Below are 57671 nucleotides of genomic sequence, written 5' to 3'. Positions count from 1 at the left end.
CTCGAAGTCATTGTTCGTTTCGCGGCTTTCCACCATTTTGGTCTGTGGGGCTTTGGTTTCACCACCATCCAGAACATCGGGAAAACCCTGCTGGGCCGCGAGGCGTTTGTAATCCTCGAGCTTGCCATGAAACAGGGCGGAACGTCCGTCAGGCAGCATCACAAAGATATGCGTGGCGAGCGCTTCGATAAAGGTCCGGTCGTGACTGACGAACAGAAGCGTGCCGGTGTAGGCCTCAAGACCTTCGATCAGCACTTCCACCGAGGACATGTCCAGGTGGTTGGTGGGTTCGTCGAGCACCAGCAGGTTCGACTGCAGAAGGAGCGAACGGCAGAGTGCGACTCGCGCTTTTTCTCCACCTGAGAGCACCTTGACCGGTTTGAACACATCATCACCGGAGAAAAGGAAGGAACCCAGAATCTGCCGGGCTTCCTTGTCACCGAGGTCGGCGCGCGTGCTGAGCACGTTCTCCAGAACGGTCTTGTTCAGATCCAGGATTTCCCCGTGATTTTGCGCGAAATAGGCCATGCGAACCTGATGGCCGGTTTGCACCTCACCGCCGAGGGTGGGAATTTGCCCGGCGATCGTTTTCAGGAAGGTGGATTTGCCGATGCCGTTGCTGCCGATGATGGCCACGCGGGCGCCGCGTTCCATCAGCAGGTTGATGTTCGTGGCGAGCGGTTTGGTATAACCGATGTTCAGGTTTTTCACCGTTAAAACATCACGGCCACAGCTCGGTGCGGGCGGCAGCTGCAGATGAAAGGTCTGTTCCGCAGCCGTGGGATCGAGTTCATTTTCCAAAGACCGCAGCTTCGCGATCTGTTTCATTTTGGATTGGGCCTGGCGGGCCTTGCTGGCCTTGGCTCCGAACCGCTCGACAAAGGTTTCGAGCTGTTCCCGCTGACGTTCGAGATTCTGCCGTCTCGATTCCATCTGCGACTCTTCCATCTCCCGCTGTTCGAGCAGCGCATCGAAGTTACCGCGATAGGCTTTCAATATCCCGTGGCTGAGATGCAGCGTGACGGTCGCGAGTCGATTGAGCAGCGCCCGATCGTGGGACACGAAGAGCAGCGTGCCGCGGAAACTTTGCAGATAACGCTCGACCCAGATCAAACTCGGCAGGTCGAGGTGGTTGGTCGGTTCGTCAAGGACCAGCACATCCGGTTCATTCAAAAACACCTTCGCCAGTTCCAGGCGCATGCGCCAGCCGCCGGAGAGGGCCTTGGGGCTTTGGTGAATCTGTTCGGGACGAAAGCCCAGGCCATGCAGGATGCCACTGGCCTTGGCCTCCAGGCTGTAACCACCGGCCTGTGAGAACTGACTTTCCGCTTTTTCATAGCGGGCCACCAGCTCCTCGGAACTCTCGGTTTGCAGGGCTTCCAGCGCAGCTTCCATGCGGAGCTTCAGTTCATAGATTTCGCGATGTCCGGCGAGGCAATCGGCCAGGACCGTGTCCTTGGGATTGGCCTCGGGCTCCTGCGGCAGATAACCCAGCTTGAGGTTTTGGGATGTCACAATGCGGCCGGCGTCGGCGGATTCCAGACCAGTGAGGATATTCAGAAGCGTGGTCTTGCCTGCGCCGTTGGCACCGACAAGAGCCACTTTTTCTCCATCCGGAAATCGGTAGTTGATATGGTCGAGGACGATACGACTGCCGAAACTTTTTTGCAGGTTTTCTAAAGCTAACATGGGTCCTATTGCGTCTTTGGAGTGTTGTCGCCAGCCTCCTGGTCGATGCCGCTCAGGTCCCGCGTAATCACAGCCAGATTATCACGAACAGTGTCCAATTGATCCGCAACGGGATAATCCTTGAGCGCCTGTTCCAAAAGTTCCTTGGCTTGTTTCAGGTAAGCGGCCTTGGCTCGATTGTCGGCCACGGGCATGGCGTTTTGAAAGGCTTGTGCAGCTTTCTGACGAAGGTCCTGCACGGCCCGGTTGCTATAAACTTTGATCTTTTCCTTGGCCTGATCGAAGAACGGATCGCGGGTGTCAATGCGCTCCGCAAAACCGATGGCCTGTTTGAATTCACCCTTGTCCGCGAGCCTTTGCGATTGCATCAGGATCGCATCGCTGCGCTTGAGATCGGCCGGTCCGGTCTGCACTTCGCCCAGGGCCGCTGGCATCGGTTCCGCAGGAGGGAGGCTCTCGGCTGTTGCCTCGGCAGGTGCTGCTGCAGTTTCCGGCGTTTCGGGGCTCTCCGGCTGCACTGCTTTTTGCAAGGCGGCCCACTTCTGCGCCTCCTGATCGATGATGGTCTGCATACCAGTCTGGAACGCGACGCTGTTATTGGTCTGCTCCAGCAGCTTTTTCACCAGAGCCAGGGTGGGAAGATTCTTTAAATGCTGATTTTGATGAAAGCTGCTGACCAGGTCGATACCCAGATCGCTGAACTGTTTTTCCATGGACGGCCGGGAGGCGGTCGGTTCAGTGCCTGTCGTTGCAGCATTCTCTTCAGCATAGAGGTCGCGGCTTTGGAACTTGCTGCTCTGCTCCGTCTGAATCTTCAGAAAACGCAATTGCGCCAGGATCACAACAGCCTCCTCCATGCTGCCTTTGGGAGCAGGATGCAGAGCTGTGGCCACACGGACGTCCTCGTCCATCAGCCGCATGGTCGGATCGCTGAGTCGCGTGAAGGTGTGCGTTAAATCGGTTTGGGCCGCAGTCGCGTCAGGAGTCACGACAGGTGCTGCCACCGGCCCGCCCTGTGTTTTATGCCCTTCCTTGGCCAGTGGCTTGGCTTTATTGGCAGCGCTCGATGTCTTGGCTGTGCTGCGCGGCGCTGTACCGTGGGGGCGCGACGTAATACAAGCGGGAACTGTGGCCAACGTTACCAAAATAAGAGGGGTAGTGAATTTTACTCTCATGCCAAGCCTTTTTTGATGAGACAGATCCAGGAAACCCTCGGTGTCCCGTCCTGGGGGTTGAGGATGTCTTGCAAGATATACTGGAATATTAGCAAATTTCCCAGCGAGTTGACACAAAGGGAAAACAGTTCGGATTGGATAAAGTCTTTTTGACTGTGATGGGCAAGGGTGTGCTTAGAAGTCGAGCGACAGACCGCCGAGCAGACGACGATCCTCCTTGGGGCTGGAGGTGGACGAGATGTCCCGACCAAAGCTGGCAAAATCGAGGGAAAGGGCCCCAAGGCGCACCGAGGCACCGACCGTGTAATAGCCCTGGTTCAAGCCAAAGGCGAAGGTCACAGGCGAGGGCAGGAGGGGGTTGCCGGTGAAAAATTCAATCCCCGCATGCAGCTGTTTCATGAGGTCCAGACCGTCCAGTCCGTAAACCTTGTCACCGGCGATGACCACATTGTGATGCATGTCCACCGCGATGCGGGCGCCGAGTTTGTTACCAAAGCGGGGCGTAATCGAAACCCCGTAGCGAATGTCGGTCGGGTCCACGGTGGAAACCGCCTCTTCATTGGCAAATTCGCCGCTGAAAACCGTGCCGCAGACATTGATACGGCTCTTGCTGAAGGGGTTCAGATAATTGGCACGGCAGCCGCTGGGAGCATTCAGCACCGCCACCCCAATGGTCGGAAACCAGAAATCCGCGAAGGTCCAGAGCATGCCCATGTCCACAGCCAGGGCTGTTGATTTATTGGACTTCTCCTTGATCTGTTTTTGCAGAGCGCGCCCGTCGGCCAGCGTCGTGAGCGGCACCTTGTCTTCATAGGCATAACGGGCCAGGTAGCGGGCCTGGACGCCGACGTTAAAGCGATTGTTGCGATTGGTAAAGGCCACTCCGAAAATACCGCCGACATCGGAGACAGCGTTGGTGTTGGCCAGCTCCGGATTATCCTCGTTCACCACGGATTTCAGGGTGGTTGTTGTATAGGCACCGATCACGGCGGGCAGCTTGTCGATATCAAACATCATCAAAGGGTAGGCGCCGGTGGTGGCCCAGAAGGGTTTATCCCCGAGTTCATCGGCCTGGGCGGCAATCTGATCGGCGTTTTCCGAGTTGTTGCCGACGCCCTGGATGAATTCCTTGCTCTTGGTATTGGCTCCGACGACGATGGCGGGAATCTTGATCAGATTCACGGTGGAGCGACTGCGGGCCTTGCGAATTCTCGCGATACCGGCCGGGTTGGTCCAGATCGCATCCTCATCATTGGCAATGGCCGTAAAGGCCCCACCCACAGCATTGGGACGAACAGGAACAAAGGATTCGGGGATTTCCTCAGCTCGCACGGTTTCCCACCCACCGCTGAGCAGGTTCAGGATCAGTGCTGATAGACAAATCTTTCGCAAAGGCAAACCCCGTTCCACAAGTCGACTCTTCATGGAAGGCTATCGACCGCGGCCCGGCCCGACTCAAGAGGAAAAGTCTGCCGGGTGACTGGTAATTTTACTTAGCGATGACCGGGGGTTAGGATCCTAGATATTGTGCGTCATGCGACAGAGCGTCTCCAAGTCCTCAACCTTCTTGCGCAAACGGCGCATTTCCAGCTCATTCTTTTGCAGGAAGGCCTGCAACTCCTGGAGTCTTTCCTCTTTCAGGCGGAGCAATTCATCCTTGGTGGCCAGAAGCTGGCGCGAAAGATCCATGGTGCGGTTCATCGCGTCCTGGGCGAACACCAGAAGATCGCGGTAATCATCCGTCGGCAGGCTGGCCTCATCCGCTTTGGGATGATCTTCCTTCCTGGCCAGGGTTTCAGGAACGCTTTCGCTTTCCATTTCGGTTTCCATGCTGGCGTTCAGGTGGAGCCTGGGAACCGGCATGGGGGTTTCCGGCTCGAGGGCTGCATTCATGGCCATGGTCAGCGGCAGCTCAGGCTCCACAGGCAGTGCGGTCCGCGCGGGATTGGGTGATATCACGGATTCAGCCTTGATCATAATGTCGGGCGCGCCCGGCAGATCGATCTCAGGTTCCGTCAGAGCATCCTGTTCGCGCAGGATCAGGATCTCATCATTCACAAAACGAGCGGCCAATTCCCCATCCTCAATCAGCTCCCAGACACGGTCCTCAGTGATTTGGTTGCGTTGCGCAAAATCACTTAAATTCAGAGGCCGTTCGCCGGTTTGCTGCGGATCGGGACGGCTGGGATTGATGTCCATCATTAGGAACTCCCCTTGGAAGGTTATCAGGAAAAGTTTAACTCAGTTTTTCCTGAGGCATTAAATTTTTCTCCAGTCTTCCGAAGACTTTGCCAGCCGAGCTTAAGTCACAAGCAAGGGATGCGACCATGAAGGCCTTTTTGCGTAAAGTCTGGAGCAAGATCTCAAAGCTGCTGCCGATCTGGATCATCTGCAGCACCATCGTCGGAGCCTCATGGTGGGCTCTGCGGCAGCACTACTTTCGATCCGCGATCGGCTCCAACGAACGCGACCCTCTCTATCGCATTGAAAGCGCCTGGTTTGATATCAAGGTGACCAGCCTGCGCGGTCCTCAAAAGCCCACGGGCAAGGTCGGGATTCTGGCCATTGATGATGATTCCATTCATGAGTTCGGTCGCTGGCCTTTCTCCCGACGTTATTATGATCAGGCCTTCAAAAATCTCAAGAAGCATGGCGTCAAGTGGATTGGTTTTGACTCGGTTTATGATAAGCCCGAACGGCCCAGTCTCGATGATATTGAAGGCCAGCTCCGCAGTGTAACCGGCAGCCGCAACCAGTCGCGCGATCTGAATCGGGTGATGCAATCCATCGGCCAGATGAAAAAATTAAGCCCGGCCGATCAGATCTTTCGCGAGGGTCTGCAGAATTTTGGCAATATCGTTCTGGGCTACTTCTATATGGAAACCAAACTGGAAGCGAAAAAAGCCCTGGGCGGTCGGAATCACTTTGAAGGCCTCGATCGCATCATCGTCTCGGAAATCATGGGTATCGACATGCCGGCCGGCAAAAAGCTTTCCGATTACCCACTGATGAAACCGGAAGCGATTCAGGTCAACGATCCCCTCATTGATGAAGCGGGAAGCCACTTCGCCTTTTTCAACAATGATGCCGACCAGGATGCCATCAACCGCTGGCTGACGCTGGTGGCCGATGTAAACGGTCATCTTATGCCCTGTCTGGCTTTGAAAACCGTGGCGGAATATCTGAATCGCGAGATCTTCGTCTTCTTCAATAACAACGGCATCGAAAGCCTGGCTCTGATCAACCGCGATGATCCAAGCGACTCCATCGATATTCCGGTGGACTCGGCGGGCAAAGGCCGCGTGCTGATCAATCCGCGCGGTCGCGGTGAAACCATTCCACACTATGGCCTGGCCGCTGCCTATCGCGACTCCTTCACCGAGAAACAGAAAAAAGCGCTGAAGGATTCCGTACTGCTGCTTGGCGCCACAGCCACCGGCATCAACGATATGCGCCCCAACGCCTTTGACCCCACCATTAATGGTGCGGAAAACCATGCGGCCGTCATGGACAACATCGTCCGCGGGGATTTCTACAAGCGCCCGGCCAGCATCTTCAAAACCGAAATGCAGATCGTGCTCATCCTTGGGTTTATCTTTACGATGATCCTCTCCTTTGGGGCGGGTTCGATTTCGGGCCTTTTCCTGATCGCCTTCCTCGTGGCCTACTACTATGTGGATAAATATCTCTGGATGGGCAAAGGCATCTGGACCTTTATGGTCGTGCCGGCCGGTGAAGTGACGCTCATGTTTGGCGTGGTGACTCTTTACAAGTACATCACCGAAGAAAAAGAAAAGAAAATGGTCAAGGGAGCCTTCCAGCATTACCTGAGTCCCGAGGTGATCGACCAGGTTCTGCAAAATCCCGAGCAGCTCAAGCTGGGTGGCGAGAAAAAAGAACTGACCGTTTTCTTCTCCGACGTGCGCGGCTTTACCACCATCTCGGAAACCCTGACTCCGGAAAAGCTCAGTGAACTGATGAATGAATACTTCACCCCGATGACGAGCATCGTTCTGCGCAGCAAAGGTGTTCTGGACAAGTACATCGGCGATGCAATCATGGCCTTCTGGGGCGCTCCTTTGGAGCTGGAGAATCCTGCAGAAACCGGCTGCCAGGCGGCCATCGAAATGCTCTATGCGCTTGATAAATTGCGGATGGAATTCAAGGCCAAGGGTTTTCCCGATATTGATATCGGCATCGGTCTGAACACCGGTCCCATGTCGGTTGGTAACATGGGTTCAGGCGAACGCTTCACCTATACCGTCATGGGCGATGCCGTGAACCTTGGTTCCCGTCTGGAAGGTCTGACCAAGGAATACGGCATCAAGATCATGATCAGCGAATTCACACATGCAAAGCTTACTCCAGGCAAGTTCTTTACCCGTGATCTGGATGATATCCGTGTGAAAGGGAAGAACGAGCCGGTGAAAGTCTTCCATCTGATGCGGCCCGATTTCCTGGCCACGCCTGACCAGATCCGTACCTTCATCGCCCGCTTTGAGCAGGGGCGCAAGGCCTATACCGCTCAGAAATGGGAGGAGGCGCGCGGGCATTTTGTGGGTTGTCTGCAGATGAAGCCGGATGATAAAGCCAGCATCATGTACTGCGAGCGGATCGATCATTATATCGAGGAATCACCAGGCCAGCCCTGGGATGGTGTTTATACTTTCAAGCACAAGTGATCAGAACATATAGCCAACTTTCAGGACGCCATAAAACGGCCGAAACTGAGCGCCCAATTCCTTTTGAATGCGTTCCTCGGTCGTGGATCCGGTGAACACCAGAACGAGATCATCCAGATCGGAGTCGATATCATATTCCAGCGTGCCCGCGACGGGGCCGCCGAAACCCACCCAATCCATGGCTATGTAAAAGCCCTTGCCCGGTTCCCACTGACTGCCGAGCACGACATCCAGTAGAATCATCTGCGCGGTGAAATCCACTGCGATCTCTTCGTTCGCCACGCCCGGGCCTTCCCAACCATAGCGTCCCTGGACACTGTTGAAACTCAAGCCGGTCCCGAGATAAAGCCAGCGGCTGTTGAAAACGCGGCTCGTCAGGCGCGCGCTGGTCATGCGCGTGGAGAGAAATTCATCCGTCTGCGGATTTTGGGAGTTGGTCAGCCGTGCCTGCGTGCTGGTGACCTGCAGGCCCCAATCCATCCAGCTGAAGGAACGCCTCAGATATTCGAGACCGCCGCCCGTCCCCAGATAATTCCCCACTCCCAGAAGGCCCAACTGGTTTTTGTCTTCGGTCGTTCCCGTCGTAGCTGTCGTGGGATCATCACCCCAGATATCAAAAAAGCCCCGTTCCTCAGGCAACGGGGCACCAAAGCCCGAGTCCGGCAGGTTCGTCGGTGGTGCCGGTGGAAAAAAAGGAGCCTGCTGCGGCGGCGTTCTGCCTTTTGCGGGTCGGGCAGGTTTTTTCGGTTTGGGTTTGGCCTTGACCGGAGCTTTGCGCGCCGGCATCTGCAGGACCGGGTTGCCGGTCGCGTCTTCCTTCGCATCGGTTGCCGGTTCCACGCCTGATTCGCTGCTGCCTTGCATTGCCTGCGCCAGGGTGATATTTGGAAGATTCCAAACCATAGCGGCGCTGATGAGGGCGAACAGCGTTCGGCTGGTCACAGGGGAGCCTCCAAAAAGAAACCCGTTGCGCGGGATTGACTCCCTCCAGGATAAGAAAAAAAGCCCCGCTGCGCAAACGATCCATGGAGTGTTTATGGAAAAGATCACCGTCATTGGTCTCGGTAACATGGGAGCGGCTCTGGTTCGCGGACTCTTGAAATCCTCGGCAAAGAACCCGCTGCCGATCGAAGTCTATGACGTGGACAAGCATCGCATCGATCAGGTGGTGGGAGAAGGCCCCGCACGTGGTCTGGCCTCGCTCCAGGATATTCAAAAGCATAGGAATGTGCTGATTTTCTGCGTGAAACCGCAGGATCTGCCAACCATTGCCAAAACCCTGGCGGGCAAGCTGGAACCGGATAATCTGATCATCTCGATCCTCGCAGGTAAAAAAACCAGCACCATCGCCGAGGAACTGCGTTATGAAGGGCCCATCGTCCGTGCGATGCCGAATATCGCGGCCGTGATCGGTGAGGCGGCCACCGCCATGTGCGCCAACGAAAAGGCCGAGGACGTTCACAAAAGCCGCGCGGAACAAATTTTCAAGGCGGTGGGTGAAGCCTACTGGACCAAGGAAATTCTGATGGATTCGGTCACAGGACTTTCGGGCAGCGGTCCGGCTTATATCTATATGGTGATTGAGGCGCTGGCCGATGGTGGCTTGAAAATGGGCATGCCCAAGGACCTGGCTTTGAAGCTGGCGACGCAAACCGTGCTCGGCTCTGCCGCCATGGTCAAGGCCATGGGGCTGCATCCCGCGATTTTAAAGGATCAGGTGACCACTCCGGCCGGCACCACCATTTCCGCTCTGCATGAACTCGAGGAACGCGGTCTGCGTTCGATGTTTGTAAGCGCCGTGGAAAAAGCCACGCTGCGTTCCCAGGAACTGGGGCGCAACAGTTAAAGCGAGGGATTCTGAAACCGAATGAACCAGGCGCCGGTGCTGGCATCCTCATGAACCCGTGCCTCCACATCATAGGTCTGCCGGATCATGTCGGGGGTGAAAAGCGCCGGGCAGGGACCGGCGGCCACCAGCTTGCCCCTCCTTAAAAAGACGAGATCCGTGGCCAGATCACGCGCCGAATAAAGATCGTGATGCGACAAAACCAGGGTTCGTCCTTCCCGCGCCAGCTCCGCAAAGAGCGCCGTCATCTGCAGACTGGCATCGATATCGAGATTCGCAAAGGGTTCATCAAACAGCATCAACTGACTGTCGGAAGCGATCGCACGAGCCATATCCACACGGGTCTGCTCCCCCCGACTGAGACTGTTGTAAATCCGATCAGCAAAATGCGGCATGCCCACCCGATCCAGGGCATGCCGGGCGGCGATGTGATCGCTTTTCCCCGGAAAACCCTGATGCCAGGGATAACGGCCCATCAGCACCAGCTCCTCAACCGTAAAGGCAAAGGGCAGCGTATGGCTCAGCGGCGTCCAGCTGAGTGGCATGGGCGGGCGCGGGTCACCGAGGACAACATGTCCCGAGCTCGGCTGCAGCACGCCGGCCATGCAGCGCAGGAGCAGGGTTTTTCCCGCCCCATTTGGCCCGAGTATCAAATGAATGCCACCCCTCCTGAGATCAAGATTGATATGATCCAGCAGGATTTTATCCTGAACTTTCAGAACCAGCAGCACCACTTTCAAAGCCGAGGTCATAGCGCCGCCTGCCTCCGTCTTTGATAGAGCATCCACAGAAAAAATGGGGAACCGATCAGGGAAATCAAAACGCCGACCTGCACTTCCTGGGGCGGAATCAGAATGCGGGCCACCAGGTCGGCCAGCATCAGGAGCGTCATGCCATTGATCACCGAAAGTCCGAGCAGCTGTCGATGGTCGGGACCCACCATCATGCGGGTTAAATGGGGAACGATGAGGCCAATAAAGGGCATCATGCCCGACATCGAAACGGATGTTCCCACCAGGATGGAAACCAACAGCACAGCCTGGGTGCGCAGGCGCTTGAGGTCCAGGCCCAGCGTTTGCGCGACATCATTGCCGAGACTCAGCACATTGAAGCGATAGGCGAGTTTTTGCGCAAAGAAAACCCCAAGAATCAGAGGACCGGATGCGACCAGACAGTGCTCCCAGGTTTTGCCGCTGAGCGTTCCCAGCATCCAGTTCATCATGGCCGGTGCCTTGTCAAAATCATTGAGCGCGAGCGACAGCACGAACGAGGTCAGGGCGCTGAGAATGCCGTTCAGCGCAAAACCGATCAGCAGGAGATCCTCGATCGGAAACCCGTGCGGATCCCGGGCAAAACGCAGAAGAACCGTGGTGGTGAGCATGCAGCCCACCAGCGCAAAAAGGGGCAGGACCCAGAGATTGATAAGATTGAAACCGAAGTAAAAGGCGAGGATGGCGCCCAGCACACCGCCGCTGCTGATCCCGACCACCGAGGGGCTGGCCAGCGGGTTGCGAAAAAGCCCCTGGGTCAAAACCCCGGCCGCAGCCAGGGCCCCCCCGATCAGACAGGCCGCGACCACCCGCGGCAGGCGAATATCGATCAAAATTCGGTGGAGCAGCTCCAAATCCTCGGAAGGACTCAACAATTGCCAGGGATAGGCCGACGCTCCCCCAAACGACCAGGACAATAGGAAAACGGCGAGACAGAGGGTCGCTGTCCCCCAGAGGGCAAAGGCATGGGAACGGGAAGGCGCGCGCAAGGCCGGAAATTCCTTTGATAAATTCACTGAATGCGGCGGACATGGCCCGCTGCACGACATGGATACGAATATCCGGCTGCAAAGGCAATGTTTTTCCCTTGATAATATGCCAAAAATGCATATACTCGGCCCAGGTGCCTGTCCCTTTGACTTGCTGTGACTGCGGAGCTGATGATGAAAAAAGGCAAAACTACCCTGGCGGCGATGACTCTTGGTGCTCTCACTTATCTGGCCTGGCTTGGCCTCGATATCAAAAACCCCGAAAAACCTGCTCCTGTCGCGACACCTTATGAAGTGGTGTCCGAGACCGTTGCGCCGGTGATGCCGGAACCTGCTCCCGCACCCCGTCGTGTGGTTGCCCGCAAATCCGTCAAGGTTAAGAAGGCCAAGGCCTCTGAGCCAGCCCCCGTGACCACGGTGGACGAGACACCTTCTGAAGAAAAAAAATCAACGGCCGAAGTTCCCATGCCCAAGGTCTGGGAGGGAACTTTTGTCAAGCTTGATCGTCCTTATAAGGATGAATGCGATATCGATCGACCCTGTTCCCCGCGTGGTCGCGATGGTGTGCTTCTGGTCGGCGTATCCTTTTCCCTGAATGGTTGGAAACCGATGATGCCTGAAGTCCTTGCGGTGGGCTCGTATCAGCAGCGAACACCGCTCCTGGTTTACAAATAACAGATTATAAATAATTTCGTTTTTCACGCCCAGCCTTGCATTGGCTCATCATTTTGATATCTTTGAAGATTGATGTCAGTTCATGACCTCTTCAAGGAAATTTCACATGATTGAAGTTCGTTCGATCAGCAAGTTTTACGGCAACAAACGAGCGGTCGAGAACCTGAGTTTCACCATCAAGGAAGGTGAAATCGTCGGTCTTCTGGGTCTGAACGGAGCCGGAAAAAGTACGATCCTCAAGGTGCTCGGTTGCTTCCTGGTCCCCTCCCATGGTGATGCCCGCATTGGCAGTCACTCCGTCCTCGAGTCTCCCGATGATGTGCGGCGCATGATTGGTTACCTGCCCGACACGCCCCCTCTCTATAACGAGATGCCGACCCGCGAGTACCTGCGTTTCGTCGCGCGTTTAAAAAACGTGGCGAACGACCAGGTGCCGTCCTTTGTGGACGATGCGATGCGCAAGACGAACCTGCATGAAGTGGCTGAGGTTCGCCTGGGCGAATTGTCCCACGGTTTCCGTCAGCGCGTAGGAATTGCCCAGGCCCTGGTCCACAAACCGCGGGTTCTGATTCTCGATGAGCCGATCAACGGTCTCGACCCCATTCAAATTGTCGAAATGCGGGACATGATCCTGTCGCTGAAAGGGGAGCATACCGTAATTCTTTCCAGTCACATTCTGTCGGAAATTACCAAAACCTGTGATCGGATCCTGGTGATCGATCGGGGCCGGCTGGTCGCGGAAGGCTCCGAAGCCCATCTGCGCGGTCAGGTGAATCAGACCCTGGAGGTCCGGATCGAACTGGAAGCATTCGACGACCGGGTGCGCGAAGCCATTCGCGCCGTGCCAGGGGTTCAGGAAATCAAGGAAGCCCGCAAGAACGCCTTCTACCTGGATATTCTATGTTCCAGCGATATTCGCGGCGATATTGCCAAGGCGGTGGTGCAAGCCGGAGGCCGCCTCCTGAGCCTCGGCAAGAAGGAAGCGGAACTGGAAACGCTGTTCCTCAAACTGATCAAGACGGACGGAGCAAGCTGATGAACAAGATCTGGTTGATCGCGCGCAGGGAACTTGGCGCTTATTTCACGACGTGGATGGGCTACATCATTATTTTTGCAGCCCTTCTGATCGATGGGATGCTGTTCAATACCTTTGCCATAGGGGATGAGGCGAAGCTATCGAGCGATGTGCTCAAGGATTTTTTCTTTTTCAGCAGCGGTATCGCCATGGTGGCGGCAGTTTTCCTCGCCATGCGTCTTCTGGCGGAAGAAAAGCAGACCGGGACCATCGTGCTCTTTTACACGTCCCCGCTGAGTGAAAGGCAGCTCGTCTATGGCAAGTTCCTGTCGGCCCTCGTCATGTTCGTGATCCTGCAGGTGCTGAGCATCTATCTGCCCTCGCTGATTTTTCTGGAAGGCAAGGTGTCCATCGGCCATATGGTGGCGGGTTACCTGGGGGTGACTCTGCTCGGTGCCAGCGTGCTGGCCGTTTCCCTCTTCGCTTCAGTGGTGTCCCCGAACCAGCTGATTGCCGGGATTTCAGCCGCCGCGATGACGGTTTTGTTCCTGCTGCTCTGGCTCCTGTCCTATCGCGTGGATGAGCCCTTCCGTGAAGTTTTCTCCTATATGTCGATCCATAATGAACGCTTCCGTCCCTTCTCCAATGGTGTGCTGCATACCCGTGATGTGGTGTACTACTGCAGCCTGGTCTTTTTCTTCCTGGAATGTTCCATCAAATCGCTCGAGACACGGAGGTTGCAAGGCTAATGAACGCACTTCGCGCGCTGCGCATCCCGCTTTTTCTTTTGGGATTGGCCCTGGTCTTTATCGCCGAACGTTATCTGAAAACCTATGATTCCTATAAAATCGTGGCCATCATTGGGGCGCTGGTCACCCTGATCCCGCTCGGGTTCACCCTCCTCTTGATGCAAAAGGCCAACAACCAGGGTCTACTGGCCGAGGCCAAATCCTGGAAGCTGGTGCTGGTCTGGAAGATTCTGGTGATTCTGGGCGTGCTCCTTTTTTATGTCTACCGTTGGAGCCTCGGCACCAGTCTGAGCCCGGATACGCTGATGCAGAAGGGCCTTTTGGTGCTCTGGCTTTCCACTCTGTTTCTGGGTCTTTTCATGGGCCTGGGGGTGGAGTTCAGTCATCGCATGAACGGCACGGGCGAGAATGCGGAACCCAATCGTCTGGCCTATTCGGCCAAGATCTGGCTGTGCATAGGCTTTCTCTTCCTGGGTCTCGGCGCCTTGAATTATGGGGCCGCGAAAAAGGACAAGGTCTTTGACCTTTCCTATTTCAAATCGACCAAACCGGGCGAGGCCACACTCAATGCCGTGGCAAGTCTTGAGGCACCGGTACGGACCGGGGTCTTCTTTACCAAGGACAGTGAAGTGGCCTCCTTTGTGCGGGAGTACCTCGATGTCCTGGCACAGAAAAACAGCAACCTTCAGCTCGAATACTATGACAAGGATTTCTATCCGGCTCAGGCCGAGGAATTCAAGGTTTCCAAAAACGGCCAGATCGTTCTTTTGAAGGATGGCAAGCGTCAGCGCATCGACCTTGGGGACAAGCTGGAAAACGCCAGAAAAAAACTGCGGAACCTCGACGCCCAGTTTCAAAAGGCGCTCCTGCAGCTGACCTCGGAGAGGGGCATCATCTACTTCACCTCCAGCCACGGTGAGATGAGCTGGGGCATCGATCGGCACAGCCCCCTGCGCTCGCTGCGCAATCTGGAAACGGTTCTGCGCTCGCAGAATCTGACTCCCAAATCCCTGCCCAGTACGTTCGAGCCCATCCCCGACGATGCGGAGGCCGTGGCTGTGGTGGGTCCGACCGCAAGCTTTGCCAAGGAAGAGGTGCAAACGTTCCGGGATTATCTGAACCGCGGCGGCCGACTGCTGCTGGCTTTGGATGTGGAATCCGCAGGGGAGCAGGCGGAAGAGGTCGTGGTGGCCGATCAGAATGAACTGGATACCCTTCTGAAGGAAGTTGGGATCCAGTTCCGCAAGATCCGCCTCGCCAACGACCGTGAATTTGTCCGCTCCACCCGGCAGAAGTTCGATCGTGTGTATCTCTATACGAATCTCTTCGGCAGTCATGAATCGGTTTCCACGCTGACCCGTAACGATGAAAAGCTGAACGTCCTCGCTCTTCATTCGGGCTATCTTGTGGTGGAAAGCGGCACCAACGCCTGGCACCCTGTGTCCACGATCATGGCACTCCGGAGCACCTTTATCGATACCAACAAGAACTTCGACTATGATCCGGATGAAGTGCGCGGCTCCTATCCCCTGGCGGCGGCTGCGGAAAAAGCCATGGCCGAAGGCAAAAAAGCCAAGGTCATCGTCCTTGCGGATTCCAGCATGCTGGGCGATCCACCGCTCTATTACAATGGCAACCAATGGATGGCTCTCGACACCTTCCGCTGGCTGACCGACCGCATGAACACCTCGGGTGCCGTGGAGTCGGAAGAGGATGTGCGGATTCAGCATTCGAAAGGACGCGAACTGATCGTATTCCATGGTTCCATCTATCTGGCCCCGCTCCTGATTCTGGCGCTCGGATTTGTGGCCAATCGTCGTAAGAGGACACGCGCATGAGAGTCAAGATTATTCCCTATGTGGCGTTTTTTATAGCGTCTCTGGCCTTTGCCTGGTTTGCTTCGCGCCCGACGGTGAACAGTGACATCGTCGGCAAGGAATGGATCCATATCGCCAAAGAGAGCCTGAAAAAGATCGTATATACCGATGAGGACGGCACGGTTGAAGTCATCAAGGATGCGACGGTGCCGGATGCCTTCTGGATCGAGTCCACGGAAAAGCGCAAGGAAGGGCCGAACGACGTCTCGGTCAAGGACCGTTATCTCGTGGGGGATCGGATCAAGGAACTTCTGGGGGAGCTGGCCCCCTTCCGAGTGGAAAAGCAGATTGGCGAAGCCGGAAAAGTGAACCTCGTGGACTTTGGTCTCGACAAACCCACCGGAACCTTTGAAGTGCACTATGGCGACGGCAAGGTCTTCACGCTGCTCATGGGCAAGCGCAGTTTCCAGTCCCCGACCGTGTTTGTCCTGGACAAGGATAAGAACCTCGTGCTGCTCGTCCAGCGCAAGGTCATGAGCATGCTGGAGAAGCCCAAGGCCCGCATGGCCATGTCCAAGCCTTTCAGCTTTGCCGAGGATGATGTGGCCCGCGTCTATGTGATTCAGGATGGCAAGGAATGGCGCTTCTTCCGCAAAACCCTGGGCAAGAATAAGACCTGGTATCCGGAAGCCAAGGACACCGCAAGCGAGGCCTTCCGCAACTGGATTGACAAGGTCCTGAAGCTGCGGGTGGAAGGCTATCCGCAGGATCAGGAGCTGGAAGCATTGAACAAACTGACCCCGAAATTCACGCTGGTGCTGAAAAGCGAACGCGAGGATCTCGATACCTGGGCCATTCTGGAAGAGGCCGGAGCGTCCACGCGTTACTGGCTGAAAGCCGGTAAACTGCCGGTTCCGGTTCTTATCGATGCCACCAAGGCTCCTGTTCTTCTCAATGATATGAAAGCGTTCCTTCAGTGAAAGCCTCGTCCAGGGCGGCCCCGCTGCGGTCCGCTCTGGCCCACCCGGCAAACATTTCATCCCGCGTCGCGTTCCCTCCACATTGAATGCGGATGAGAGCGTGTGTTAGAATAAAAAAGAGCAGCCTTCATTTTCCAAGAATGTTTATGCTGTCGAGTTCTGTCACTCGAAGGACTTTCCTTTGGAGTGTTTCGGAGGGTAACTCATGGGTTTGCGCATCGCGACCAACGTCTCCTCGCTGACTTCTCAAAGGCACTTGATCAACACACGACGACTGCTCGATCGTTCGTTGGAACGCCTTTCGAGTGGTTATCGCATCAATAAAGCCGGTGATGATGCGGCCGGTCTGGCGATTTCAGAAAAACTGCGTGCCAAAACCCGGGGTCTGATTCAGGCCCAACGTAACGCGTCGGATGGTATCTCTCTGATCCAGGTTGCTGAAGGCGGCTTGGAAGAGATTCAGAACATCCTCGTGCGTCTGCGGGAACTTGGAGTTCAGGCGGCTTCGGATACCATCGGGTCCCAGGAACGTCGTTATTTGAATGAAGAGTATCAGTCCCTCAAGGAAGAAGTGGACCGGATTGCCAACGTCACCGAATTCAACGGAACGGTGCTGCTCGACGGTACAGGTGGATCCCTCGACTTCCAGGTGAATACCGGCGGCCTGAACCTTCTCGGTGTGGACCGGATTTCCTTTGATGCCTTCAAGTCGGATGTGAACGCCGACAAGCTCGGTCTTGAGGAGCTTTCGATCGATACCAAGGTCAACGCCCAGCGTTCCTTGAGCATCATCGACGGTGCGATTGAGGATGTGTCCTCGATCCGTGGCGAACTCGGTGCCATCGATAACCGTCTGACGTCCACCATTCGTAACCTGTCGGTGTCGATTGAAAATCTGACCGCCGCCAACTCACGGATCAAGGATGTTGACGTGGCGCTGGAAACCTCGGAGCTGACGCGGAACAACATCCTGATGCAGGCTGGTACATCCGTTCTGCAGCAGGCCAACTCGATTCCGAAGATGGCCCTGACGCTCCTGCAGAATACTTAAATGGAATCCAGTCCCCAGATAAAGAGCTGATGCAGCTCCTTTTCCTTCCCTTTCTCCAGAACTTTCATGAGCGCCATAGGCACAGCTTCCACAGCTGAAGCCTGGGCGAGAATTTCCTGATGCCAGGCGGGCTGCAGCTCGCCAGGTGTGAGCAGCATGCACTGCGGCAGATCCTTGTCCCGCCGCACGAAATGCACCAGATCCAAAAGATAAGCCGCATCCGTACAGCCCCACTCGTGAATGACCCCCATCATATCGTAACCTTTGCCAATCAGCGCAAATGCAACAATATCCGCCGCTTCATACGCAAGATAGAGTTCAAGCCAGGGAATATCCAGCATCCGGCGGAATTCCGCAAGACTGCGCTCCAGCGTCTGCGCAACCCGAGGTTTGAGCGCCTGCAGCCGCAGCAGAACATCATCGGAAAGGCCTTGCAGGCCCGTGCGGACAAGGCGGGCCGAGGTGCGGGCCTTGCTGCCGAAACGGGGCTCGGCAAAATGAAAGTGGTATTCCTGTCCCACTGACACGAAGCCCAACTTCTGATAGAATGAAGTCAGGTCGCTCCACAAAAATAAAGCCTTCAAGTGATTTTGCTGAGCGATTTCTTCCACAGCTGTCAGAAGACTACGCATATGGCCATGCCCTCGAAAGCGAGGATCCGTGGCGACGTTGCCCACCAGACCAATGAGGAACGGCTCCTGTCCCAAGGCATTGATGACCTTGCGCGGCCATAAATTGGCGTGGGAACACATCTGATTTTGAAAGTCATGACAGTAACTGAAACCTTGGCCTTCCGGCGCCAGGACGATGGGATATTCCTGTTCGATCGGGAAAGGCAAAGGATCCGGCCGCAGGCACTCTTGCAAGAGTTGATTGCGTTGCTGAAAATGGATTGGTTCTTTCGGGTGATAAAGACTCATCGTTTTTCATTTCCAGTCAAATAAGGGGGAAAGCTCATGGGAGTTCGCAGCATGCCGGGCGCGACCACTGGCCTCTTCGACCCTAAGATTGTAGAGGGTTTAATCGAGGTTGAAAAGATCCCGATTGAGAACGCCAAAAGGCGCCGGGATGGTGTCGATAACGAGCGGGCGGAATTCAAGAAATTGATCGATATGATCAGTGGTTTGGATACGGCGCTGAACAAGATCAAGACCAAGACCGACTTCTATAAAATGAAAGTCGAATCCTCCCATCCCGACATCCTCGATGGCACCGTCTCTGGTTTCTCGCTGCCAGGCAGCTATGAGTTTGAAGTGCGTGGCCTTGCCAAATCGGAGAAGGAACTGGCCTACGGGTTCCCCGACAAGGACCAGACGCCAGTCGGCTTCGGTTATATGGTGATCGAGAGGGAAGGGCAGGACGACCTCGATATCACGATCGAGCCGGGTTCCACCCTGCAGAATGTTGCCGAAATCATCAACGAGGCCGACGGCGGCGTCAAGGCTATGGTGATTAACACCAAGTACATGCCCGACCCTTATCGCCTGCTTGTGGTCAGTGAAAAATCCGGCAAGGAATCCAAGATCCGGATCGACGAGGATACGACCTTTCTCGAATTCAAAGAGCAGGTGGTCGGCCGCAACCTCGATGTCCTGTTCGAGGACGTGCCCGTCACCGATGAGACGAACAGCCTCAAGGAACTGGTGGATGGCGTTATATTCAACGTCAAGCGTTCCGAGCCGGGGACCCGAGTCCAGGTGCAGATCAATTACGATGTGGATGCCACCCTCGAATCGATTTATGGCTTTGTGGAAAAGTACAATGAGATTTCCAAATTCATAAACGGCCAGTTTCAGGTGGATGCCAAGTCGGGTCGCGCCGGCATTCTTGCCTCCGACGGCACAATTAAAACGGTCATGCGGAATTTAAGAAGTGTTCTGGGCGACCCTGTCCAAGGCTCAGGAAAATATCGAACCATGGCCGACATTGGGATAACGACCAACCCCAAAACAGGGGAGCTGGATTTCAATGAGTCTAAAGTAAAGCAGGCTTTGACCGAAGATTACGAAGGTGTTGCCAAGATCTTCATTCGCGGTAAGGATTCGACGGGGGTTGCAGCCCGCCTCGCAGAGCAGGTGAAAGGCTTGCGTGATGCTCAGAATGGTATCCTGAAAAGTCGAACAAGGGCCCTCGATAATATCATCAAGGACCAGGATCAAGGGATTGCCAGGAAAGAAGCAGCAGCGGCCAAGAAAGCGGACTCGATCAAGAGACGGTTTACCAACCTCGAATCGACCCTCTCCGGAATGAAGGCACAAGGCGATTTTCTCGCGCAGCGGTTTGCGGCGAATAATAACGATAACAAGTAACCAGTAAGGAGCTGCTTCAAGATGAACAATCCCTACAAGGCCTATCAGAAGACCCAAATTACGACGGCGAGTCGTGAAAAGGTTCTCCTCATGCTCTATGAGGGAGCGATTCGCTTTGTGAAACATGCTGAAGTCGCCATGCTGGATAGAAAAATCGCCGAAAAAGGCAAGCAAATCAGCAAAGCCACCGCCATCATCTCCGAGCTGATGGCCACGCTCGACTTTAAAGTAGGCGGTCAGCTGGCCGTTGATTTGGAAAATCTTTATGTCTTCATGATCGATAAACTGATTGAAGGCAATATCAACAACGATGTCGAATGTCTGCGCACGGTTGAGCAGCTTCTCCGCACGCTTTATTCCGCCTGGCAGGATGTCGTGGAAAATCCACGTCCGGACGGTGTGCCGTCGCCAAAACTGCAGCCGGAAGAATACAGGAAGTGGGTGGAAGCCAATGGCAGTGGCGCGGCGAAAGCCGGTGCCAACCAGGATGCGACTGCCGGAAATAACCTGCAAAAAATGAAATCCATGGCCTGAAAAAATCCATCCCGTCCCGGTATGAACTTGCCGGGACGATTCTGCCTGGTCCACCCCCAAGGTATGTCTTTTTTCAACAATCCTCCAGCTTGAAGAGCGCGTGCTAATCTGAATAAGAATCGAGACTCGTTATGAGTGCGATCGTCTTTCAGAGGGGGTTCCATGGCTGCTATTTCTCAATCGCTGTACACAGGAGTTACCGGTTTGTCCGTCATGTCTGACAGCATGGCTGTCGTGGCGAACAACCTGGCGAACGCCAATGCCAAAGGTTTTAAGTATGACAGGGTTGAATTTGATGACCTGCTGTCGCTTGACCTCGGCAGCTCGGTTGGACAGGCGCAGTTGGGTCGTGGTGCACGTCTCAGTCGTGTGCGAGCCATTCACACACAGGGCGGCTTGTCCGTCACCGATCGTCTCACGGATATGGCCGTTCAGGGCAATGGTTTTTTCGTTGTGAATAACCCGAAGGGTGAGAAGCAGGAGGCCGGTGGCCTCTTCTATACCCGCGTCGGCTCCTTCAATTTTGATAAGGATGGTTATCTGTCGGATGCGACCGGCGGCCACCTGCAGGGTTATGAAGCCGATCAGGACGGAGTGCTGTCGACCAAGCTCACCGACATCCGCATTGTGACGAACAACATCCCACCCAAGGGAACGGACAAGGTGGTGCTGAACGTGAACCTCGATTCACGTGCCGAACCACTGCCCGTGGAATTTGATATCAATGATCCGGTGAAAACATCGAACTTCAATACCACGGTCAACGTATTCGACAGTCATGGGACCAAGCATGCGATGACCACTTATTTCCGCCGTATCAATGATGATGAAGGCATTTCCTGGCAATGGCATGCGACGGTCGATGGCAAGGAAGTGACCGATGCCGATGGCGCGAAGATCAAGGAAATCGCCAACGGAACCGTCAGGTTTGATAACAAAGGCAACCTGCTGGAAGAAATCTATAACGAATCAAGCGCGAACTTCTCAAAAGGCGCCGTGCCGGATCAGAAGATCCTGATCGACTTCGGCAAGAACATGGGTTCCGAGGAAGGCAACGGCGTCGGCGCCTCCAGCTCGACGGCTTCGTCCTCGCTCACGGTCTTCCACAGCCAGAACGGTTATGAGTCGGGGAATATCAAGTCGCTGAAGATCGACCTGGATGGCAAGATCAAAGGCTATTACACCAACGGGATCGAACGTATCCTCGGCTCCTTTGCCCTGGCGACCTTCGAAAACCAGGATGGCCTTATGAAAGCCGGTCGTAACCAGTTCTATGCGACCAATGATTCCGGGGCGCCGCGGATCGGGACACCGCAGTCGGGTGTGCGCGGATCGATCTATGCTTCGACTTTGGAAGAATCAAACGTGGACATGGCGCAGCAGTTTGTGGAGATGATCAGGAGTCAGCGTGGCTTCCAGGCCAACTCCCGCTCGATCACCACTACCGACAGCATGATTGAGGAAGTGGTGAACATGAAGCGCTAATCGCTAATTAGAGTATGGATTCGAGATAGCGCAGGCGTGCTTCGATCATGGATCGGACGCGCCTGGCAAAGAGTTCGGGGGTTTCCTCGGGCAGCGGCCAGACTTTGGGCATCACGTCCAGGATCAGGTGCGCGGCCTTGGGAATCCCCGAATTTTTTCGCATCATATCCTTGGTGCCGCAGAGCACGACCGGGCAGATGGCCACACCTTCCTCGACGGCGAGGCGGAAGGCGCCGACCTTGAAATCCCGCAGGCGTCCATCCTCACTGCGGGTGCCTTCTGGAAAATAGAACATCGACACGCCCCGGCGAATCCAGGCCGCGCTTTGCCGTACAGCGGCATGGCTGCTGTGGCGATCGCCGCGTTTGATGGAAACGTAGCCAGCCCATTTCATGGCGTGACCGATGCAGGGCAGGCGGAAGACGGTGTCCTTCGACAGCCAGCGGAACTGAGCCTGGGTCAGATAAATGGCGCCGATATCCGCAGAGCTTTGATGGTTGGCCACGAGCACCACGGGAGGTTCGCCTTCCTTGGGCAGATTCTCAAAACCGCTGTAGCTCCATCGCCAGCCCGGAGCGGCATGCATGATCCAGCGAGCCCAGAAGGTGGCCAGCCAGTGAGCTCCTTGGGTGACGTGCTTGGGATCAAAGAGTTTTTTCCAAATCACAATGGCGAGCAGGATCAGGTAGCAGACGCCTGTTGCAAAGACAAATGTCGCCCAGAAAACGACCGCGCGCAGATAATCCTGCCCTGGAAAACCTGTGGTCATGGGCTTGCTCAAAGTCTCAGTCGTGTCGTTCATGAAACGTTCTCCCTGCTTCTTGAACCAAATATTCTGCGATGGAATCCTTGCCGCTTAAGGTTTGGGATGCTGTCGTTGAGCCGGCAAAGATCTGTGCCGTATGTTCCGTCTGATTCACGTCCTGGAGCTGATTATAAACCAGGTGCGAGAGCTGATACTTCTGCAGATAATCCTGCACAATCGCGTCCCGTTCCTGCGTGTTGGCTGCGACTTCCAGTTTAAAGCCCACCTTGAAGGCGAGCTTTTGTTTCACTTCAGCGATGATCTTGGGTGTGCGAACGAACTCCACCTTCAGTTCATCCCGGCTCCGCACCTTGCCCTCGAGTTTGGCGGCTGGCACGAAATCCAGCACGGACGCGGCGAAGATCGCTCCATCGATGCCGCTGCTGGCGATACCCTGGACGGCGGCCAGCATCTCATCATTGGTGATGACCGAGGTGAGAGCCGAATAACTCCGCGGGCGCACGGGGCAGGGTCCGGCCACGACGTGCATGCGATGTCCATAGCGGTAGAATTCCTCGCTGATGTGGCTGCCGAGGGCGCCGGATGAATAGTTCGAGATGTAGCGCACATCATCAATGGGACCGCGCGTCGTGCCCATGGTGAGCAGAAATTTGCGGCCCTGCTGCTGATTCAGAATATGGGCGATGCGGTCCGCCAGCTCTTTGGGATCCGGGAATTTTTGCTTGCCTTCCTCTTCCCGCGCGGCGAGCACGGTGCAGAAGCTGCTGATTTTTTGCAGATTCGCGGCCACCATGGGGCTATGCAGAAGGCTGTCATGCATATTCGGAACGAGGATGACCGGTTTCTGCTGACCCAGATACGAGGCAATCAGAGCGGTCGCCGGGGAATCGGTCAGACCCTGGGCCAGTTTGCTGATGAGGCTGGCGGAAGCCGGAGCGATGATGCAGGCATCATGCTGGGCGATATGCGAGGCATCCCCTTCAAACTGCGTGCGGGCCCTGCGGGCTGCTGCCCAGGAGAGGGCGGTTTCCGTCGTGAACAAACTTCCGCCTTGGGTCAGCCAGGGATGAACATCGGCCCCCAGACGCCGCAGGGCGCGGATGAAGCGAACGCTTTCCACCGCTCCGATGGAACCTGAGACCACAAGATCCACAGAACGCGCGCGCAGCGCAGCCGATATCTGACTGACATGGAGATCATTCGACGCCATCACAGCCCCTATTCTTGCGATATGTGTACAAGTTTGAATATAAAGTTTGCGCCACTTCGTCAAATCTTTCCGTAAGTGGCACTTCCAAAACGCAATGGGGCTGAACGACAGCACGCTTCCAGCGAATGTGCGGTTGTTCAGCCCCAGCTCAAGTCAACTTAACCTCAGGTATGACCTTAGGCGTTCGCTGCCTTTTGTGCGCGCTCGTTGGCATTGGGAACATTGAGTGGCAGGCTGGCTGCTGTTGTTCCTTCGATGCGAATTTTATTTTTGCGCTTCTTGCCAGCGCGAGCTTTGTTCATTGCACGTCTAACTTTGGATCTTTTGGTAGGGGAAGCCATGTTTTTTCCTCTCGACTTTCAACCTAAGCGTATAGGTCGGGGGAGCTTAGTGGAAATCAACCGGGCTGTCCAGCCAAATCCAGGACCCATGGCCTGATCCATGGTCCGGATGGACTTCACGGGCCTGTCAGGTATGATGGAGAGCGACGCGTGGATTTTACATGCTTTTATGGCGGAGAGTGTATGCGGCTAATTCGAGCGTTTGTTGTGATGTCTTTCTGGCTGTGTATGGGTCAGGCCCTGGCTGTGGAACCGGTTGATAGGAATTTCGCTGGCCCCTACGTGGGTGGTCATTTGAATCTGGGCCAATCCTTCAAGGCTGGATCCGGTTCGCCAGGCACGGCTTATCTTTTGGGTGCGGATGTCGGCTACGGCATCAAGCGTGACACGTGGAATCGCATTGAACTCGGAGCCGAGTTATCCACCGGCAAATCCGCGTTCACCGACAAGACGGCCTTCGGCGACGTGGATGTTGACCTCGATCTCGACCTCGTGATGATGCTGAAGGCTGGCTACGGCTACAGTCTGGGCGACGCGGCTTTCGGCACCTTCCGCATTGGATTGGGAGTTGCTCAGGCCAGTTTTGAAGGCAAAATCGGTGGCCTAACCGTCACGGACGAAACCAGCGGCGTCGCCGCCATGCTCGGCTGGGACGCATTTTTCCCTGCAAGCCCCACCTTCGATTTTCTCTTCGGCGCGAGCTATCGCATCTTCAATTTCAAGTTCGAGGACCAGGATAGCTTCCAGGTGAGTATGCCGGGGATCTATGCGGGGGCTCGGGTCAGAATCTAGCACACATCGCAAATATCAGGCGGACCCATCCGGTTCCGGTCCGCCTTCTCATCATTTCAGTCCGCTTGTTCCAAAACAAAATAGCTGGGGAAAATTTCGCGACGACTGTCGGCATTTTCCTTCTGCTGAAACTCCACCGGGCGGAATCCGACGCGACGGAAGAGGCTTTGCGCGTGGCGCATTTCCGAAGTGGCCTCCAGGTAAAGACGGACGTAGCCCAGCTCACGGGCTTTCTGAATGCCGGCTTTCATCAGCTTACGGCCGAGGCCCAGACCCCGGTAGTCCGGACTGATCACCAGTTCCCGGATTTCGCCGATGCGTTCACGTGGGTCCAGTCCAGCAAAAGGACGCACTCCAACCCCGCCAATGACATGGTTGCTGAGGCGATCACGCAGGACGAGGTAAATGGCCCCGTTCTCCTGATAGCTGGCAAAAAAACGTGGCAAACGGCGGCGGGTCGAGGCCAGCACGGTGCCTTCGTCGGGATAACTCATTAAACTTTGCTGGATAACGGCCACTGCGTTCGCCTCGTCGGAGGCTTGCAGCGGACTCAGGTCATAGCGTTCTGCAAAATGCAGCTGATCCAGAGGATCCAAAAAGACCAATTGGGAAGCGAGAGAATTGTCCATGAACACGACCTCATACAAGAGTCGGATGAGCCCTTTGCAAAAAGGCTGCCGATGGAGTTTCATCATATAGATTGTTAGGGCGTCATAAATTTAGGCCTATTCTAGCAGCTTTTTTCCACTTGTCAAAAAGCTCTTGACTTTGGGGGTCTTCCCCCTTAGGTTTTGCTCTCTATTGAGGCGCCCGCTTGCCTTTGGGTCGACGCGTGCCTTGAGATTGAAAGTCCAGCTTCAGCTGTGTGCCGAGGCGGCAAGATATTATGGAGTAGACCAATGGCCAACGTACGTAAAAATCGCCCGCCTCGTAAACGCAACAAGACAGCCAAATACCGCGCAAAGAAAAAATTGCGCGTCGTGCGCAGAAAGAGCCAAAGCTCGCACGGTAGACGCGGCGGTCGCATTCGCTAAGATACCTGGGGATTTTCAAAATCCCCAGTTTCTTCTTCTCCTGAATTCTGCCTGATTTTCTTCGCTAACGTCCGAGACAAATACCGATCGCTTCTGCTGCCTGCAGATACATATCATCCTGCGCCACAGGTCGGAAACTACTGGCCACCGCCGCATAGGGTACGGTTTTCATTTCATGCTTATGCATGACCACAACCTTGCCGTAGTCCTTCTTCACAGCAAGATCCACAGCCTTCACCCCATAAAGGGTGCCCAGCACGCGATCCCGCGGACAGGGTTGCCCGCCGCGCTGGATATGTCCGAGGACCGTGATTCGGGCATCGATTCCGGTGAGCTGATTCAATTTTTCTGCAACCAGCTGGCCGATGCCGCCCAAATTTTTCTTGCCGGGACTGGTGGAATTATAAAGCGGCTCGCTATCGGTTTCCATGGCCCCTTCGGCCACGACGATGACGCTATAGTTCTGCCCCTGTTTTTGCCGTTCCTGAATCTTGCTGATGATGGCGTCATAAGTGAACGGAATCTCCGGCAGCAAAATCACATGCGCACCGGCGGCCATCCCACTATGCAGGGCGATGTGCCCCGCATGGCGACCCATGACCTCAAGGACCATAATCCGATCGTGAGACTCGGCCGTGGATTGCAGGCGCAGGATCGCATCGCTGGCCACTTCCATGGCGGTTTCAAAGCCGACGGTGACATCCGCCTGCATCAGGTCGTTGTCGATGGTCTTGGGAATCCCGACAACATTCATGCCGATCTGGGTAAACTGGCAGGCGATATTCTGCGTTCCATCACCGCCGATGACAATGATGCAATCGAGGCCGAGGTCCCGGTATGCTTCCATGACGAGATTGCTCTTGTCACAGGATTCAGATTTGCTGCCGGCCTTGATCCGAAAGGGGTTTCCCGCGTTCGTGGTGCCGAGGATCGTCCCGCCCCGATTCAAAATGCCTGACACATCGCTGATGGTCAGGTTGCGGACGCGGTAAGGGCGATCCATCAAGCCGTTGAAGCTGTCCTCGATACCAATCACCTCATGCCCAAGAGTGCCCACAGCGTAGCGAACCACGGCGCGAATCACGCTGTTCAGACCCGGGCAGTCACCACCGCCAGTGCTGAGGCCAATCTTCAAGTTGAATCTCCTTCATGGACGGAATTGGGGAAAACGTTCTGCGCTATGCCAGGAACTATGATACACTTTTTGATACCCGAGGCACGTACAGAAGGCGAATAAAAACGAGGGGAAGCCCGTGAGCGATAACACCCTGCCGCAGAAGATTCTGATCGTGGATGCTGACAAGTCCGTTGGGCAGGGAATCAAGGGTCCTCTTGAAAAGCATAAAATCAAGGTGGATTGCGCCTCAGACCTGAGCACCGGACTCTACATGTTCAACCAAAACATGTATACGGTGGTCCTGATTGAGCTCAGCTTCGAGGAACTTCCGGGCCTGGTCCTGGTCCAACGTTGGCGCGCACACGAAAGCGTGGACAAGCGCAGTACCAGCTTTATCCTGGTGGCCGGCAACCGCGATGGTCATGATCCCGCAAAGGCCAAGCTGATCGAGGAACTCGATGATATCGAGGTCATCTACAAGCCGCTCAATCCCATTCATATCCTGCCGATGCTGAAAAAAGCTATGATGACCCGCACCCGCCGCATGCGTTTTAGCGAAGTCTCCGCCCAGGCCACGAAACTCGCCGCCCGCCCTGAATCGGTGCAGACGGCGATTGACTTTGTGAAGTCCAACCTCAAGGACCTCGGTCCTCGAGGGCATGATCTTTTGCGCGAGATGTACGAGGTCCAGAAGTCCTACCCCAAGGCCATGGAAGTTGTGGATGGCATCCTTTTGCAGAAGCCGGAGAATTTGAATGCCATCAACCACAAGGGACGCCTGCTGCTCAAGCTGGGCCGGCCCGACGATGCTCTGAAATACATGGAGCACGCCGATAAACTGGCACCGAACAACATCGAGCGACTCAATGAGATGGCCATGGCCTATCTGGAGGCAAACAACCCCGATATGTCAGTGAAGCAGATGCGGGAGCTGATCCGCTACCATCCCGACAAACCGGAAGTGAAGTTCGATATGTTTGCCAGGCTGCAGGAGTTCGGCTTCGACGATCATGCCATCGCTCTTTGCAAGGACACGACTGACCCCCTGGAGGTGGTTCGCCACTACAACAACAAAGGGGTCGCGCTGGCCAAGGGGGGCAATATCGAGGGGGCCATCATGGAATATGAAAGGTCCCTGCGCTTCTATCCCAAGTATAAGGAAAATTACCGAATTCTTTATAATATAGCTCTGGCTCACCTGAGCTACAAAACGCGCAGTCACTACGAAATCGCCCTGGACTACATCATGCGCTGCCTTGAATTGAATGAGAAGTTTGATAAGGCCATCAAGACCAAGGAGCAGATCGAGGACCAGCTCTCGAAGCGAAACAAGACCGCTTCGTAGTGTTTCCCGAAAAATTCTGGAGCCCGGCCTTGCCTCTCGTGTACCTTGTCTGGAACTTTGGTTCCGGTGTTCCCCTGATGCAAAGAGGCGTTTTATGGCTGACATGAACAGGCAGGCTCTCGAGCGTTTTGAAAAGCTCTGTCACAATCTGGAAAAAGTGGCCCCTCTGGCCTATGTCTGGCATCCCACAAAGCCCGCGCTGTCCGGCCCGAAACCCATCGCCGTCACTCTCCAGGCGGCCACGCATGGCAACGAAGTCGGCGGCATTGATGTCCTCAATACCTTTCTCCAGCTTCTGCAGAACGGCATCATCCAGCCGCCCTTTCCCATGGGCTTTGCGATTGGCAACCCGGCGGGTGTGCAGGCGAACCGGCGCTTTACCGAGCGCGATCTGAATCGATCCTTCGGTCAAAAGGCGGCTGCGGTGGAAGAGGAAAAACGGGCGCGTGCCCTCGAACCTCTTTTGGAAAAGACATCGCTGTTCGTTGACTTTCATCAAACGATCGAGCCCTCTCATCGACCCTTCTTTATATTCCCCTATACAAAAGCGTCCTTTGATTTTGCAGCGGCTCTGCATGATCGTATTCCTATAGTTACCCACTGGGGACTCTCGTTTTCGAAGGATGGCATGTGCAGCGATGAGTACGTGAATCATCGAGGCGGCACGGGACTGACCATCGAGCTTGGACAAAAAGGTTTTGATGCCTATCATGGTGGTGTCGGCTTACAAGTGGCTCTGGCCGCGGTACAATATGCTGTGGGACTGTTCAGCGGCACCCAGGAGAAACAGCCGTTGCACAGTCCTGAACTGTACACCTGGAGAGCGGTGATTCCCTATGAAGAGGGCATGACGTTGCGCGAAGGCCTGGTGAACTTCCAGGCTGTGGATGCGGGTGATCCTGTCGGTTTCCATCAAGGTGAAACCCTGCGGACACCCGTGGCCGGCTGGATTCTGTTCCCCAAATATCCGCGTGATCCTCTGGCCCCGCCTCCCAAAGAATTGTACCGAATCATCAAACGCATTCAGCCGGATGATCTCGGGAAGGACGGAGTGATAAACCGATGATACGGATCGTTCGCCTGCTTGGTGTCGTGTCCCTTGGTTTCCTTGCATGGAACAAGGCCTGGGGTGATGATGGAGCTCTGCCGCGAGGTCGGACACCGGCTCCAGGCAACAAGCTGGTCGTTCCGGAAACCGCGGCGGCGTCCGTGCCAGTCGATTGCATGAGCTATATGGCGAATCCCAGGGACGGCGAAGTTCTTTTCGCTCAGGATGGGAAAGTCGTCTATTTCCTGAGCCGGCAGGCGGGTGAAGTGGGGCCGGAAGGCAAGGCCTTTCTCTATGAAGTCGATCTGAACAATTTCCGCAGCAAACGGATCGTCAGTTTGAAGATCGGTGATAATCCGGCCCTGGTCGGGCACGGCACGCCTTTGGAAGCCATTACGGTGCTCGACTTTCACAAGGCCCGCATCGGTTGTGGGGAAGGTTCGGCCGCCGGCATTGGCATCAAGTGGATTGGCAAGCAGAAGATCATCAAGTCCTATCCGCAGGGAAACTATAAGGTGGTTCCCACCGAGCGTGGACTGATCGTCGCGGATATGGATCACAATAACATCAAGGCACTGGATCTGAATACCTTTCAGAAGCGAACGCTGACCAGTTTCCCTGAGAACTTCTTCCCTCTCTTCCTCCGCAGCGCGCCGATGCAGATGATCGGTTTCAAACCCGAACAGAACGAACTCGTGCGGTTTGAAGGCTACGACCCCGAGCCCAGCGCGGTTCTGAAATTGAAGAAGGGCATGCGCCTCGTTCAGGATCTGGATCAATTTGGAATCGTCACGAGCGGTGAGGGCGGCAAGGTTCTGCAGGTCAAACAGATCAAGGGCTGGTCGGGCGATGCATTCCGCGGCATCGACATCAATCTGCCTGAGGGCATGACAGCGGATCGCGTGGGTGTGACGGTCGACTTCCGCAGCGGGATTTGTCTGGTCCAGGGAGCGAACCAGGCGATAAAACGCGAGCTGCGGCAGGTGCTGATTTATAACGGCGCCAAGGGACAGGTCGATCGCGTCCTTAAGGCCCCCGAGGGGCAGTATTTCAGCAAGGCGGTCTTCGCTCAGAATGATCAGAAGATTCTCGTTCTGGCCCGCAGTCTGCAGGATGATGGCATTCAATCCCTGCGCGTCGGGGATGTGACCAGTGGTGAATGGCGTGAAATGCCGATCGTACGGGAAGCGGACAAGCCAGGGGACAAGGCGGTGCCGGAGAAGGCTGCGATGGAAAAGCCCAAGGAGAAAGTGTCCGCCGAGAAGTCTCAGGAGGAGGCTGAAAAACCGGCCATGGAAAAAGCTGAAAAACCGATGCGGGCCGAGAAAAAACTTCCCGACTGATCAGCGTCTGCTCTTCATCACCCGTTGAATTTCGCGTTTGGCGTCCTTCTCTTTGGATGATTCGCGCTTGTCATGGGCTTTCTTGCCCTTGCCCAGACCAATTTCCAGTTTCACATAGCGTCCCTTGAAATAGATTTTCAAGGGGATGAGCGCGAATCCCTTCTCCTGAACCGCGCGACCCAGTTTCTTGAGCTCGGCGCTATGCAAAAGCAGGCGGCGGGAGCGACGCTCCATGTGGTTCATGATATTGCCGTGCGTGTAGTGACCGATATGCACCTCGCGCAAAATCGCTTCATCATTGCTCAGGTCCACCCAGCCATCATTTAAATTGCAGCGCCCGTCACGCAAGGCCTTGACCTCGGTGCCTTGAAGGGCGATACCAGCCTCGTACTTGTCCCCGATATTGTACTCGTGGTAAGCCTTCTTGTTGCTGGCGATGACTTTGATTCCCTTGGCTTCCATGGTATGCCAGGTTATTCCTCTTGATGATTCCACAAACCAACAGCTCAATGTAAAGCCAAATGCATAAAAGTCCAGTTGAAAATCCAGATGAAAGCGCTGCCTTTCGGCCTCTCGGCCTGCCGGTTTCCTCGTATCATGCGGGGGAGAGAGCCGATGCGTACCTCGCCCGGCACTTTCCGTTCCTGTCCCGGGCCGGCTGGCAAAAGCGTCTCCGCACCAGCGAAGTCCTGGTCGATGGAGCCCCGATTAGTGTGTCATATCGACTAAGAGAGGGTCAGCAGCTGGCTCTCCACCATCCCCAGACGGTGGAACCGGAAGTGGACCGCGGCATCTACCCGATCTGGCGGAAAGGTGCAGTTATGGCGGTATTTAAGCCGGCTCCGCTGCCGATGCATGAGAATGGACCCTATCGGAAAAACACCTTTGCTGAACTCGTGAAAACAGAACTTGGCCCGGAATGGTCGGCAGTGCATCGGCTTGATCGGGAAACCTCGGGCATCGTGCTCTGCGGAGCCAATACGGTCGTGCGCAATCAGCTGGCCCGTTCCCTGGCCGAACGTAATTTGCACAAGGAATATCTTGCCATCTCGCATGGTCTGAGTGCTGAGGAGAAGTGGATTGAAAAAGGTCCCATCGGCGACCTTACGACGAGCGAGATCCGGATTAAAAAATGGGTCGTGCCCGATGGCCAGTCAGCGGAAACGCATTTTCAGGTACTGGAGACAGGTTCTGATCATACTCTTCTCAAAGCCCTTCCCAAAACCGGCAGGACCAATCAGATTCGCATCCATGCGGCCTATGCCGGCCTGCATCTGGTTGGTGATCGCCTCTTTCATCCGGATGAGCAGGTTTTTCTGGAATGGTTTGTACACGGGCTCACCGATCACGTTGTGAAGCAGACCGGGTTCCGCCGCTGTCTTTTGCACGCGCATGCACTGGCCTTTGTGCATCCGGAGGACGGCAAAGTCCACGAGGTGCGCTGCGAGATGCCGGATGATATGCGGGAGTTCTGGGCGGGACAGCGGGCATAAAAAAAGGGGCCTCGCGGCCCCTTCGAAACTTCAAGCTGGTTAGCTTAGAACTTGTAGTAAAGCATGAGGTTCAGGGTGGTGCTCACGCCTGCTGCCAGAACGTTTGTACCGGTCAGGTAACGCTCCTGCGATGCGCTCAGGGACACAGGAATCCTGGGATTCATGCCGAGACCATCAAAGGATATGGCATAGCTGTAGCTTGTGGACAGGACTCCGTTCTGCTGGGATTCCTTATCGTAAAAGGTTTCCGGGTCAGAGAGCCAGTTGTAGAAACTAAAGACCGAAAGGGTCGACAGCATGGGATGCAAATCACCCAGGGCATAGGCCAAACGAAGTGAACCGGTATTCAAAGGAACCTTGCGGGAAACTTCGAAGTCGTTCGACACGCCATCGCCTTCACCGGGCAGGGCTGGGCTGAGGTCCGCACCCTTGGTGTTGGGATCCGCTTCGTTCAGATTATCAGGATCGACAAGGCTGTGGCGCTTGCGATTGGCGTTTTTCACATGAATTTCGGTCTGGTTGCTGAACGACAGCATCAGAGGATCCGCAATGCGGTAGTCATAACGCAAGGAAAGACCGAAAGTGGTAAAGCCGCTACCCGTACGGTTGTAGGATTTTTCATCATCCCCATCGCCAGTGGGCAGACGGAAACCGCCGCCGACAGAGAACATCTGCGATTTGCTGTTATAGACGTTATAAAGAGCAGCGACCATGATATCGCTCAGGCCGGTCTTGCCTTTTTTGGGCTTGACGGCGTTGGTGATAAGGGAGTAAGCGGCCCGCTCCACGGGAACCCCGCCTTGCACCGTGTAGATTTCACCGGTAGGCAGCACAAGTGAAGAGTCGGTGGGGATCGCATAGGCCTCGTTGTTGATCTTGTTCGTGCAATCTTCAGCCGATGTACACTGGCCCTGGCTGATCAGGAAGGGAACAACCTTGTCCAGCACTTCCTGATATTCTTTTGCGTAGATCTTTGACTTTGAGAACTTCTCAGCATTGATGGTGACATCGGCCGAGGCAATCGTCGGTACCAGCACCTGGAAGGAGAGCTTGTCCGAGAAACCATATTCGAGGACATAAGCATTAATCTTAACGAGGGCGTCAATGCCCATATCTTTCTTGGTTCCATCATTATCGAAGGACTCACTGCCGTCGACGATCTTGTGGACATAACGGAAGCGGGCGACCTTCTCGGGCAGAGTCTGTGCTTCGCCGAGCATCACATACTTGGCGGTTTCAGGATCCTTGTCGCGACGCTTCAGTACCGCATCCGTGGTTTCCTTGCGGTTCTTGACGCGATTCTTTTTCAGTTCCTTGACTTTATCTTTAATCTTCTCGCCGAGATCGCCCTCTTCAGGCTTCTTCTCTTCTGTTGATGTTCCTTCGGCAGGCGTTGCATCAGTGGGTGTTTCTACTGATGGCGCAGCAGGATCTGTTTCCGTTGGTTCTGCCGGAGCAGGCGTAGGATTTCCTTCATCCTGTGCCCTCGCCTGACTTGTGTGGAAGCCAAGGCACAGTCCTAGTACCAGGAGCTTGCTTGTAAGACGAGCCGTCCCACGGTGTGAAGCCACCATAGATTTCATAGAGGGCACTCCAAGAAATGATTCCATAGATGAAGACAGTTTATGTTGATTATAAGGGAAGTGTCTTCGCATTTCCAGTAGGCGCTCATTCTTTTTTCATGAAGGTCTTTTAGTCGATCGCATTCTGCTTTAGAATGGAATCATCTATAGCACCCATCCTTTCTTGTGCGAGGCTAAGTTATGGCGCTTAAGTTCGGCCGAATGACACTTATTCCTATCGGGATATTGGCTTCTTTGCCCTCGTGTGGCGAGAAATCTGCTGACAATGAAGGTTATATTCCCAAGCTGAGTGAACTCACCAAAGAGGATGTGCTGACCGAGTCGGCGATCTCCGGTGATAGCCTCTGGAACAAGGTGATCGCGCTCCTGGAAGTGCCTGGCTTGACTGGTACGCAAGCTGATGTAATTACCAGCCTCGGGACCCCTTCGACCCTGGCGACCGATACAACGAAAGCAACGGCCGCGGCTGCCGCGAAGGTGAGTGCTGTGGTCGCAACAGCGACTGAGCAGCAATGTGATGCCAGCGCCACCAATGGTCCATTTCTTACTGATTTAACATCGACCATCGCCTCCGGTATTCAACAAAAGTATAATATTACGATCGCCACCGGTGGTTTCAAATTTGATGCCACGACCGGAGCACCCACAAACCTTGGCGGGCAGACAGCACTGACGACCAAGGTTTACTTGATGTCGTATAAGCTGAAGAACGATACTGATTTCCGTTATGCTTTCCTTTCTGTTCCCCAGGCTACACCAGCTGCTTTGACTCTGGCCGTGAAAACTGAATCTGCTGGCACGACCTATGGCTATCCTCTGACTCTCTATGCCCACGCCTCGACCTCGGGGGTATCGTATGGCGAGATCGCGAAGGTCGCCGGCGATCTTCAGTTGGGTCATATCATCCTCGCCCCTGCATTCCCAGGCGAGAAGATATGTATCAGTCCGGATGATAACAACGCCTGTACGGATGATATTGGCAAAACCAGTGTAGGGACTTCCAAGCCTTATCAAAATGATGTGACCGATCTTCTTGGTGCTTATGAATGTGTGCGTACCAAACTGACAACATTTGCCAGCACGGGCGGCACCAGTGGCAAGTTCGCGACCACGACCGGCAGCGAAGTTTCCATTGGCAACTATGCGAAGATCAGCACGGACATGTTGAACTCTGGGACTTATGGAACCACTATTCAAGGCCTGTCCATTCAACCTTTGACCTATACCATCGGTTTGGGCCGCGGCGCGAACGTGGTTGCTCTGGCTCAGCAGCGTGCCGGCGCTATTAACTCGGTGCTTTCCTCAACGGCTACGGACGAAGCGACGACAGCAGCCAAGACGGCTCTGAACTCGGCTGGAATCCAGGCTCCTGAAACTTTCAGCTGTGCGATCTCTGCCGGCGGTAACTATACACTGGCCCATGGCAAGAATAAGGTTTATCTGAATTACTGGGTGGCTGGTTACTCAGACTTTATTCCAGCTGCCAGCCAGCAGGCACTGGAAGCCATCCCCGGCTTCAAGGAAATTCACGCCACCATCGCGGCCATTCGTGATGATGCCAGCAAGGATGAAGCGACGAAGGCTGATGAAATCGCTGCTTATGTGAAATCCATCGACAGCAGCTTCCTGATGAGTCTTTATCATGGCAGCGTTGCCAACTGGGGCAAGATGTATCGGGCGAAATACTACGCTGGTGCCGCAGAAGCTCAGGCCAGCAGCAACCCAACAGCTGCGGCTGCAGCAGCATCCACGGCAGCCAAGACTCTGGCCGCTGCTCAAGGCGCAGGCCTCGTGCTGAACGGTACTCTGGATAAAGTCGCTGACATCAGCAACAGTCTGATCTTTACTGGTATCGGTGCTGGTGTAACGGCTGCAATCGCAACGGAAAAAGGCACAACAGATTCGACCAGTCCTCTGGCGTCTCTGGGTGGAGTGAACTGGTTGAGTCTCGGTATCAATGAAGATGGTTCTGACAATGGTCACGTGTCTGACGTCAGCTTCATGACCGGTAAGGCCATCAGCAAGGACTTGACCAAGATGACGACGACGGTGGACGAAGCCAGCTATCTGGATAAGACCCCGAACGAAATCATCACGTCGTGGCTGGCCAACGAGTGCCAAGGCAAAGCCATCAACTCGGATGCCGTGAACTAAGAAGCGCAGACTTTAAAAGCCTCAACGCCCCTTAACAGGGGCGTTTTTATTTGATCTGGTTGCATTCCAAAATGGAGCTGAGAAATGAAGAAATCGCCTAATTTTGTTTCGGTTTTTATTGCCATTTGTTTTCTATTTCTATGTTTTTCTTGCAAATCTACAAACTCTAACAGTTCAGTCAAAGCGACTATCGATCCAGATTCTTCAGATTTTACCCTTGGTAGAGGAATCGATCTCCTTACTGGAGAAGCAAAAGGTGATTGCGTTGATGTAACAGGTCCTGCGCCCAGCTTCGATTCAAACGGTAAACAGTTTACTCTGAAGATTCTGAAGATGACCAGTTCAAAAGAGATATTTAAGTCTGTCGATATTTCTACCAAAGCAAAATATGGTGGGGGCTTCGGCTCTGTCAAAGGCAAGGCATCGTTTACAGAGTCTGTAGCAATCAATGCTCAATCGTTATATCTCTTGATTACAGTTCAAGTAACCAATCCTCTTTACACCATGACCAAAACGAGAATGTTGGAAGATGCGGTTAATATTATGTCCAAGAATGGGAACGAAGCGTTCAGAAGTGTATGCGGGGATGAATTTGTAAGGTCCTATGTATCTGGGGGCGAATTTATCGCATTGCTTGAGATCCAAACGGATAGTGACGAGCATAAGAAAAAGATCGACGCATCTCTGAAAGGTTCCTATGGCGCTTTTGGTGGTTCAGCTTCATTCTCATCGAGCCTGGAAGAAGCGATTAAGAAAAACAAAACACAAATCTACGTATATCAATCTGGCGGAGTCTTCTCTAATATAGGGCTTTCCGCTGATGAGCTCATTAATCGCGCGAAGGCATATCCAGACTCAATTAACAAAGATAATGCCAAGCCTATTATCGCTTATACCGCATCATACAAAACTCTTTTGAATTTTCCAGCAGATAAGAATGCAATTGATATCAGAAATCAAGATTTGGTTTTAAGGACCCTGGCTGACAACGACCTTGATCTAAGTGATCTATTGAGCACTATCACGTATCCTCTGACTCATCAGGACCAATACGAATCTATCGATGCAGCAGGGCTAAATGATGCGTCAAACAGGATTAAAGCTGCTTTGAATAAAATTAGAGAAGGCGCTTCCAAATGTTTGTCAGACTACAGGACTTGTAGTCTTCCTGAGTTTGTAATCCCTGAGGTTGTGATTCCTGCGCGGAAAATCGTTGATTCTACAACCGGTGGTGCTGATGCTTGTGTGAACTCTGAAGGTAAACCTGTTGCAATTGGTGCCTATGATCCCCTTTTGGGAGGGATAGCAAAATATGATACGTCGTCACCAATTCCTCCCGAAACCTGTGTGTCACATTCTCGGAAGCAACAGCGCAGATGCTTACCGACACTGGAATTTTCTGATTACGTTGATTCACCAGGGTACTCATATTCCAGCTGTAATGATGGATGTGCTGCCAAAATAAGCCTAAATTCACAAGCAGGTGTTGTGCGATCTCTACGGTTTGGGGAGCAGGTTATTATCCAAGATGGCGCCAAGGTTTGTGGAGGCAATGGTAGCTTGGGCTGGCATCTTGTATTGGGTGTAGGAACTCTTACCTGCTCTGCAGGAAATACCTTGCTTACATCAGCTGAGCTGTGCATGGGCCCAGGCTTTAGTTATTGCGTCAAAGGCGCAAAAGGTTGCACATGCTCTATCGATAACAAAACTTTGGACAGTCTGAATACTACTTGCAATATTTGATATCAATGAACTTAAAGCGCAGCGATCAAAAACTCCGCTGCGCCATCCAACTTTCCTGCGCCTTCTGATGCAGACCCCCAAACGTCTGCCCCACCTGATCCATCAACCCATCCGAACTCAAATCATGAATCACAGGAATCTGTTCAATGATCTGCCGTATTCCCGGCAAGCCAGTCACCTGAAAATGAAGCACCTGCATCAGGTAAAAGCTCTGCTTATAGGCCACCTGAGCCTCCCCCCGATTCAGCTGCAGAAATCCCGCATCAAACGCCTGCGGTGTCAGGAAGGGAAATGAAGTGGCTGCAAAGCGATAATGCCAGCAAAGCTCCTGGCATTCCGCCACCTGCGCGAGCCCTTCCTGAAACCAGGCCGGCAGATGGCGATGCTGGGCATGCTCGGAAAGCACAGCGTGGGTGATCTCGTGCCGCAGAATGCGGGCGAAATCCTCATCGAAGGCTTGATCCTGAGGAATGGGAATCCGCACCCGGCCATCGTAAAGGCCGGCGCTCCAGGACGGGCTGTGCGCCACGCGCCCAAAATTTTCACTGAGATGGAAGATCACTTCAATCGGTTCGGCCGGGTAGGGCAGGCCCAGTTGGAGATTCAAGGTTTCGATCGTTTTCTGGAGCACCTGAAGGCTCCCGCTCACCAGATGCTGATGCCCGACAAGCTGATAACGGAGACGAATGAAGCCGGAGCTCATTTCTCCCTGACCTGCGCTCTCTTCCGCCTTGGCATTCAAACTCGCTTCACGCTTCTGCAGCTCCTGCGTTTCCTCCTCGGTCAGGTTTTGCAGGGCTGTGGCCCTTTGCGCCAGTTCCCAGGCTTCCGTGGCTTCACCCAGCGATTCCTTCACTTCAGCTAAAAGAATATAAGCCTCAGGATCGGACTTATTCTTATCGAGATAACTTTCGAGATAGGTGCTGGCGTTGGCAAAGTCCTTCTTGTAATAAAGGCAATAGCCCAGTCCCTTCAGAGCCAGCGCTTGAGCGGTCTGATCCGGCGTCGATTCCAAAAGAGGCAGGGCCTCATCGCAATTTTTCTGCCGAATCAAAGCCCAGGCCCAACCCAGCCGAATAATCGGCAGCTGCCCATTCAGCCAGGACTTGTATCCCGCGCTTAAGGTGTCATCAGCCAATTGCTCCCGCACCAGGCGATCCGCAGTCGCATAGTCCCCGCTCAGAAAACTGGCACGAATCAACTTTTCCGCAGCCGCATCCAGATTATGGATCGCCGGTGCCGCGGTCATGGTCACATCGGACTTTGCCAGCTCGGGCTTGGTTTCCCCAGCAAGGGAAGCCGGTTCTGTCGCACTGATCGGAACCGAGGTCACGTCCTTTCGATGGGACTGATCACCACTCACCACAAGCGCGGCAAAAAATCCAAACTGACTTATGGCTTTCTGGCGGAAATTACGACTCAATCAACTTACCCTGCTTGTGAAGCGCAGCCAACTCGGTGTAGCCACCGATAAAGCTGCCATCGATAAAGATCATCGGAACCGTCCGATATCCGTTGTTTTCCTCGGAAAGCTTCTGCCGGAGTTCCGGCTTGTCCTCGAGATTGATCTCCTCATAAGGCATCTTGAGCTGGGTCAAAAGGCGCTTGGCTTGCACGCAAAAAGGACAGAATTCAGTGGTGTATATCTTGACTTCTCGCATGGTATTTTATCCTGATTTAAGGTACGGACAGGTTGCTAACCTTATTCTGGCCCGCATGAGGGAATTCTAATGAGCAGTGATCACCAAAGCAACATATTGTCCGTTCTCATTACCGAGATACTGGCTCAAGCCGCCCTCCGTCCTGAGTTCGCGTTTCTCGGCAAATCACCGAGCGAAGCCAGGGAGCGTTTGCTCGGGATCGAGCCAGGCGAAAAGTCGGCCGTCGCACAAATCGCCTCCGATGGTCTTAACCTTGATCAAAAAAGTTCGCTGGAACTCCTTCTGCAAAAGGAACTGGCCCAGCATGGAATGTCCGCCACGATCTATTTCAAACGGCGGAATTCCTTCGCGGATCGGATGACGCCCCCTGGGAATGCGGCGACGCAACCGCCTCCCCATCGTACGGGCCCCTTCGGTGTAAAGATGAAGCTGAAACCGATTCCCGGCGTGAAAAAAGTCATCGCCGTGTCCTCCGGCAAAGGCGGAGTGGGTAAATCCACAGTGTCGGTGAATCTGGCCGCTGGACTCGCCGCGCAGGGCGCCGCCGTCGGGCTGCTCGACGCAGACCTTTATGGGCCATCGGTTCCACTTATGATGGGTCTTCATGGTCCCTTATCCATATCCGCCGATCAGAAGATGATCCCGCATGAAAAATACGGGGTGAAGGTGATGTCGTTTGGCTTCATGTCGGATCCCTATCATCCTGTCATCTGGCGGGGACCCATGGTCGCCAAGGCTCTGGATCAGCTCTTCTATCAGACGGCCTGGGGGGAATTGGATTACCTGATCATCGACCTGCCACCCGGAACCGGCGACGTGCAGCTGACCCTCATCGAAAATATTCCCCTGCATGGTGGAATTGTGGTTTCCACACCGCAGGCTGTCGCCTTGCTTGACGCTCACAAAGGTCTGTCGATGTTTGAAAAGCTCAAGGTGCGGGTGCTGGGCCTGGTCGAGAACATGTCGCATTTCCAATGCAGCTCGTGCGGACATTTGGATGACATCTTTGGCCAGGCGCAGATTGAAGGTTTCGCTGAAGAACGCAAGATCCCGATCATAGGCCGCATTCCGCTTCACAGAAGGATTCGCGAGGCCGCGGATGGTGGCATCCCGGTCGTCAATATCGACCCTCAGTTCGCTCTCTACTACATGCCGATCATAGAAGCAGTTCTGCGGGGTTAGGCAGGGTCCGATGCGCTGTCAGGATCCTTGACACCTGATCAAGACGCGATTCATCAAATCCTTGAAAAGACTTGTAAAGCAGCCACAAAGCGAGTTTGAAAAAAAACAGGGGCAGTCAAATTAGAGGTTTGGGCGTCTGGCACAACCGCTGCAATATCACGATCAGCCGGGTACATCCCGGATGAAAGTTGGCTGAGTTTTCCCTTAGGTTTGAGAGAAAAGTTCAAACTGCCCCGTTGCTGCTGCTCTACATGCTCTTCTGAATCGCTGCAAAATACTGACCTCCGAACTCAGCCAGCTTTCATCCAACCCGGTCCCTACTTCGCCCCCAGCTGCTCCGCAAAACTTGTCAAAGCTTCCCGCAACGAATCATCTTCCACCGGATAATCACCAGCCAAAAGCAGAACGCGCCCATCATCCTTTTGAATCTTGTAAACACTGAGTGCTTTCACGGAGCCAAAAATCTCGTCCTGCGCACTGACGGGAATCTGCGACCATTGACCCGACTTCGCGGCCTTGGCCAGACGCTGAAAGGCTGCAGTCTTCCCTTTGCCATTCGCTTCTGCTCCACTGCGCCAGGTGGCGAGGGCTTCCGTGGTTTTACCGATGTCCACAAGACAGCCCGTGCCGCTGATTTGCGGCAGGTATTCCCGCGCAATTTCCAGGGCAGTGCTGCGATCGAAACAAAGGCTCATGCGCAGAAGGGCCTCATTCGCCTTGGCCGTTGCCGTCAAGGAAGCAACGCTGCCGTTTTCAATCGGGACGGTCGCCATGCGTCCACCGGCCCGCACGGGCGCTGCCGGCGCTTCGATGGGAATGTCATCGAGTTCGGCTTCCATGGCGAGATCATCGAGGCCTGGCTCATTCCCTGGAGCTGGAACGGCCGGTTCATCGATCCCATCGTCATCGTTGAAACCCATCGCGAGATCCTCGAGCCCGTCCTCGTCGGCAGCCTCAAAACGAGGTTCCTTAGGAGCCTCGCCCTCTGCATCAGCGGCATGCAGGCGAATGTTGGTCTCTTCGGTATCCTCGCCAAATTCCCCGTCATCATCCATCGGAGCATGAAGATCGATGCGGGTGTCCTCCACCACGTCATCGAAATTCGGATCAGAGAATTCAGGCAGAACTCCATCCTCGTGCACGGCTCGGCGCAACGAAACGCTGGTTTCATCATCATCGGCGAATTCAACGCCAGCGAGATCATCCTCATCATCGACGGAAGGAGGCGTGATATGGGGTTTCTGTGCCATGCGTGTGGACTCGATCGGCATCCTGGCCTTGCCGGCTGGGGCTGGTTTGGGTGCAGGTTCATCGAGCGGGCTCGCAAGATCGTCGTTCTCATCCGCGGCGTCACCAAAGCTCAAATGATCGAGGTCGCTGTCATCCTCGGCGCTTTTTTCCGGTGTGTCCTCGATATCCAGGCTGAGATCAGGGGTCTCGTCCAAAAGATCATCAGCCGCTGCGGCTTTGGCTTTCCGCGGCGCATCATCCTCCAGACCAAAATCGGAAAGGTCATCGCTGGCGCTCAAAGCCTCTGGCGCATCGGCATCCGACACGTCCTCACCCAGGGCCGGCTCATCGCCGAAATCCATATCATCGGACGGATCATCCCGCGGCGGAGCGGATTTCTTCGCCGGTTTCGCGAGCACATCATCCAATTCAAAATCATCACCCCCGCTCAATTCATCGGTGGCTGCCTCAGCTGCAGGCTCATCCTCATCCGGCCAGAGGTCATCGCTGGCATCACCACCAACCGCAGAAGCAACCTTGCCCGCTTTGGGAGCGTCGTCAAAATTATCGAAGGGATCATCCACGTCCAGGCCGGCATCATCGATCGTCTCTCCGGCATCATCGGGATGATCCGGATCATCACCTGGCGCCAGCTCCAAATCCGATCCCGAATCTTCAAGGTCGATATCATCGAAATCACTGTTACCGATGCCTTCATCCAGGCTGCCGGCATCAATATCATTCAGATTATCCTCAGTATCATCCATGGCATCGATTTCATCATCGAGCGACACATCCTCAATCTGATCCTCAAGATAATTATCCATCGCCCCCGCGCGCGCCGGCTGACGATCATGAGGAATGTCGATACCACCTTCCTCCACGATTTTCTGTTTGATCCAGGCCGCCCCCGCGTGATTCCGCAGAAAGTTGGACAAGGCCGTGGGACGCGCTTTGAAATCGGGATTCAGACGGTTCAAACCCTCGTGAATTTGCGACAGCGGGGCGATCACCGGCACCACTTCAAGGCCCGTAAAAAATTCCAGCTGTTTGAGCGTGCTTTTATCCAAAGGATCGGCAACCGCCACCGTAATCCGGTGATGATCGATCTCGAGGGGGAGGACTTCCAGCCGCGAAACCATGCGGCGATCGACCTGTTCGATGATGCCAGGATCCAAACGATCGAGCAGATTCTTCGGCGCCACCACATAGCGGGTGCGTTCCGCAAAAAATGCCGAGAGTTCATCTTCGTCCAAAAGACCGGTCGCAAGGATGCACTTGGCGAAGGCCCAGCTCCCTTGACCGCAGGTCTTGGTAATCGTGACGCGGTCCTGTTCTGTCAGGAATCCCTCTTTGACAAGCAGCGCGCCCAGGCCGGATGCTCCCATAATTCCCTCGCTCCTCGGATGCATGACGCGAAAGACCCCGGCACAAGGCTCCCAGGGCCCGTACAGCAGGACAATTCCAGGTGGATTGTGCTAGGCAAAGAACTTTAAGATCTATACTATCACATTTTTGCAAACTAGCGCTTTTATGCGTTAATTTGGCCGTAGTAAAGAGGAATGTATGTCCAGCCAAAAGTCGAAAGAATTGCATCTCAAGGGACCTGATGCCTTCCAGGTTAAAGTTGGTGATTTTCTGGCCGGTATTGCCCAAAATCCCAAACCGCTTTTTGCCGTCATCACTTTGCTGCTGGCAGCTCTTGCTGCTGGATACGGCATCCGCTATGTCGTCGAACAAAAGGAAATGGCCCGCCGCAGCGAGCTTTCCAAAATTGATGCGATTTATGAAGACGAATTGAAAAATTTCAACAAAGCGCGCGAAGCTTTGGAAAAACAACGAGATACTTTGAAGGCAGCTCAGCCGAAACCGGCAGGCGAAGCCAAGCCTGTGGAAGAAACGCCCGAGATCAAGTCCCTCAGTCAGAAGATCGCCGAACTTAAGCCTGATCATTCGGCCTCAGCGGACAAGTACAAGGCCTATTATTCCGCTCATCCGAATTCTGCGGAAGGTTGGGTCGCTGGTTTGCGATACGCAAGCTTTGCCGCAGAGCAGAACAAGCTGGAAGACGCGCAGAAGGTTTTGGAAGAGGTGAGCAGGAATTCCAAGTCGCATCCCGTACTGCAAACGCAGTCCCTCATGATGCTGGTTTCGATTCTTACCGATCGCGGCGAGTTGGATAAAGCTCTCGAGTATAACGATACCCTGATCAACGTCGTGGCGGATGATCTGAAACCGCGTGCCTTGCTCACCAAGGCCCAGATTCAGTATCTGAAAAAGGATTACGCCAACACCCGGACCACCGCGACCGAGATCCTGACCAAGCATGAAAACAGTCCGGAAGCCGATCGCGCGCGCAGCCTGGTGGCTCTGCTCCCGGAATAACAAAGGTCGATTCATGAAAAGCCTTCGCCTTGCTCCCTGGATTTTGACGCTCGCCTTGCCGGCCTGCACCCATACGAATACGGACGCGAACGCTGCAGCTCCTGAAGCTGCGGCGGAAACAGCGTCGGGTGATGCTGCTGCCGCCGGTGATGCCAGCACTGGAACGGCTGCAACTGATTCCACAACAGCTGCAGCGAATGCAGCTGGAAGCGGCAATACGGAAACTGCAGGGACTGACGCCGCTGCGAAAGCATCAGCTGATGCTGCGAATGCGTCTGGAAGTAGCGAAACCGGCCCCGCAGGTGCCACAAACGGTCCAACGTCAGCGAATGCGGCCGCAGGCACCACCAGCGGTACCCCTGCAGCCAACAAAAACGCGGCACCTTCAGCCGCGGCCGCGGCAGGAACAGGCCCGGCCAGCACTCAGCCCTGTCTGAATCCCAGCGAAGCCCCTTTCGCAAACTGCCGTCCGTTTCGGACCGGCATGATCAAGATGGATCCACTGTTGGACGCTCAGAAACCCATCGGGGAGATCCATGAATCCGGCTGGACGATGGCCACCGATGTACTGATCGGCTCCGTGGATCCTGAATGGGTCGGCGCCTATCATTTGAAATCAGGGTCCTTCACCTGGTGGCTGAAAATCCCGGAAAGCATGACAGCTCCTGCGGAAATTTTCGGCAGCTGGGCCATCATCCCTCTGCGCGATGGGCGCCTTTTGAAGGTCGAAACTCAAACCGGCAAGCAGCTCTGGGAAAGCCGTTTGAGCCGTTTCGTAACAGCGAAAACCACGCTCTCCGGCAACGTGCTCCTGGCCTATAGCACCGATCAAAAGCTTTATGCGATCGACTTTCAAACCGGTCAGCACCTTTGGGTCTATGACACCGGAACAACCGCCAACCTTCTATTGCGGGCCGGCTCGGGTCCTGTTGTTGCAGGCTCTGAAGTCATCTTCGGCACCACCGAAGGTGATGTGCGCTCGGTGAGTTTGAACTCTGGCAAGGAAAACTGGAGACTCGATCCCAGCCGCGAGGACTTCCGCTTCAAGGATGTGGTGGGCGAGATCGGTCTTGGCAATCATCAGATCTATGTGGCTCGCAGCGATGGTCTGGTCTTTGCGGTGGACACCCTGCATCGTCCCTCGGATGTGCTCTGGAAGGAAACTTTCCCCAGCGTGACGAGTTCCTCCTATCGCGATGGCACCTATGTCGTTGGCTGCATCAATGGTGATCTGATTGCTCTGCAGGCAGGCACCGGGCGACAGCTGTGGAAGGTCAACATTGGGGAGTCCATCAAGACCATCACCATCGGTGAAAAAGCGATCTTTGTCGGTGGCAGCGAAGGCCGTATCATGGCGGTCTCGGGCGCCAATGGACAAATCCTCTGGCATGATGATCTGGAGGGAATTGTCACCCGACAGCCGGTCGTGGTGGATGATCAGATTTATTTTGCCACGGGCCTGAAAGTGCTTTACGGCTATAAGGTCATGTAAGTGCAAAAACAAGAGGGGCTGATTCAGCCCCTTTTTTCTGCCTTAAACGAGATCCGTGCGACTGCGCGCTTTGAGTTCCTCGACCACCTTCTTCACATCCTGCGCCCGACTCTTCGGACAAACCAGGACAGCGCCTTTCGATACAACCACCACCAGATCCTTGACACCAATGCAGGCGACGATTTTGGTGTCGCTGTCAACGGTGATGCCTTCACAATCCATGGCGATCACTTCACCATAGAAGAGATTGCCCTTTTCATCCGTGGGAAAACATTGATCCAGGGCATCCCAGCTGCCGACGTCCTTCCAGCCGATATCAGCCTCGACCACGGCCACGCGTTGGCTTTTTTCCAGCACGCCGTTATCAATGGCAATGCTCGGGAGGGCATTGTAAGTTCGGGCCAGCTCATCCTGAGGAACTTCATTGAAGCTGCTCACGCCATAACCTTCCAGCAGCTGCCGCAACGAATGGAGGGATTGGGGCAGGAAATTCCCGAGTTCGTCCAAAATCGTGTCCACCCGCCAGGCAAAAATTCCGGAATTCCAAAGAAAGCGCCCCGTCTTGATATAAGACGCAGCCGTTGCCTGATCAGGCTTTTCCCGGAAACTTTTCACCTGGAAGATAGGAGTCTCTGGCTTCAGGCCTTCGCCTTTTTCGATGTAACCATATCCTGTTTCGGGATACTGAGGCGTGATGCCAAGCAGTGTGAGCTTTTCCATCGCAGCTGTCTGGACCATGCGTTTGACCGCTTGATTGAATGCATCAGGGTTCTTGATCAGCGCATCCGCATGCACGGAAATCATGATCGGTCCTGGTCCCGAACCGGGTGCCATCCGGGAGATTTCCAACGCCGCCAGGGCTAACGCATGCGCAGTGTTTTTCGCAGCCGGTTCCGCAAGGAAATGGTCGCAACGACCTTCGGCCTGACGACGCGTGAGCTCCATCTGATCCTGATGGGTCACGATCAGGCGGCGTTCGGGCGGAATAAGGTTATCCAGACGATCCAGGGTTTGCACCAGCATCGTGGCATTATTGGAGCCTATGCGACACAACTGCTTTGGTTCCAGATGCCGCGATTTCGGCCAGAACCGAGTGCCACTGCCACCTGCCAAAATAACTGCGTATACGTGTGAGTCTAGAGCTGTCAAAATTTGTCTCCTCGCAATCCAGCGAAAGCTTCAGCGTGACGTTGGTAAAGACGTCACATTGTAGTCCGCGGCCTTGGAAAGGAGAAGATGCTTTTTCAGGAAGCGGCCCATGGCTCTGAGATAACGGGGCGCGGACGGCATGCCGATCAAAGCGTCGGTCATTTCAATGCCGAATCCACGAATGACCTGTGCCTGAGCCGAGCCCTGTGTGGACAGGTGGCGAAAGGCATCGTTATAAACCGACGAAAGCCACCAGAGTCCATAGACACACATCGGGCTTGAGGCGTGATTGGAGCTGAAATCCTGCCACGAGCTGATCAGCTCCTCGGCATCGCCTTCCAGGCTGAGTGCGAGCCACTCCTGTTGGACGGGTGATGCCATCTCAGCTGTTTTCAGCAGGCGATCCTGAGTCAGATCATAATCAAACGCGGTATAGGCCAAATCCGTGGGAATCCTCTGCGCTTCGACCTTGCTCCCCAGGGATTCATGGATGGGAATGGCGAAGAGGTTCGCAAAGGAATAAAACGTCTGGGGGTTCAACTCCTCGGATTCCGCTGGCGCCAGGATCAGATAAATCAAACCGGGATCGTGGCTCACATGGGAAAGAGTTCCATAGAACAGCCAATCCTCCGGCAGATCCGCCCAAAATTGTTGGCGCAATTCGGGCAGTATATTGTGAATACTGTTGTCCTTCAGGTTCCAATAAAAGATGCCGTCCTCATAACGTCGCGAGCCAAAGGCCGTATAGATAAGTTCCGTTCCGCTCGGCAGCCATAAAAATTCCTCCACCATATCGTGGAAAGCCACCATATAAAATTCCGTGTTCCTTGGGCTGCGGACCAGAAGCTGGCGCAAATGAAACTGCGGTTGCACTTCCACACTGGCGATCAAACCGGATGCCGGCGACAGCGTCCCTTCCAGGAATGCCGCCTGATAAAATTGGGGAATGCTTTGCCGCAGGCCTTCGGGTTGAATAAAGGCTTCCGCGCGTTTGGCTACGGTGCTGATCGTGGGATCCACTTTGGTTTGTGGCCTGTTTTCCTGTTCATCGCGGCCGAAGGATTTGACGAGATAATCCTTCTCTGTCAGAGGCAGATACTGAAGCCGCATGCCGAAGTTATCATAGGGCGTGATATGCTTGTCGTGAGACCGGGCCAAAGCGCGAACTTCCGCCAGCTGATAGGGCAGGCGGTGATAGTCGTTCCGAAAAATTTCAATCCAGTTTTGAAAATGGGTCAGGGTCGCGCGGGTTTGGTTCCATTGAAAAATACCGTGGGAAGCACTCAGACTGAGTGTGGTCCAGAAAATAGGTATGAACCAGCTGAAGCTGAACGGGGCTTTTTGCATGATTCCCAGATAGTGTATTATGGTATGGGGATACATTCTTCACGTTATCATATTCCTGATTGAAGACAACGAAAAAGGCGGTGCTATGGGACAGTTCGTGCGAGCGCTCGGTCTGAGCGCAATTCTGTTGGCCACGCGGGCTCTGTTTGCTGTGGAACCCGGCAACCTCAGTACGATTCAGACAGGCGAGAGCTCTCTCACAACTGTGAGTGAACCCAAGGATGTGGCACGGGTTCGGATCCCTTTACGCTTGACCCGCTTCGAGCCGATCGTCGTCCAGAACGCGCAGGGCACGCGACGCATGGAGTATAAGGCCATGGCTCCGGTCAGTTACACGCTGCGCGCCACCATCAATCGCAGCAATCATTTTTATTTAGCGGATTGGCACATTGAAACAATTCCGATGAAATGGGAAAAGGAAACCCGGAATTGGCAGGTTGAGATCAAAGTCTACAAGCGCTATGGCCAGGAGCAGGAACTGGAGGAATTCATTGGGACTCATGCGTTGCGGGGCCGCCTGATCGGGGAGGATCGCCTGTTTACGCTGGAAACCCAGTCGCGCCAGCAGTTCAACAACAAGCGCGGCAGCCCGGTCCTCCTCCTCGAATCCGGCTCCATCGCCGTTGAAAAAGGCAATGTGGCTCGCCGCACGCCCTGAAAAAAAAGCGCCTTTCCCCTCCCTCTGCCATCGGCTAGGATCAACTCACCCGCGCCACGGCGCGGGTTGGAGTGCCTTATGACCATCTATGAACAAATCGGTGCCGAACGGCTGGCCGCGATTGTGCAGGCCTTCTATGTAAAAGTCTTTCAGGATCCCATGCTTGCCCATTTTTTTATGAACGTGGACCACGAGCATCTGGTCGCCATGCAGGTGGATTTTGTCAGCAGCATGCTTGGCGGGCCGCAACGCTATCGCGGTAAACCCTTGGAAAATCTTCACGATCCCATGATTATCCGCCCGCCGCACTTTCGGCGACGTCAGCGTATTCTGCAGGAAACCATGGCCGAGTTTGGCCTGGATGAGGCGGTGATCGCAGCGTGGCTGAAGCAGGAGGAGCGTCTGAAGCCCCTGATTATGAAGGATCAGACGTCCTGTGCGGAGTGATGTTTACTGGTGCTGTGCGGCGAATTCCTTTTCGTCGGCCTTGTCACGGAAGAAGACCCGCAAAGGCACGTCCCCGTATTCCAATTCCGTCCGGAAGCGTTTGATCATGTAACGCTTATAGGATTCCTGAATCTCATCCGCAACATTACACTTCACGACGATGGTCGGCGGGTTGATGGCCACCTGCGTGGCGAAGTAGAACTTCACGCGCTTGTTGTATTTCCGCAGCAAAGCCGGCGTGTGTTCCTGCACAGCCCGCTGCATGCAGTCGTTGATCCTGGATGTTGGAACGCGTTTCGAGTAGGCGTCGACCAGCTCCTCGACTTTGGCCATGATCTTGTGAATGCGCTGATTCTCCAGGCAGGAGGCGAACAGCACGGGCACAAAAGGCATGTCCTGCAGCTTGTTGCGGATATTGATCTCATAATTGCGGGCAGTATTGGTTTCCTTTTCCGGAACCAGGTCCCACTTGTTCACGACGATCAGAATCGGCTTGTATTTGGCCGCAGCCAGCTGAGCCAGCTTGCAGTCCTGATCGGACAGGCCTTCCAGGGCATCAATCACGAGCACGACCACGTCAGCATCTTCCATGGCGCGGAGACTGCGGAGAACGCTGAGTCCTTCGAGCTTGTCGAAGATTTTTTTCTTCTTCCGAATCCCGGCCGTGTCGAGCAGGATGTAGTTGCGTTTGTTGTAAACCAAGGGCGTATCAATCGTATCCCGTGTGGTGCCGGCCACCTCGCTGACGAGCACGCGTTCCTCGCCGCAGATGCGATTCAGAATCGACGATTTCCCGGCGTTCGGACGTCCGATCAAAGCGATTCGGACCGCATTGGCGTCCTTCGGCTTCATGGTCTTGAGGTCACCGCCTTCGCTGAGGCGTTCCTGTACCGTTTCGCTCAGTTCCCAGATTCCACGGCTGTGAGCAGCGCTCACCGCATGGAAATGCCCCAGGCCGAGTTCATGGAATTCCAGCGTCAGACTCTGCTGCTCCTGGCCGTCGACCTTGTTGACGACATATTCCACGCGCTTGCCGAGTTGTTTCAGGAACTGCACGAGTTCGCGGTCATGCGGGTGCAGACCGGATTTGGCGTCAAAGACCATGAGCACGAGATCCGCATCGCGGATGGCCTGCTCGGTTTGCTCCCAGACGATATTGCGGGCAAAAGGTTGATAGTAAAGGTCATCGGTTTCGAAACCACCGGTATCGACCAGGACAAAGCCATGGCCTTCATCCTCGTCGGTGGTTACGGTTCCATAAATGCGATCGCGCGTCACACCCGGGCGGTCATCAACGATGGCCGTGGTGCTGCGCGTCAGCTTATTGAATAAGGTCGACTTACCCACATTGGGCCGGCCGACAATGGCGACGATTCCTGCGATCATGATAAACCTCTCCGTTTAGGCGAAGGGCATTTCCTGAGCCTCATGGGCCCGGAATGGTTCTGTGCTCTCCAGCTTGTCAGACGGTGCCGGCTCTGGACGGCCGCCCGAGTCGGACGCTGTCGAATCCCGCGTCGGTCTTTGCCGGCTCTGAACCACGGATCCCGAGTCGGATATTAGCCGGCTCTGAACCACGGATCCCGAGTCGGATATTAGCCGGCTCTGGACCACGGATCCCGAGTCAGATATTTGCCGGCTCACTGGACCAGGAGATACCCTCGTAACCTGATTGTTTTAACTCTGTCCATTTCTGTAAGGCTGCCCGAGCCGCTTCCTGCGAGGCGGATTTTTTGGAGGGGCCATGTCCCATGCCCAGGCTCTTGCCGCGAAATAAAACTTCCACTGCGAAATCCAGCTGATGATCCGGACCCTCGCGTTTGATGACCTTATACACGGGAGCTTCCTTGAAAGCACCCTGAGTCAGCTCCTGCAGACGCGATTTGTAGTCCTGCTGCGTCAAATCCGTCAGGGAGGAGGTCATAATTTCCTTATACAGATCCAAAATGACACGGCTCACGGCATCAAAACCGGAATCCAAATAAATCGCCCCAAAGAAGGCTTCCAGGGCATCAGCCAGAACCGAATCCTTATCCCGACCCCCGGCGCGTTCCTCACCCGGTGCCAGGAGGAGACAGGACCCTATCTGCAAATTGCGGCTGATGCGGGCCAGTGTGCTTTCATTGACCAGGGAGGCGCGGATCTTCGAAAGCTGTCCCTCGGGGAAACCCTCCGGCCGTTGCAAAAGGGCTGAGCTCAAAACCAGACTGAGCACCGAATCTCCGAGAAACTCAAGGCGTTCATTCCACGGCATGGGCTCCGCTTTTTGGTATTTTTTCTGAACGAAGCGTGCGGCGGAACTATGAGTCATCGATTCGAGGAGCAGGCCACGATTCCTGAAGCCATAACGAATGCGACGGCAAAGCTGTTCCATCATGCGCAGCTGGGCCGGAAATGCATCCTGGGTGAGATCCAATACTTCAATAATATTCAATTGTTGCAACTCCGGAATCGATGGCGGCGAGCGGCCTGTGTGTTCGAATGCGCCATTATAGGTGCGAATAAGAAAGAATCAAGGCTTTCTTGTTACTTCCTCACTATGCGATGCTGGGTCCTGGCACCAGGCAACAACAAGCCTGGAGCAACATGTTATACTGATGGAATAGTCATCCCTTAAAAGAGATCAGTCACGTGAAACGTCTTCTTCTGCTTTTGTTTGGTCTTGGCCTGGGTTTCGCTGCCGGTGCCCTTTGGTTTTATCAGTCCCTGCCCGCCTGGTCTGAGACTGCGCACGAACTTCAAGAGCCGGTCATCATCAAACTGGAACGTGGGACCCGCCTCGCCGATTTCGCCCGTATGCTGGAGCAGGAAGATCTGATCGATCATGCTCCACGCTTTCGCTATTGGATCAAGTTCTATCGCGACTATGGTCGATTCCAGGCCGGTCAGTATCGCTTTGAAGGCACGATTGCACCCAGGAAGATCGTGGAAACGATCGAATCCGGCAAAACCTGGCAGCCTTTGGCGTTGCAATATGTGGTGCCTGAGGGCTTTACCCTCAAGCAGGTGATCGATCGGCTGGTGGCCCATAAAGTGGGCACCAAGGCTGAATTGCAAGCGCTGGCCAGGGACCGCTCCCTGCTCCGCAAATACAATATCAAGGGCGAAAACGTCGAAGGCTATCTTTCCCCAGCCACTTATTCCTTCATAAAAATGCCGACGCCGCGGGAGGCCTTCGAAAAAATGCTCGATACGTTTTTTGCCCAGCTGCCCCCGGGCATCGAAGAAGAGCTGGCAGCCAAACGCCTCACGCTGCATCAGGGGGTCATCTTTGCTTCACTGATCGAGCGGGAAACCCAGATCGATGACGAACGCGGCATGGTGTCCGAAGTCATCTGGAATCGTCTGAAGGATGGCGAACCTTTGGGCATCGACGCCGCCTTGATCTATGGCATCGTTGACTATCAGGGTGACATTAAAACTGTGCATTTGAAGGACGGAAAAAATCGCTACAACACACGTATTCACAAAGGGCTGCCCCCGGGGCCCATCGGCGCCATTTCGATGACTTCGCTGCGAGCCGTGCTGAATCCGACTCGCCTGGGTTATCGTTACTATGTCCTCGGCACAGATGGGACGCGGCAGCATCGATTTTCCCGGACCATGGAGGAGCATGCTGTTTATGTAAAGCAGTTGATCCAGGCTTCCCAGAAACCATAAAATGTCTCAAGAACGCCGTACCATGAGGTGACAACTATGCCGAACAAAACCAAAAATGGGAAAAAGACCGCGACCCCTCCCGCCCCCAAGCAGTCAAAAGGCGATGAGTCATCACCGAAGGATGGCCGTGTCCATCACCGCGTGCCGGTGCAGCTTCTGGTGGATTATCGGGCGAATGGACATTACCTCTTTGATTTCTGCCGTGACCTCGGAACCGGCGGAGTCTTCATTGAAACCAAAAGTCCGCTGAGCCACGGAAGCGTGGTTGATTTGACCTTCACACTGCCTGATTCCAAGGAAACCCTGGAAGCCAAGGGCCGCGTGATCTGGGTTCAGACCGAAGTCCCTGACAAAAATTTGACGCCTGGCATGGGTGTCCAATTTGAAAGCTTTACCGCTGAGCAGCGCACGCTCCTGCAAAAGTTCGTCGATCGTTATTCCAGCCAAAGCCCCAACAGTCCCTCGGGAAAATCCGCCTGAAATCTGCTATGAACTGGTATAAGGCCCGGAACGCGGGCCTTGAGGCAAGCTCAGGGGCGCAACCTTGGGCCATTTGCCGTGAAAACAGCCCTTGGAAATACCCAAGCTGATTTGTTAGGATGCCTCACGTTGTAGGGACAAGGGGGAGTAGCATGCATTTGATATGGAAGAGGCCTGATGGTTTCCATGGGGCTGCGCCTCAGGATTTTTCAGTACTCGAGTTGGGTGGCCATTCACGACTGTGGTTGCACAATGTCGACAAGGATCAGTACCCCTTTCGCATCGCTGGTGGTTGGGAAGAGAATGAAGGGACCGTACTGCTGAACAACCTCGTCAACCTTCTGCCGAAGGGCGACAAGGATTGGCTGGAGTATCTGAATCGCGCCTACGATCATTCCATGAAAGATGATCGCAAAGCTTTCGTTGATGAAATGACCGTTTGGCTGCGAAACCTGACCAGTTGTGTGAAAGGCGATACCTGGGAGACGGAAATTCTGCAACAGGCGTTACGCCTTACCGTGGACAAGATCAGCGCTCTGCGCGACAGCTTCATCAAGCAAAGCTAAAAACTAAAATCATTTCGTAACGGGCGACCCGGCCGGGTTCGTCCGGCCTTCCCTGGCTATTTTCTGCATAATCCTTCACGGCTTGCCTCGCGGATTCGCGAAGTCAGTACCCTCCTGTAATAATTCGTAACAGTTTGCCCGCCTATCTAAAGGTTTTCCTTCAAGCTTCCGAATCTTACATGACGTGTCTGGCTGGTCAGGCATGCAGAGCAGGAAGCCCTTATGAAACGTACAGAAGTACTTGCTATCCTTGGTATTTTAGCGCTTACCAGCCCGGCCCTGGGCCAGCCAGCAGATGATGAGCAGGTGATGGTTCATAACTTCGGTGTGGATGCGAAGAATACCTTTGGCTTCGCAGCTCGCGGTATAAGCCTTCAAAATGGCCCTCTGCGCCCCTTGAGCCTCAAGGGAAAGACCGAAGCCATGCTGCAGGAGCGAGGGCTTCATCCACGGATTATGACGCGGCAGAGGAACTATTCCGGTCTGAATCTGGCCGCCGGTCGCCGCATTGAATCGGTCGATTTGCGTTTCACTGTCGATGGCATCCCCCTCTGTCAGTATCAGGTCAAATCCCATGAAACTGTCGATGGGAAAATGGCTGTCTTCGGCAAAATGCCCAAGCTTGAAGTGAACGCCAGCTACAGTCTCGACAACTGGCCTGCAGACGCTTTGGTGCGCAATATCGTGGCCGATACTCTGGCTCAAAATGGTGTGAATGCATCGTTCACCAAAAACAGCGCGCAAGCCTGTCTCTGGTCGGAAAACGGTCAGCTGCATCCTGTTTGGGTTTGGGAAGTCGAAGCCGATCGTTTGAACTACACCGTGGTCGCTGATGATCTGAGGAGTTTTAAGTTTCAGCCCAAGCATTTCCATGCCACCGGCAAATCCAAAATTTATCCGCACAACGTGCTGGATGTCGAACTTCAGGAATTCACTCTGCGCGACATGAAGGAAACGGGCTATCTCGAGAACGCCTACTTCATCACGGACGTGGAATCACCATTCTCTTATGTGACCAAAGCGGATCTTGATTTTACGGCCTTTGGTCCTACCGCGGAAGGCTTTGAAGAGATCTCGCTCTTCACCAACGCCAACCGGGCCCTGGAATGGCTCGAAACCATGGGTTACAAGAATTTTGGAACCACGCCCATTCACATCGCGGTTCATGCCGAGTTCCAGGGTGATACCAACAACGCTCTCTACCAGCCCGGTGCCAACTACGATGTGATTTATGTCGGTGATGGCGATGGAACCGTCTTGCAAAATCTTGCCACCGATGCCGACGTGGTCGGTCACGAGCTTGGTCACCATGTGGTTTATCACACGGTCACGGAAATTGCCGGCGAATCACTCGTTCTGCATGAAGGCCTCGCGGATTATTTTAACTTCGCGCGCACCGGCAATGCCTGTCTCGGTGAAAGCATTTGTCCGGATACGGCCTATGGCAACAAGATCTGTTACGTGCCCAAGCAATGTCTCCGGACCGGGGACAATGCCTTGAAATATGGCGGAGCGGATCTGCCTCGTGAAGCGCATCAGAAAAGTCAGTTCATCTCGGGCATGCTGTGGGATCTTTTTGCGAAGGACGCCATTCCGCTGGAAGACATCACACACCTCGTGCTGCGCGCCATCGATCTTCTGGTGGAGGACAGTGGCTATCAGCACTTCGTGGTGGGGATGATGCTCGCGGATCAGGCTCTGTTTCAAGGCGGCAAATGCAGTCTGATCTATAATCGTGCGCTCGAACGTGGCCTCGGCGCGCTGCTGACTGACATCACCTGTGAGACAGTCAAACTGCCAGCCGCCGTGTCCGTGATTGATGTCCCTGGTGTCGAGAGGGATACCCCCGTCTCGAAACCAGCCACGAGCACCTCATCGAAAAGCTCGAAAAAATCCATCTGCGGTGTGCTGATGGGCGCGTCTTCCGCAAATGGACAGCTTTTTTCATTCCTGATACTATTTATCCTGCCCTTGATACCAGCAATGATTCGTCGATCCACTCGCAAATAGCGGTGTGGGACCAGCATTTGTCCCATGCCGATGAGGAGCCAGCAAATGCGCTCTCTTTGGACCATGGGACTCCTGTCCGCTGTCAGCTGTTCGTCCTGGACAGCTTTTTCCGCTTCCACCCTGACGATTGATGTCACCGTCCATTGGGAAGGCCGCGAACTTCTTGCGCCCAATTTGGATGCCCTCGAACGCCTGCGCAAAGCCTTTCCCGATATCCCGGTGACTCATTTCGTGAATCCGACTTATTTTTTGGATGAAACCAAGGCCGCCGGCAATGTCCTGGCCATGCATAAGATCTTTGCGGCTCACGATGAGGTGGGTCTCTATCTGGTACCGATGGAACCGCTGGTGAAGAAGGCCGGGGTCATCCTGAAACTGGAGCCGACGTTTTGGGGTTATTTGGATGAGGGCGAACTCTGCAGGGACGACTGCGGCCTCGATGTGCCGCTGACCGTTTATACGCGAGAGGAAACCCTGAAGCTCCTCGCGGTTGCACAGCGGACACTGCATGCGGCCGGCTTCACCGCTCTGAAGAGTTTCACAGTCCGGGGCTGGATGGGCGCTCCCTATATTACAGAGCTCGCAGCCGCCTTTGGTTATCGCTTTGAAATGACCCCGGTCGATCCTGGGCTCGTCACACCAAAGCTGGGCGAGTTTCCCATCAGCGCCTGGGTGCAGCAGAGCTGGAGCGTGTTGGCTCGCGCGGATGCCGCCACCGTTCAAAAGCTGTCCACCCATCATCCCACGGTGCGGGCCGTTCCGCAGCGCGGCGGGATTGTGGAGCTGAACGATCCGCAGGAAATCCTGGCCCGATTTGATCGCCAGGTGAAGGAGGAGCGGACCGATGAGGTTTTCACACTGGCGCTGTCCGCTGAATCCGCCTTTCTCAGCTGGCCGAAACTTCGTGCGATCCTGAAGAGTTTGCAGGAGAGGGCCAAAAAACAGAAGGTAACGCTGCACTTTGCGACCGTCTCCGGTGCAAAAAACAGTCGACCAACGGCTGCAAATGTGAGTATATCGACCAGGCTCTCCCAGCATGCGGAGGCCGCAGATTAGAGGGTGTTGAAAAGGCCCCTCATTCTGCGTTGCTCGGTCAGCTCCGCTCCTCATGTACCAGCGTGTACACTCCGGTGCTCGCCTCTCTCGCGCCTTGCCTGAGCGGCCTTTTCAACACCCTCTAGGAGCCTGTTCGTGTACGTTGATGTTCATAGCCATTTAACACATGAAGATTTCGCAACGGATTTGCCCGAGGTTATCGCCCGTGCCGAACAAAGCGGGCTGGCGGCCATCGTCGTCAACGGCCTTGAGCCTACTTCCAACCAGCGCATTCTGGAGCTGGCCCAGCAGTACCCGGTGATCAAACCCGCGCTCGGCATCTATCCGATCGATGCGGTGAATGATATCGTGGCGAATCTGCCCTTTCCCATTCGCAAATTCCATGTGCCGGATGCGATTGCCGGCATTCGTCGGGAGGCTGCCGCCGGCCGCGCTTTTGCCATCGGCGAGTGCGGTTTGGACGGCTACTGGGTGGGTGAGGAAACATTCGCCGCGCAGGAAAAGGTATTTGAGGAGCTGATCGGGATCGCTCTGGAGTTTGACAAGCCTCTCATCATCCACACCCGCAAACGCGAGGAGCGGGCGATGGAAATTCTCGCAGCGCATGGCGTCA

51 protein-coding genes (2 of these 51 running past the window's edge) are annotated in these 57671 nt (G+C 54.7%); 29 read left to right on the top strand and 22 right to left on the bottom strand.

What is annotated here, in order from left to right:
- The 4 genes from OLTU_RS28195 to OLTU_RS28180 all read right to left on the bottom strand — a co-directional run.
- Positions 1-1689: the 5' portion of an ABC-F family ATP-binding cassette domain-containing protein gene (locus OLTU_RS28195; protein WP_141736065.1), read on the bottom strand. It extends 273 nt beyond the left edge of the window; 1689 of the gene's 1962 nt are visible here — the first part of the coding sequence; it begins with the start codon at positions 1687-1689; the stop codon falls past the left edge of the window.
- Positions 1690-1694: 5 nt separating this feature from the next.
- A complete protein-coding gene (locus tag OLTU_RS28190) occupies positions 1695-2825 on the bottom strand; it encodes a hypothetical protein (RefSeq protein ID WP_218110332.1) in 1131 nt (376 codons plus the stop codon).
- A 213-nt stretch (positions 2826-3038) separates the two neighbouring features.
- Complete coding sequence (locus tag OLTU_RS28185) at positions 3039-4289, bottom strand: PorV/PorQ family protein (protein WP_141736063.1); 1251 nt, start codon at positions 4287-4289, stop codon at positions 3039-3041.
- Positions 4290-4382: 93 nt separating this feature from the next.
- Complete coding sequence (locus tag OLTU_RS28180) at positions 4383-5066, bottom strand: hypothetical protein (RefSeq protein WP_141736062.1); 684 nt, start codon at positions 5064-5066, stop codon at positions 4383-4385.
- A gap of 125 nt (positions 5067-5191) precedes the next feature.
- On the opposite strand from OLTU_RS28180, the gene OLTU_RS28175 reads away from it, so the two are divergent.
- On the top strand, positions 5192-7546 hold the full coding sequence (locus OLTU_RS28175; RefSeq protein WP_141736061.1) for an adenylate/guanylate cyclase domain-containing protein: 2355 nt from the start codon (positions 5192-5194) through the stop codon (positions 7544-7546).
- Here OLTU_RS28175 and OLTU_RS28170 read toward each other — a convergent pair whose 3' ends face one another.
- Positions 7547-8488 (bottom strand): hypothetical protein, encoded by a 942-nt coding sequence (locus OLTU_RS28170; protein ID WP_141736060.1) that lies wholly within the window; start codon positions 8486-8488, stop codon positions 7547-7549. It lies immediately after the preceding gene.
- A 94-nt stretch (positions 8489-8582) separates the two neighbouring features.
- Here OLTU_RS28170 and proC point away from each other — a divergent pair, with 94 nt between their 5' ends.
- Complete coding sequence (proC, locus tag OLTU_RS28165) at positions 8583-9392, top strand: pyrroline-5-carboxylate reductase (protein WP_176737043.1); 810 nt, start codon at positions 8583-8585, stop codon at positions 9390-9392.
- On the opposite strand, the gene OLTU_RS28160 is transcribed toward proC, so the two are convergent.
- Positions 9389-10144 (bottom strand): ABC transporter ATP-binding protein, encoded by a 756-nt coding sequence (locus OLTU_RS28160; protein ID WP_141736058.1) that lies wholly within the window; start codon positions 10142-10144, stop codon positions 9389-9391. The two genes, proC and OLTU_RS28160, sit on opposite strands and share 4 nt — an antisense overlap.
- Positions 10141-11151 (bottom strand): FecCD family ABC transporter permease, encoded by a 1011-nt coding sequence (locus OLTU_RS28155; RefSeq protein ID WP_176737042.1) that lies wholly within the window; start codon positions 11149-11151, stop codon positions 10141-10143. Before OLTU_RS28155 ends, OLTU_RS28160 begins: the two co-directional genes overlap by 4 nt.
- Before the next feature lie 174 nt (positions 11152-11325).
- On the opposite strand from OLTU_RS28155, the gene OLTU_RS28150 reads away from it, so the two are divergent.
- From OLTU_RS28150 to OLTU_RS28125, 6 genes are all read left to right on the top strand, one after another.
- Positions 11326-11826 (top strand): hypothetical protein, encoded by a 501-nt coding sequence (locus OLTU_RS28150; RefSeq protein ID WP_141736056.1) that lies wholly within the window; start codon positions 11326-11328, stop codon positions 11824-11826.
- Positions 11827-11932: 106 nt separating this feature from the next.
- Positions 11933-12862 carry an ABC transporter ATP-binding protein gene (locus OLTU_RS28145; protein ID WP_141736055.1) on the top strand — a complete coding sequence of 310 codons (930 nt, stop codon included), beginning with the start codon at positions 11933-11935 and terminating at the stop codon, positions 12860-12862.
- Positions 12862-13590, top strand: a complete 729-nt coding sequence (locus OLTU_RS28140) for an ABC transporter permease (RefSeq protein WP_176737041.1) — start codon at positions 12862-12864, stop codon at positions 13588-13590. Before OLTU_RS28145 ends, OLTU_RS28140 begins: the two co-directional genes overlap by 1 nt.
- Positions 13590-15428, top strand: a complete 1839-nt coding sequence (locus OLTU_RS28135) for a Gldg family protein (protein WP_176737040.1) — start codon at positions 13590-13592, stop codon at positions 15426-15428. Before OLTU_RS28140 ends, OLTU_RS28135 begins: the two co-directional genes overlap by 1 nt.
- A complete protein-coding gene (locus tag OLTU_RS28130; protein WP_141736052.1) occupies positions 15425-16387 on the top strand; it encodes a DUF4340 domain-containing protein in 963 nt (320 codons plus the stop codon). Before OLTU_RS28135 ends, OLTU_RS28130 begins: the two co-directional genes overlap by 4 nt.
- 205 nt (positions 16388-16592) lie before the next feature.
- Positions 16593-17438, top strand: coding sequence for a flagellin N-terminal helical domain-containing protein (locus OLTU_RS28125; protein WP_141736051.1), 846 nt, complete (start codon positions 16593-16595; stop codon positions 17436-17438).
- On the opposite strand, the gene OLTU_RS28120 is transcribed toward OLTU_RS28125, so the two are convergent.
- Entirely contained in the window at positions 17435-18304 is an 870-nt protein-coding gene (locus OLTU_RS28120) for a GNAT family N-acetyltransferase (RefSeq protein WP_218110331.1), read from the bottom strand. The genes OLTU_RS28125 and OLTU_RS28120 overlap by 4 nt on opposite strands.
- Positions 18305-18394: 90 nt before the next feature.
- On the opposite strand from OLTU_RS28120, the gene fliD reads away from it, so the two are divergent.
- The 3 genes from fliD to OLTU_RS28105 all read left to right on the top strand — a co-directional run bounded on the left by fliD (position 18395) and on the right by OLTU_RS28105 (position 21766).
- Positions 18395-19747: a flagellar filament capping protein FliD gene (gene fliD / locus OLTU_RS28115; RefSeq protein WP_141736049.1), complete on the top strand. Its 1353-nt coding sequence runs from the start codon at positions 18395-18397 to the stop codon at positions 19745-19747.
- Positions 19748-19768: 21 nt separating this feature from the next.
- Complete coding sequence (fliS, locus tag OLTU_RS28110; protein WP_141736048.1) at positions 19769-20281, top strand: flagellar export chaperone FliS; 513 nt, start codon at positions 19769-19771, stop codon at positions 20279-20281.
- A 162-nt stretch (positions 20282-20443) separates the two neighbouring features.
- The gene (locus OLTU_RS28105; RefSeq protein WP_141736047.1) at positions 20444-21766 is read left to right on the top strand and encodes a flagellar hook protein FlgE; all 1323 of its coding nucleotides are present in this window, start codon (positions 20444-20446) and stop codon (positions 21764-21766) included.
- Positions 21767-21773: 7 nt separating this feature from the next.
- Here the strand turns inward: OLTU_RS28105 and OLTU_RS28100 are convergent, their stop codons facing one another.
- From OLTU_RS28100 to OLTU_RS33005, 3 genes are all read right to left on the bottom strand, one after another.
- Positions 21774-22568, bottom strand: a complete 795-nt coding sequence (locus OLTU_RS28100) for a lysophospholipid acyltransferase family protein (protein ID WP_141736046.1) — start codon at positions 22566-22568, stop codon at positions 21774-21776.
- Complete coding sequence (locus tag OLTU_RS28095) at positions 22552-23742, bottom strand: phosphopantothenoylcysteine decarboxylase domain-containing protein (RefSeq protein WP_141736045.1); 1191 nt, start codon at positions 23740-23742, stop codon at positions 22552-22554. Before OLTU_RS28095 ends, OLTU_RS28100 begins: the two co-directional genes overlap by 17 nt.
- A gap of 176 nt (positions 23743-23918) precedes the next feature.
- Complete coding sequence (locus OLTU_RS33005; RefSeq protein WP_281181253.1) at positions 23919-24044, bottom strand: hypothetical protein; 126 nt, start codon at positions 24042-24044, stop codon at positions 23919-23921.
- A gap of 222 nt (positions 24045-24266) precedes the next feature.
- On the opposite strand from OLTU_RS33005, the gene OLTU_RS28090 reads away from it, so the two are divergent.
- Positions 24267-24875: an outer membrane beta-barrel protein gene (locus tag OLTU_RS28090; RefSeq protein WP_141736044.1), complete on the top strand. Its 609-nt coding sequence runs from the start codon at positions 24267-24269 to the stop codon at positions 24873-24875.
- Positions 24876-24931: 56 nt separating this feature from the next.
- On the opposite strand, the gene OLTU_RS28085 is transcribed toward OLTU_RS28090, so the two are convergent.
- Together OLTU_RS28085 and OLTU_RS28080 are read right to left on the bottom strand one after the other, a co-directional pair.
- Entirely contained in the window at positions 24932-25504 is a 573-nt protein-coding gene (locus OLTU_RS28085) for a GNAT family N-acetyltransferase (RefSeq protein WP_176737038.1), read from the bottom strand.
- Between the two features lie 469 nt (positions 25505-25973).
- Complete coding sequence (locus OLTU_RS28080; protein WP_141736042.1) at positions 25974-27044, bottom strand: 6-phosphofructokinase; 1071 nt, start codon at positions 27042-27044, stop codon at positions 25974-25976.
- A 118-nt stretch (positions 27045-27162) separates the two neighbouring features.
- Here OLTU_RS28080 and OLTU_RS28075 point away from each other — a divergent pair, with 118 nt between their 5' ends.
- From OLTU_RS28075 to OLTU_RS28065, 3 genes are all read left to right on the top strand, one after another.
- Positions 27163-28371 carry a tetratricopeptide repeat protein gene (locus OLTU_RS28075; protein WP_141736041.1) on the top strand — a complete coding sequence of 403 codons (1209 nt, stop codon included), beginning with the start codon at positions 27163-27165 and terminating at the stop codon, positions 28369-28371.
- A 94-nt stretch (positions 28372-28465) separates the two neighbouring features.
- Positions 28466-29437: a succinylglutamate desuccinylase/aspartoacylase domain-containing protein gene (locus OLTU_RS28070; protein ID WP_176737037.1), complete on the top strand. Its 972-nt coding sequence runs from the start codon at positions 28466-28468 to the stop codon at positions 29435-29437.
- Positions 29434-30762, top strand: a complete 1329-nt coding sequence (locus OLTU_RS28065) for a hypothetical protein (protein ID WP_141736039.1) — start codon at positions 29434-29436, stop codon at positions 30760-30762. The genes OLTU_RS28070 and OLTU_RS28065 overlap by 4 nt, the downstream gene beginning before the upstream one ends.
- Here the strand turns inward: OLTU_RS28065 and smpB are convergent, their stop codons facing one another.
- On the bottom strand, positions 30763-31224 hold the full coding sequence (gene smpB, locus OLTU_RS28060) for an SsrA-binding protein SmpB (protein ID WP_141736038.1): 462 nt from the start codon (positions 31222-31224) through the stop codon (positions 30763-30765).
- A 59-nt stretch (positions 31225-31283) separates the two neighbouring features.
- On the opposite strand from smpB, the gene OLTU_RS28055 reads away from it, so the two are divergent.
- Entirely contained in the window at positions 31284-32255 is a 972-nt protein-coding gene (locus tag OLTU_RS28055) for an RluA family pseudouridine synthase (RefSeq protein WP_141736037.1), read from the top strand.
- Positions 32256-32299: 44 nt separating this feature from the next.
- Here OLTU_RS28055 and OLTU_RS28050 read toward each other — a convergent pair whose 3' ends face one another.
- The gene (locus OLTU_RS28050; RefSeq protein ID WP_176737036.1) at positions 32300-33838 is read right to left on the bottom strand and encodes a transporter; all 1539 of its coding nucleotides are present in this window, start codon (positions 33836-33838) and stop codon (positions 32300-32302) included.
- Positions 33839-34063: 225 nt separating this feature from the next.
- Here OLTU_RS28050 and OLTU_RS28045 point away from each other — a divergent pair, with 225 nt between their 5' ends.
- Together OLTU_RS28045 and OLTU_RS28040 are read left to right on the top strand one after the other, a co-directional pair.
- Complete coding sequence (locus OLTU_RS28045; RefSeq protein ID WP_218110330.1) at positions 34064-35992, top strand: hypothetical protein; 1929 nt, start codon at positions 34064-34066, stop codon at positions 35990-35992.
- A gap of 84 nt (positions 35993-36076) precedes the next feature.
- On the top strand, positions 36077-37735 hold the full coding sequence (locus OLTU_RS28040; RefSeq protein WP_141736034.1) for a hypothetical protein: 1659 nt from the start codon (positions 36077-36079) through the stop codon (positions 37733-37735).
- A 25-nt stretch (positions 37736-37760) separates the two neighbouring features.
- Here OLTU_RS28040 and OLTU_RS28035 read toward each other — a convergent pair whose 3' ends face one another.
- Together OLTU_RS28035 and OLTU_RS28030 are read right to left on the bottom strand one after the other, a co-directional pair.
- Positions 37761-39158: a tetratricopeptide repeat protein gene (locus OLTU_RS28035; RefSeq protein ID WP_141736033.1), complete on the bottom strand. Its 1398-nt coding sequence runs from the start codon at positions 39156-39158 to the stop codon at positions 37761-37763.
- The gene (locus OLTU_RS28030; protein WP_141736032.1) at positions 39148-39396 is read right to left on the bottom strand and encodes a glutaredoxin domain-containing protein; all 249 of its coding nucleotides are present in this window, start codon (positions 39394-39396) and stop codon (positions 39148-39150) included. The genes OLTU_RS28035 and OLTU_RS28030 overlap by 11 nt, the downstream gene beginning before the upstream one ends.
- A 69-nt stretch (positions 39397-39465) precedes the next feature.
- On the opposite strand from OLTU_RS28030, the gene OLTU_RS28025 reads away from it, so the two are divergent.
- A complete protein-coding gene (locus OLTU_RS28025) occupies positions 39466-40578 on the top strand; it encodes an Mrp/NBP35 family ATP-binding protein (RefSeq protein WP_141736031.1) in 1113 nt (370 codons plus the stop codon).
- Between the two features lie 317 nt (positions 40579-40895).
- Here OLTU_RS28025 and OLTU_RS28020 read toward each other — a convergent pair whose 3' ends face one another.
- On the bottom strand, positions 40896-43196 hold the full coding sequence (locus tag OLTU_RS28020) for a GspE/PulE/PilB domain-containing protein (protein ID WP_176737035.1): 2301 nt from the start codon (positions 43194-43196) through the stop codon (positions 40896-40898).
- 178 nt (positions 43197-43374) lie between these two features.
- Between OLTU_RS28020 and OLTU_RS28015 the strand changes: the two genes are divergently transcribed.
- Positions 43375-44193 (top strand): tetratricopeptide repeat protein, encoded by an 819-nt coding sequence (locus OLTU_RS28015; protein WP_141736029.1) that lies wholly within the window; start codon positions 43375-43377, stop codon positions 44191-44193.
- A gap of 13 nt (positions 44194-44206) precedes the next feature.
- Positions 44207-45685: an outer membrane protein assembly factor BamB family protein gene (locus OLTU_RS28010; RefSeq protein WP_176737034.1), complete on the top strand. Its 1479-nt coding sequence runs from the start codon at positions 44207-44209 to the stop codon at positions 45683-45685.
- A 42-nt stretch (positions 45686-45727) separates the two neighbouring features.
- Here OLTU_RS28010 and OLTU_RS28005 read toward each other — a convergent pair whose 3' ends face one another.
- Together OLTU_RS28005 and OLTU_RS28000 are read right to left on the bottom strand one after the other, a co-directional pair.
- Positions 45728-46798 (bottom strand): mannose-1-phosphate guanylyltransferase, encoded by a 1071-nt coding sequence (locus tag OLTU_RS28005; RefSeq protein WP_245676887.1) that lies wholly within the window; start codon positions 46796-46798, stop codon positions 45728-45730.
- Between the two features lie 66 nt (positions 46799-46864).
- On the bottom strand, positions 46865-48181 hold the full coding sequence (locus OLTU_RS28000) for a hypothetical protein (protein ID WP_141736026.1): 1317 nt from the start codon (positions 48179-48181) through the stop codon (positions 46865-46867).
- Positions 48182-48266: 85 nt separating this feature from the next.
- On the opposite strand from OLTU_RS28000, the gene OLTU_RS27995 reads away from it, so the two are divergent.
- Entirely contained in the window at positions 48267-48839 is a 573-nt protein-coding gene (locus OLTU_RS27995) for a hypothetical protein (RefSeq protein WP_141736025.1), read from the top strand.
- A 78-nt stretch (positions 48840-48917) separates the two neighbouring features.
- Positions 48918-49286, top strand: a complete 369-nt coding sequence (locus OLTU_RS27990; RefSeq protein ID WP_141736024.1) for a truncated hemoglobin — start codon at positions 48918-48920, stop codon at positions 49284-49286.
- Positions 49287-49289: 3 nt separating this feature from the next.
- Here the strand turns inward: OLTU_RS27990 and der are convergent, their stop codons facing one another.
- The gene (gene der / locus OLTU_RS27985) at positions 49290-50672 is read right to left on the bottom strand and encodes a ribosome biogenesis GTPase Der (protein ID WP_141736023.1); all 1383 of its coding nucleotides are present in this window, start codon (positions 50670-50672) and stop codon (positions 49290-49292) included.
- A gap of 238 nt (positions 50673-50910) precedes the next feature.
- Positions 50911-51720: a ribonuclease III gene (rnc, locus tag OLTU_RS27980; RefSeq protein ID WP_141736022.1), complete on the bottom strand. Its 810-nt coding sequence runs from the start codon at positions 51718-51720 to the stop codon at positions 50911-50913.
- Positions 51721-51917: 197 nt separating this feature from the next.
- Here rnc and mltG point away from each other — a divergent pair, with 197 nt between their 5' ends.
- The 6 genes from mltG to OLTU_RS27950 all read left to right on the top strand — a co-directional run.
- Positions 51918-52946, top strand: coding sequence for an endolytic transglycosylase MltG (mltG, locus tag OLTU_RS27975; protein WP_176737033.1), 1029 nt, complete (start codon positions 51918-51920; stop codon positions 52944-52946).
- 36 nt (positions 52947-52982) lie between these two features.
- Complete coding sequence (locus OLTU_RS27970; RefSeq protein WP_141736020.1) at positions 52983-53426, top strand: TIGR02266 family protein; 444 nt, start codon at positions 52983-52985, stop codon at positions 53424-53426.
- A 152-nt stretch (positions 53427-53578) separates the two neighbouring features.
- Positions 53579-53992, top strand: a complete 414-nt coding sequence (locus tag OLTU_RS27965) for a hypothetical protein (RefSeq protein ID WP_141736019.1) — start codon at positions 53579-53581, stop codon at positions 53990-53992.
- 222 nt (positions 53993-54214) lie between these two features.
- The gene (locus tag OLTU_RS27960) at positions 54215-56002 is read left to right on the top strand and encodes a gluzincin family metallopeptidase (protein ID WP_141736018.1); all 1788 of its coding nucleotides are present in this window, start codon (positions 54215-54217) and stop codon (positions 56000-56002) included.
- 45 nt (positions 56003-56047) lie between these two features.
- The gene (locus OLTU_RS27955; RefSeq protein ID WP_141736017.1) at positions 56048-57058 is read left to right on the top strand and encodes a hypothetical protein; all 1011 of its coding nucleotides are present in this window, start codon (positions 56048-56050) and stop codon (positions 57056-57058) included.
- A gap of 135 nt (positions 57059-57193) precedes the next feature.
- Positions 57194-57671, top strand: the 5' portion of a protein-coding gene (locus tag OLTU_RS27950) for a TatD family hydrolase (protein WP_176737032.1). It continues 320 nt past the right edge of the window; 478 of the gene's 798 nt are visible here — the first part of the coding sequence; its start codon is at positions 57194-57196; its stop codon lies beyond the right edge, outside the window.

The sequence above is a fragment of the Oligoflexus tunisiensis genome (genome assembly GCF_001748245.1).
GTDB lineage: Bacteria > Bdellovibrionota_B > Oligoflexia > Oligoflexales > Oligoflexaceae > Oligoflexus > Oligoflexus tunisiensis.
This window is presented reverse-complemented; position numbering and strand designations above follow the sequence as displayed.

What these genes read in the sequence shown, in the direction of transcription:
- OLTU_RS28185 (WP_141736063.1), bottom strand. Translation starts at nt 4,289, where the DNA reads ATGAAGAGTCGACTTGTGGAACGGGGTTTGCCTTTGCGAAAGATTTGT.
- OLTU_RS28180 (WP_141736062.1), bottom strand. Translation starts at nt 5,066, where the DNA reads ATGATGGACATCAATCCCAGCCGTCCCGATCCGCAGCAAACCGGCGAA.
- OLTU_RS28175 (WP_141736061.1), top strand. Translation starts at nt 5,192, where the DNA reads ATGAAGGCCTTTTTGCGTAAAGTCTGGAGCAAGATCTCAAAGCTGCTG.
- proC (WP_176737043.1), top strand. Translation starts at nt 8,583, where the DNA reads ATGGAAAAGATCACCGTCATTGGTCTCGGTAACATGGGAGCGGCTCTG.
- OLTU_RS28160 (WP_141736058.1), bottom strand. Translation starts at nt 10,144, where the DNA reads ATGACCTCGGCTTTGAAAGTGGTGCTGCTGGTTCTGAAAGTTCAGGAT.
- OLTU_RS28150 (WP_141736056.1), top strand. Translation starts at nt 11,326, where the DNA reads ATGAAAAAAGGCAAAACTACCCTGGCGGCGATGACTCTTGGTGCTCTC.
- OLTU_RS28145 (WP_141736055.1), top strand. Translation starts at nt 11,933, where the DNA reads ATGATTGAAGTTCGTTCGATCAGCAAGTTTTACGGCAACAAACGAGCG.
- OLTU_RS28140 (WP_176737041.1), top strand. Translation starts at nt 12,862, where the DNA reads ATGAACAAGATCTGGTTGATCGCGCGCAGGGAACTTGGCGCTTATTTC.
- OLTU_RS28135 (WP_176737040.1), top strand. Translation starts at nt 13,590, where the DNA reads ATGAACGCACTTCGCGCGCTGCGCATCCCGCTTTTTCTTTTGGGATTG.
- OLTU_RS28130 (WP_141736052.1), top strand. Translation starts at nt 15,425, where the DNA reads ATGAGAGTCAAGATTATTCCCTATGTGGCGTTTTTTATAGCGTCTCTG.
- OLTU_RS28125 (WP_141736051.1), top strand. Translation starts at nt 16,593, where the DNA reads ATGGGTTTGCGCATCGCGACCAACGTCTCCTCGCTGACTTCTCAAAGG.
- fliD (WP_141736049.1), top strand. Translation starts at nt 18,395, where the DNA reads ATGGGAGTTCGCAGCATGCCGGGCGCGACCACTGGCCTCTTCGACCCT.
- fliS (WP_141736048.1), top strand. Translation starts at nt 19,769, where the DNA reads ATGAACAATCCCTACAAGGCCTATCAGAAGACCCAAATTACGACGGCG.
- OLTU_RS28105 (WP_141736047.1), top strand. Translation starts at nt 20,444, where the DNA reads ATGGCTGCTATTTCTCAATCGCTGTACACAGGAGTTACCGGTTTGTCC.
- OLTU_RS28100 (WP_141736046.1), bottom strand. Translation starts at nt 22,568, where the DNA reads ATGAACGACACGACTGAGACTTTGAGCAAGCCCATGACCACAGGTTTT.
- OLTU_RS28095 (WP_141736045.1), bottom strand. Translation starts at nt 23,742, where the DNA reads ATGGCGTCGAATGATCTCCATGTCAGTCAGATATCGGCTGCGCTGCGC.
- OLTU_RS33005 (WP_281181253.1), bottom strand. Translation starts at nt 24,044, where the DNA reads ATGAACAAAGCTCGCGCTGGCAAGAAGCGCAAAAATAAAATTCGCATC.
- OLTU_RS28090 (WP_141736044.1), top strand. Translation starts at nt 24,267, where the DNA reads ATGCGGCTAATTCGAGCGTTTGTTGTGATGTCTTTCTGGCTGTGTATG.
- OLTU_RS28085 (WP_176737038.1), bottom strand. Translation starts at nt 25,504, where the DNA reads ATGGACAATTCTCTCGCTTCCCAATTGGTCTTTTTGGATCCTCTGGAT.
- OLTU_RS28070 (WP_176737037.1), top strand. Translation starts at nt 28,466, where the DNA reads ATGGCTGACATGAACAGGCAGGCTCTCGAGCGTTTTGAAAAGCTCTGT.
- OLTU_RS28065 (WP_141736039.1), top strand. Translation starts at nt 29,434, where the DNA reads ATGATACGGATCGTTCGCCTGCTTGGTGTCGTGTCCCTTGGTTTCCTT.
- smpB (WP_141736038.1), bottom strand. Translation starts at nt 31,224, where the DNA reads ATGGAAGCCAAGGGAATCAAAGTCATCGCCAGCAACAAGAAGGCTTAC.
- OLTU_RS28055 (WP_141736037.1), top strand. Translation starts at nt 31,284, where the DNA reads ATGCATAAAAGTCCAGTTGAAAATCCAGATGAAAGCGCTGCCTTTCGG.
- OLTU_RS28050 (WP_176737036.1), bottom strand. Translation starts at nt 33,838, where the DNA reads ATGAAATCTATGGTGGCTTCACACCGTGGGACGGCTCGTCTTACAAGC.
- OLTU_RS28040 (WP_141736034.1), top strand. Translation starts at nt 36,077, where the DNA reads ATGAAGAAATCGCCTAATTTTGTTTCGGTTTTTATTGCCATTTGTTTT.
- OLTU_RS28030 (WP_141736032.1), bottom strand. Translation starts at nt 39,396, where the DNA reads ATGCGAGAAGTCAAGATATACACCACTGAATTCTGTCCTTTTTGCGTG.
- OLTU_RS28025 (WP_141736031.1), top strand. Translation starts at nt 39,466, where the DNA reads ATGAGCAGTGATCACCAAAGCAACATATTGTCCGTTCTCATTACCGAG.
- OLTU_RS28020 (WP_176737035.1), bottom strand. Translation starts at nt 43,196, where the DNA reads ATGGGAGCATCCGGCCTGGGCGCGCTGCTTGTCAAAGAGGGATTCCTG.
- OLTU_RS28015 (WP_141736029.1), top strand. Translation starts at nt 43,375, where the DNA reads ATGTCCAGCCAAAAGTCGAAAGAATTGCATCTCAAGGGACCTGATGCC.
- OLTU_RS28010 (WP_176737034.1), top strand. Translation starts at nt 44,207, where the DNA reads ATGAAAAGCCTTCGCCTTGCTCCCTGGATTTTGACGCTCGCCTTGCCG.
- OLTU_RS28000 (WP_141736026.1), bottom strand. Translation starts at nt 48,181, where the DNA reads ATGCAAAAAGCCCCGTTCAGCTTCAGCTGGTTCATACCTATTTTCTGG.
- OLTU_RS27995 (WP_141736025.1), top strand. Translation starts at nt 48,267, where the DNA reads ATGGGACAGTTCGTGCGAGCGCTCGGTCTGAGCGCAATTCTGTTGGCC.
- OLTU_RS27990 (WP_141736024.1), top strand. Translation starts at nt 48,918, where the DNA reads ATGACCATCTATGAACAAATCGGTGCCGAACGGCTGGCCGCGATTGTG.
- der (WP_141736023.1), bottom strand. Translation starts at nt 50,672, where the DNA reads ATGATCGCAGGAATCGTCGCCATTGTCGGCCGGCCCAATGTGGGTAAG.
- OLTU_RS27970 (WP_141736020.1), top strand. Translation starts at nt 52,983, where the DNA reads ATGCCGAACAAAACCAAAAATGGGAAAAAGACCGCGACCCCTCCCGCC.
- OLTU_RS27965 (WP_141736019.1), top strand. Translation starts at nt 53,579, where the DNA reads ATGCATTTGATATGGAAGAGGCCTGATGGTTTCCATGGGGCTGCGCCT.
- OLTU_RS27960 (WP_141736018.1), top strand. Translation starts at nt 54,215, where the DNA reads ATGAAACGTACAGAAGTACTTGCTATCCTTGGTATTTTAGCGCTTACC.
- OLTU_RS27955 (WP_141736017.1), top strand. Translation starts at nt 56,048, where the DNA reads ATGCGCTCTCTTTGGACCATGGGACTCCTGTCCGCTGTCAGCTGTTCG.